Raw genomic sequence first — 57,539 nt, 5'->3', positions numbered from 1 at the left:
GCCGGGCGCGGGCCAGTCGGCCTCGTCGGTCCACGAGCCGTCCTCACGCTGGATGGTGGACTTCGGCTCCCGCTCGATGCCGTTGTCCAGTCCGTAGAGATAGTGCGAGAACCACTTGTTCAACGTCGACAACCAGGCCTCGCGGCGCAACGAGTACGGGTCGGCATGGCCGGACTGGTGCAGCCAGATCTTGTGCTCCACCCCGTGCGCGCGCAGCGCCTCGTACCACTGCGCCACCTGGCTCATGGTGACGTTCCAGTCGTTGAGTCCGTGCACCGCCAGCACCGAGGCACGGACGTTCTCGACGTCGTCGAGGTAGTTGCGCTCCGCCCAGAAGTCGCTGTAGTCGCCGGTCATCCGGTCCTGCTCGGCGGTCAGGTCGTCGATCACCGGGCGGCAGATCTCCCTGTCGTCCCTGGTGTAGACGTACTCGGCCAGCACGTCCGCGTCCTCGCCCTGGTACCCGCCGGGCGCCACCACCGCGCCGTCCTCACGGTAGTAGTCGTACCAGCTGGAGATCGCGGCGATGGGCACGATCGTCTCGAGGCCCTCGACACCGGTACTGGCCACCGCGTTGGGCAGCGTGCCGTTGTAGGAGACGCCCATCATCGCGGTCTTTCCCGTGGTCCAGTCCGCCGACACGGGTGCGCCCCCGGCGTCCCGTGCCGCCGCACGGCCGCCCAGCCAGTCCACAACGGACTTGGCGCCGATCGTCTCGTTCTCCCCACCGGTCGTCGGGCAACCGCTGGACTGCCCGCTGCCCAGTGATTCGCCGTAGACGACCGCGAAACCGCGCGAGGTGAAGTACTCCTCGTACCGCCAGGTGATCTGGGCCGCGCCGTTCGGGCCTGCGAGACCGACGCCGTCAGCGGCGCCGCGCGGGCCGCCCTTGCCGGATCCGGGACGGCCGGGAACGTGCAACTCCACGTCCACGTCGTGGTTGGTGATGTCGTTGCCACCGGCGTAGTACGGGCTCGCCTGGTACACCACGGGCACCGTCAGACCGTGCTCCGTCGCGCTGGGCCGGACGACTTCGACGTGCACCTCGTCGTCGGCGCCGTCGCCGTCACTGTCCACCGGGGCCGTGACCCACAAGCTCTCCCGGACGACATCGTCCGGATCGAACACCGGCTGGGCCTCACCGCCGGAGAACACCGGTCCCGGGGGCGGATCGGCGTGCGCCGAGATCGCGGTCAGCGGCAGGACGACTACAGCGGTCAGCAGGACTGCGGCACGTGCGGCTCTCACGGAACCCCCAGTGGGACGGCGCGACAAGGAAACCAGCCCGACCCTTCCGGGCGAACCGGTCAGTGTCAACGAGATTGCGCCACTTGCCCGACGAAAGGATCGCCCCGCCCCGGATCAGCCCTGGGCGATATAGGCCTCCAGTTGCTCCTGGCTCTGCTCCAGCTCGGTCATCCGCACCTTCACCACATCGCCGATGCTGACGATGCCGCTGAGCCTGCCGTCGGTGAGCACGGGAACGTGCCGGATCCGCCGTTCGGTCATGACGACGCTGAGCGAGTCCACCGCGTCCTCGGGAGTGCAGGTGGCCACCACGGTCGTCATGATGTCGGCGACCGGACGCTCCAGCAGGGCTGCGCCGTGCTCGTGCAGCTTCCGCACCACGTCGCGTTCGGAGACGATGCCGACAACCACCTGGTCCTGGTCGACGACCACCATCGCGCCGACGTTGTGTTCCGAGAGCCGAGCGAGCAGCTCGGCCACCGTGGCCAGCGGCTCGACCGTGGCTACCTCAGCGCCCTTGGTTCGCAACACATCGGCAATGCGCATCAGAATCCTCCCGACCTGGTGAGCTGGATCACGCCAGGCTACTGGCAGGTTCGGCAGCGGGAAAGCCGGAAGGAGGGTGGTCTGCGATAGGCGCCGGTCAGCGCACCGCGTGGGCGGGGACGTCGAACGTGTTGCAGTCCGCGGTTCCCTCAGCCGCGAAGCCCGCGCGCGCCCAGGCGATCTGGTTGGCCAGTGTGCCGTGGGTGTCGCTGTCGGCCGAGTTGGCGAAGTCCTCGACCGCCACCTGCGCCTGCCCCTCCGAGATCGAGCCCCGGCCCGCGGCGGCGGCGAGAAACAGCCCTGCGAAACAGTTCGCCTGCAGTTCCGTCCTGCGCGTCAGCTCCAACTCCGCGGGGGCGCCTTCCTCGACTCCGGTCAGCTCCTCACCCAGCGCGTACATGATTCCGCTAAGCAGTTGCACGTGGTGGCCGTACTCGTGTGCCAGCACCGCGAGATGCGCGGACCGGTTGAGACCGACTGTCGCGAGCAAGCGCTCCTGCGGCATGTAGATGACCTCGTCCCAGCCGCAGTAGAAAGCGGTCGCCTCCGCCTCGTCCGGCGGGTCGCCGCACTCGCTCGGCGCCTCCGCGGTGACCTCCAGCCCGGCCTCGGCGAACGGCTCCCCCGCAGCTGCCAGCACCGGCTCCCACGCGTCGTCGAGACAACGCAGGGCGGCCGCGTAGAACGACCTCAGCTCGGCATCACCCGAACCGATTCCGGGCAGGTCACAGGCGACCGCGGGCAGTGCCCTCCCCTCGGCCAGCAGCGGGTTCGTGCCGAGTTCGATGACCGGAACAGGCTCGGGGTCACCGGGCGGCAGACCGGGCACCGGATCCGCGGGGCCCGGGGAGGCGGGCACCGCCACGCCCACGACCGGGGACACACCACGGCCCACCATGGCCACCGCGAGTACCAGGCCCAGTACCAGTCCGAGCACTCCGACGACGGCGAACGGCGAGTTGCGCGGCGGGATCGGGGCCTGGGGCGCCGCGACGACGACGGGCGTGGTGTACACAGGGTGCGGCCCCGGCCGCCACTGGGAGACGGGCAGGTCCGCGACGCGGGCCGGGTCGTAGCTCGCAGCCGCGCGACGGCGTGCCTCATCGGCAGAGTCCACAGAGCACCTGGTGATCAGATCGTCCGACATCGGTGCGCGGCTGGTCACGGTCCCCGAGAACGTGAGAAGAGCAGTCCCCCAGATCCAACGCGGTGCCAGCATATCGGCACGAACCGAGCGGGGGATCACAGAACGGGAACGGTGTTCATCTGGCAACCGGGCGCCCCGCCCCGTCAGACTGGTCCGATGACCGACACGACAGCGGCGGACGAACCGCGGGACCCACATCTCTGGCTCGAAGATGTCACCGGTGAAGCTGCACTGAACTGGGTACGCGAGCAGAACGCGCTGACCGTCGAGGAGCTCACCGACGGCGCGCGGTTCGAGCAGCTGCGCGACGGCATCCGCGAGGTGCTCGACGCCGACGATCGGATCCCCTACGTGCGCAGGCGCGGGGAGTTCCTCTACAACTTCTGGCAGGACGCGGAGCACCCGCGCGGGCTCTGGCGGCGTACGACGCTGGCGGAGTACCGCCGCGCCCGGCCGGACTGGCAGGTTCTGCTCGACGTCGACGCGCTGGCCGAGGCAGAGGGCGAGAACTGGGTCTGGCAGGGGGCTTCCGTGCTGCGGCCCGGGTTCCACCGCGCGCTGGTAGAGCTGTCTCGGGGCGGTGCGGACGCCACGGAGGTGCGCGAGTTCGACCTGGAGAGCCGCGACTTCGTCCAGGACGGGTTCCGCCTCCCCGAGGCGAAGAGTTCGGTCGACTGGATCGACGAGGACCGGATCTACGTGGGCACCGACATCGGCGAGGGCTCCCTCACCACCTCCGGCTACCCACGACTGGTGCAGGAGTGGCGCAGGGGAACGCCACTGTCGGAGGCCACGACGGTGTTCGAGGGCAAGCCGGACGACGTCGCGGTACACGGGATGCACGACCCGACAGAGGGCCACGAACGGGACCTGATCGTCAGGGCGATCGACTTCTACCGTTCGGAAATCCAGCTGCGGACGCCGGACGGCCTGGTCCGGCTGGATCTGCCCGAGGACGCCCGGCCCTCGCTGCAACGTGAATGGCTACTGGTGCGCACCCGCTCCCCATGGAACACGGGTGTGGCGGAGCACCCGGCGGGAGCGTTGCTCGCGATCCGGCTGCAGGAGTTCCTCGACGGTTCCAGGGACCTCGACGTGCTGTTCGAGCCGGACGCCCGTACCTCGCTGGACTACTACGCCTGGACCCGGCACCACCTGATCCTGAACACCCTGTCCGACGTGAAGAACGAGCTGCGGATCCTCACTCCCGGCGAGCAGGGCTGGCGGTCCGAGCCGCTCGCCGGCGTGGGCCGCACCGACGCCGCGAGCATCGACATCACCGACACCGACCCGGACCACAGTGACGAGTTCCTGCTGAACGTCAGCGGGTTCACCGAACCGTCCACCTTGTTGTACGGCCATGTCGGGGAACCGGTCGAGACGCTCAAGCGGGCACCCGCGTTCTTCGACGGCGACGAACTCGCGGTGGAACAACATTTCGCGACCTCGAAGGACGGCACCCGGATCCCGTACTTCGTTGTCGGCGACCCGAGCAGGCGGCCGGGCCCGACGCTGCTGACCGGCTACGGCGGCTTCGAGGTGAGCCTGACCCCGTCGTACAGCGGGGTGATCGGGCGCGGCTGGCTGGCAGGCGGCGGCACGTACGTGGTCGCCAATCTGCGCGGTGGTGGCGAATACGGCCCCGAGTGGCACACCCAGGCCGTCAAGCACCACCGGCGCAGGGTGTACGAGGACTTCGCCGCCGTCGCGGCCGATCTCGTCGCTCGCGGAATCACCACGAAGGAACGATTGGGCATTCAGGGCGGCAGCAACGGCGGCCTGCTGATGGGCGTCATGCTCACCGGTTACCCGGAGCTGTTCGGGGCGATCGTCTGCCAGGTCCCGCTGCTGGACATGCGCCGCTACCACCAGCTGCTCGCGGGAGCGTCGTGGATGGCCGAGTACGGCGACCCGGACGAGCCCGCGGACTGGGAGTACCTCCGCACGTACTCGCCCTACCAGAACCTGCGGGCCGGTCAGGACTACCCGCCGGTGCTGTTCGTGACGTCGACCAGGGACGACCGGGTGCACCCGGCACACGCCCGGAAGATGGTCGCCGAGATGCGGGACCTGGGCTACGGTCCCGACCTCGTGCGCTACCACGAGAACATCGAGGGCGGACACGGCGCGGCGGCCGACAACGCCCAGCTGGCGTTCAAGTGGGCGCTGGTCTACGAGTTCCTTCTGCGGCAACTCATCTGAGGCTGGGCGGGGAGCCGGCGTGGCCGGCTCCCCGCCGCCTCCGTTGTCAGCTGCAGCCGGAGGTGGAGCCGCAACCCTCGCAGGCGTAGCACGATCCGGCAGGACGCATCTTGGTCCCGCAGGTCATGCACAGCGGCGCGTCGGCCGCCTTCCCGAGTTGCAGTTCCACCAGTTCGGCGGTGGTCTGCGCCTGCCTGCCGTGCTCGTACTCCCGGTCCTCCTCCTGTTCGAGGCCGCGCCGGGAACTGGAGTCCACGCTGCTGCGCAGTTCCTCCAGGTCCATGTTGTCCTGCCCGCTCGCCGGCGAGCCATAGTCGGCCTCGACCTGGGACGAGCGCTCGTCAGCGGTGAAGATCCCAAGCTGCGAACGCTTCTCGTACGGCAGGTAGTCCAGCGCCAGCCTGCGGAACAGGTAGTCGAGCACACTGGTCGCGATGCGCACGTCCGGGTCGTCGGTCATTCCCGCGGGCTCGAACCGCAGGTTCGAGAACTTGGAGACGTAGAACTCCAGCGGAATGCCGTACTGCAGGCCCACCGAGATCGACATGGAGAACGCGTCCATGACGCCGGCGAGCGTGGAGCCCTGCTTGCCAAGCTTGACGAAGATCTCGCCCAGCCCGTCGTCCGGGTAGGAACCGGCTGTCAGGTACCCCTCGGCCCCGCCGACGGTGAACGACACGGTCTGGCTCGGGCGCTTCTTCGGCAGGCGCTTGCGGACCGGCCGGTACTCGACCACAGTCTCCGGCTCGGCCGCCTGGGTGTCCTTCTTGCCAGTGGACAGCGGCTGGCCGACCTTGCAGTTGTCCCGGTAGATCGCCAGCGCCTTCAGGCCCATCTTCCAGCCCTGGAAGTAGATCTCCTCCACGTCGGAGACGGTGGCAGACTCGGGCATGTTGACGGTCTTGGAGATCGCGCCGGACAGGAACGGCTGCACGGCGGCCATCATCCGGACGTGCCCCATGGGGGCGATGGAGCGCTCGCCCACGGCGCAGTCGAACACCTCGTAGTGCTCGGGCCGCAGTCCGGGAGCGTCGACGACGTGGCCGTGCTGGGCGACGTACTCGACGATCGCCTCGACCTGCTCCTGCTGGTAGCCCAGCGAGTGCAGCGCTCCCGGCACGGTCTGGTTGACGATCTGCATCGAGCCGCCGCCGACCAGCTTCTTGAACTTGACCAGCGAGAAGTCCGGCTCGATCCCGGTGGTGTCGCAGTCCATCATGAAACCGATGGTCCCGGTCGGCGCGAGGACGCTGGCCTGCGCGTTGCGCCACCCCTGAGCGGTCCCGACCTCGATGCAGCGCTGCCACTCGGCCGTGGCCAGCTTGCGGACGTTGACGTCGTTGGTGTGCATCGTGCGGATCTGGTCGTTGGCCGCCGCGTGCTTGCGCATCACCCGCTGGTGGGCCTCGGCGTTGCGGGCGTACCCCTCGTACGGACCGACCACACCGGCCAGTTCGGCCGAACGCCGGTAGGACACACCGGTCATCAGCGAGGTGATACCCGCCGCGAGCGCCCGCCCTCCGTCGGAGTCGTAGGCGTGTCCGGTCGCCATCAGCAGCGCGCCGAGGTTGGCGTAGCCGATCCCGAGCTGCCGGAACTTGCGTGTGGTGTCCCCGATCGCCTCCGTGGGGAAGTCCGCGAAGGAGATGGAGATGTCCATCGCCGTGATGACCAGCTCGACGGTCCTGGCGAACAGCTCCGCGTTGAACGTGCCGTCGTCGGACAGGAACTTCATCAGGTTCAGCGAAGCGAGGTTGCAGCTGGAGTTGTCCAGGTGCATGTACTCCGAACACGGGTTGGACGCCGTGATCCGGCCGCTTTCCGGACACGTGTGCCAGTCGTTGATCGTGTCGTCGTACTGCATGCCGGGGTCGGCACACTCCCAGGCCGCGGTCGCCATCGAGCGGAACAGCGACGTGGCGTCGACCTCGTCGAGCACCTCTCCGGTCATCCTGCCGCGCAGGCCGAAGCTGCTCTTGGACTCGACGGCCCGCATGAACTCGTCGGAGACGCGCACCGAGTTGTTCGCGTTCTGGTACTGCACCGAGGAGATGTCGGCGCCGCTGAGATCCATGTCGAAGCCCGCGTCCCGCAGGACCCGGATCTTCTTTTCCTCACTGGCCTTGGTCTGGATGAACTCCTCGATGTCGGGGTGATCGACGTCGAGCACGACCATCTTCGCGGCCCGCCGGGTGGCACCCCCCGACTTGATGGTGCCCGCGGAGGCATCCGCCCCGCGCATGAACGACACCGGCCCGGACGCCGTGCCACCGGAGGACAGCAGTTCCTTCGACGAGCGGATCCTGGAGAGGTTCAGTCCCGCACCCGAACCGCCCTTGAAGATCAGGCCTTCCTCGCGGTACCAGTTGAGGATCGACTCCATGGTGTCGTCGACCGCGAGGATGAAGCAGGCCGACACCTGTTGCCGGGACGTGGTTCCCACGTTGAACCAGACCGGCGAGTTGAAGCTGAACACCTGGTGCAGCAGCATCCAGGTCAGCTCGTGCTCGAAGATCTCCGCATCGTCCGCGCCGGCGAAGTAGCCGTGCTCGATGCCCGCCTTCACGTACGTCTTGACGACCCGGTCGATGAGCTGCTTGAGGCTGCTCTCCCGCTGCGCGCTGCCGACAGCACCACGGAAGTACTTGCTGGTGACGATGTTGGTGGCGTTCACCGACCAGAACTCGGGAAACTCGACACCACGCTGCTCGAAGTTCACCGTCCCGTCGCGCCAGTTGGTCATCACGACGTCACGCTGCTCCCAGGTGACCTCGTCGTACGGATGAACTCCCTCGGTGGTGTACACCCGCTGCACGCTCAGCCCGCGCTGTGCGCGCGGCCCCTGCTTGCCTGCCTTGCCACCGGTTTTCGCTCCCATGGTCTCTGTCATGGGTCTCCCCTCACTCCTGCGCGGGGTGGCGGCGTTCGTCGCCGCCCGCGCTTCGTTCGCTCTCGTCCGAGTCGGCCGGACCAACCGTGCTCGCCATCGCTTCACGTAGGCCCGCGATCTCCTTTTCGAAGTCCTCGATCGAGGAGAAGGAGCGGTAGACGCTCGCGAAGCGCAGGTACGCGACCCCGTCGAGCTCGCGGAGCGGCCCGAGAATGGCCAGCCCCACTTCGTGGCTCGGAATTTCCGCGACCCCGGCGGACCGGATCGACTCCTCCACCCGCTGCGCGAGTTGCTGGAGGGCATCGTCGTCGACCGGCCGTCCCTGACAGGCGCGGCGCACTCCCCGAACCACTTTGTCCCTGCTGAACTGTTCGGTGACCCCGGACCGCTTCACCACGGCGAGCACCATCTGCTCCGATGTGGTGAACCGACGGCCGCACTCCGAGCACGAACGGCGCCGGCGAATCGCCTGGCCCTCGTCCACCTCTCGGGAGTCGACTACCCGGGAATCCACGTGACGACAGAACGGGCACCGCATCCGTCGCCTCACCTACCTCTCCAGCCGCCTCTGCCGACTCCCATGGCTACCCGCGGCGACCCGGCCGGCACGGAACCGGGCTGGTGATCGACATGTGGACAGCCGGTGGGCAAACCCGGCAAAGCTGTGGACAACTACTCCAGATTCTACCCCAACCTGTGGACCAACTACAGGCATGTAACTACTACATATAGGGGTTGACTGTAGATCGCGTCCCCTGGGCGCGCAAGCGCCTCAACTGGGTGAACACGAGCGTGTCCAGAGCGTGCGCATGGAGCGTGGATGGGTTATGGCGAGGCCGGAGCCAGGCCGGGCTGGTACGGCACAGCCAGCGGTAGTCCTGCCGGAACGGCGGAGCTCTCGAGGTCGTTGAGGCTGCGGATCCGGTCCACCACCGTCGCGGTGTCACTGGCGGGCGCGTACCGCGCAGCCAGGTCCGCCAGCGTCTCCCCCGCCCCGACGGATACCAGGGTGGTCTGCTCCGGCACGGGGGCGTCCGCCTGCGCCATTCGTCCGGCGAACAGACCAAGCACGACGACCAGCAGTGCCGAGCCGACCGCGAGCGCGACCAGCAACGGCCAGCGCACCGCGTCGCGTCGCCCCGGCGCGCAGGTGGCGGGCGCCGTACGGGCGTAACCGGCTACCACTCGCGCCCTGGTCGGCGGCCTGCGCACCTCGTCACGATGCCGGTGCGTGCTCCGCAGTCCGGAAGGTGACGGTTCGAAGACCGGGCGGCGCCCACGATCAGTTACGGGGACACGACTCTGACGACTCTGACGACTCGGGCGCGCACCGTGCACGAGAACCGACATGACGGAACCTCCTCCAGGTTCAACTCCGCGCTCGACATGACAGTGACCGTCCGGCTGTCGCTCGCCCGACCGCCCTCGGCGGACCGGACTCGAACATCCGTTCTATCGAACGCCCGTGCGAATGTGTACCACCCCGGTCCGACAAAATCGAGCACTCGCGGCGTGTCGTTCGAACAGATGTTTGAAAATCCCCTGGTGGAGGGCTAACGTCGATATCGACACAGATCAACAACGCACGAGTCGGCACACGACGGCGAGGGTTGTTCACAAGTCGGCAGACGGGGCCACCCAGAGGGTGGTCGTGGCTGCCGGCTGCTGGTGAGGTCCATGCAGGACCGCGCGTCAGCGGTGAACAACCCGAGTTTTGAATTAGACACCGCGGTGGCAACCGCGACAACGAACTTCGATGTCCTGGAGGAAGCACGGTGGCACGCGAGACGACACGGCAGACCAAGAAGGAGCCGGCCGGAAAGGCAGGCGGTGCCACGCGATCTCGCAAGGCCAAAGCCGACTCGGCCCGACTGGGCGGCTCGGGCATCCCCGACGCGCCGGACGGCCTGGACGCGGTAGCCGCCGTGCACGCCCTGCACGAGGGGGAGGATGCCGACGACCAGCTCACCCCCCGTCAGGAGCAGGTGCTTGAGGTCATCCGGGCTTGGGTGGAGCGGTTCGGCTACCCGCCCAGCGTCCGGGAGATCGGCGAGGCCGTCGGGCTGAACTCGACGTCATCGGTGTCGCATCAGCTGCGCGCTCTGCAGCGCAAGGGGTACCTGCGCCGGGACGCGAACCGTCCGCGAGCTGTCGGCGTGCTGACCGCGGCGGTGGATCCGGCGGCCGTCACAGCGGCCGCCGAGCAGCTCGATCAGTTACCCAAGCCGGCGTACGTGCCGCTGGTCGGCCGGATCGCCGCAGGTGGGCCGGTGCTGGCCGAGCAGGCGATCGAGGACGTCTTCCCCCTACCGAAGGACATCGTCGGCGAAGGCGACGTGTTCCTGCTGCGCGTCGCCGGTGACTCGATGGTCGATGCGGCCATCACCGACGGCGACTGGGTCGTGGTCCGGCAGCAGCCGACCGCGGACAACGGCGAGATCGTCGCCGCCATGATCGACGGCGAGGCGACAGTGAAGACGTTCAAACGCAAGGACGGGCACGTCTGGCTGATGCCGCAGAACGAGGCATACGAACCGATCGCGGGCGACGAGGCGAGCATCCTCGGCAAGGTGGTCGCAGTGCTGCGTAGACTCTGACCGGCTCTCGGCGGTCTACATCGCGGCGGTCCAGATCTCAGCGCCGCTTCCGGCGCCGGACGAGCTTGCCTGTGCCGAGTACCGTCACCGCGGCCACGACGACGGCGATGGCGATCCCGGGCAGTACCGGCAGTCCTGACGAGTCCGAAGAGGGCGCTGAGGGCGCGGTGGGCGCTGAGGGCGCGGCCTCGCCTGGTTCCGAACCGTCACCCGCGGCCGAGGCACCCTCCGGCGCCGATCCGTTGTCTCCCGCGGGTACGAGCCCGGTGGCACCAGGAACGGACCGCACGGGTTCTCCGGTGCCCTCGCTGGCGGAGAGCAGGGAGCCGTCGGGGGTGAAAGCGATGGCCTCACCCTGGTTCTCGTCCGCCAGCGGCACCCGGACCGGTGCGCTCCGCAGTGCGGCCGGGATGTCCCCGTCCGGCACCCGGTAGAGGTACGCATCGGTGTAGGTGCGCAGGGCGATCACCGTGCCGTCGGCGCTCACGGCGCCTCCCGTGACAAGCACCGAGCCAGTGGCTCCGACGGGCCCGCCCTGCGTGTCGGTCGATTCGAGGCGCAGCGAGCCGACGTTCTCCAGTGGGGTCGGGCCGGGACTACTCAAGGGCCCGGTAGGGCGGTAGACCTCGGAGATGCCGAGCACGTTCTTGGTGATCACGTACGGGACACCGGCGCGGTCCAGCAGCAGCGCCTCCGCGTCGTGCGGGCCATCCGGGTAGGTCAACCGGTAGAGGGTCGCCCCGCCGTCGGGGCGGACCTCGTGCAGCGCGACCGTGTCCCGCTGCTTGCGGTTGTCCCCGGTGTCGGCCAGCCAGAGAGTTCCGTCCTCGGCTCGGGCCATGTCCTCCACGTCGTAGGGATCGGTGGGATCGGAGATCGTCCGCTGGACCGAGCAGTCCCGGTTCAGCACGAAAATCTCGATCCGCGTGCCGCCGTCGTTCACCGCGTACCAGTGCTCGTCATCGGCGGCCAGGCCGGAAAGTTCACCGAGCCGCTCGTCCGAGATGGCACAGACCGGTTCCGGAGCGGGCACATCCGCCGCACTGGCGGCCGGGCACAGCAGCACGGAATGCAGTACCGCCAGCAGCGCGACCGTCACCGCGACGTTCCGGAAAACCCCTGCCCCGCTGAGCCTGATCACGGCTCCACGCTACTGAGCGCCGTCGCCATGGTGCGGCACCGACCCCCGCTCGGTCAGTGCGCGGGACCGTTGCTGAACGGAGGTACGCGGCCGTGCCCTGGAAAACGCGCACGGCGAAGCCCACGAGCGGCTAGGCGGGGCGCCTGACCCGTGGGGTGACTATCGCGGGTGAGTCCGAGCCCCGCCGAGTCGGTCGTGACGCGCGTTTACCTACAAGCTCAGTGCGCGGAACCGTTGGTCGCGTACTGCTCGAGCGCGGCGGCGAGGTCCGGGTGCACGCGAGCGCGCAGCCTGGTGCCCTCCGCCACGTGCTCCTCGGAGACCACCTCGCCGTCGGCGTGCGTTCGCGCCACGAGTTCGCCCCTGGTGTACGGCACCATCGCGTCGATCACGACCTGTGGCCGCGGCAGGCGTTCGGCGATCGCGGCGACCAGTTCCTCCACGCCCGCACCGGTACCCGCCGAGACCACCACGGCCCCTGGCAGCAGGTTACGAAGCCGGGCGAGTGAGAGCTCGTCGGCGATGTCCGCCTTGTTGATCACCAGGAGTTCCTGGGGCAACGGCTCGGACCGGCGCTGGGTGATCTCGGCGAGCACCTCGCGCACGGCGTTGACCTGCTCCTCGGGAGCCGGATCAGAGCCGTCCACCACGTGCACCAGCAGATCGGCGTCGGCCGCCTCGTCCAGCGTCGAGCGGAACGCGTCCACCAGCTGGTGCGGCAGGTGCCGGACGAACCCCACCGTGTCGGTGAGCGTGTACGTGTGGCCGTCCGGCGTCTCGGCCCGCCGAGTGGTCGGGTCCAGCGTCGCGAAGAGTGCGTCCTCCACGAGTACACCGGCGCCGGTGATGGCGTTCAGCAGGCTGGACTTGCCCGCGTTGGTGTAGCCCACGATCGCCACGCTCGGCACCTCGTTGGCCACCCTGCGCCCGCGCTTGGTTTCCCTGATCGTGTCCATGGACGCGATCTCTCTGCGCAGCTTGGACAGGCGCTTGCTGATGCGGCGCCGGTCGGTCTCCAGCTTCGTCTCACCGGGACCACGCAGACCCACACCACCGTTGCCGCCTCCGGCCCGGCCACCGGCCTGCCGGGACAGCGATTCACCCCAGCCCCGCAGGCGGGGAATGAGGTACTGCAGCTGGGCCAGCTCGACCTGCGCCTTGCCCTCCCGTGACCGGGCGTGCTGGGCGAAGATGTCCAGGATCAGGGCGGTGCGGTCGACCACCTTGACCTTGAGTTTCGCCTCCAGCTGGCGTAGCTGCCCAGGTGAGAGTTCACCATCGCAGATCACCGTGTCCGCCCCTGTGGCGCGCACGATGTCCGCCAGCTCCAGCACCTTGCCGGAGCCGATGTAAGTAGCCGGGTCCGGGCGCTGCCTGCGCTGGACCAGCCCTTCCAATACCTCGGACCCGGCGGTCTCGGCGAGCCGGGCCAGCTCGGCGAGCGAGGCCTCGGACTGGGCAGCGGTGCCCTCGGTCCACACCCCGACGAGCACAACGCGCTCCAGCCGGAGTTTTCGGTACTCGACCTCTGTGACGTCGTCCAGTTCGGTGGACAGCCCCGCGACCCTGCGAAGTGACGCGCGGTCCTCGAGCTCCAGCTCACCGGTCGACAGCTCTTCGTCGAGCAGATCATTGTGTGTCAGTTCTGTCATCGTCCTTCCATCGTCCCACGATTCGCCCGGAACACCGAACGAGTTATGCGGCCGTCACCGGCTGGGGTAGAGCACCGTGTACACGGCCACGCTCGGTTCGCCCGGCTGCGGCGAGCGGTTCTTGAACTCCTCGAGCAGGTCGTAGAGCCTGCGTTCGAACTCGGCGTGCTCCGCCGGGTGCAGTTGCAGCACGAGCCTGCTCTGCCGCAGTGCGTCGGGTCCGACCTCGGCGACCTCGGCGAGATAGGCCTCGAGAACCGCCTCGGAAACGCCCGGGGTCACCCCGGCGTCGTCGAGTTCCCAGGACAGGCCCGTGGACAGGTAGGGAATCTCCCTGGCGCCCCGCGTGCCCTTCCGTGCGGGTAGTGCCCTGAGGAATCCGGTATCCACCAGCTTGCGGACGTGGTGCAGGGTCGTCGCGGGATCACGACCCAGCCGCTGCGCCAGTTCCTTGTTCGTCAGCGCCTCCGTGAAGGTCAACCGGATGATGCGCAGACGTATTCCGGAGGCCAGCGCGTTCGCCTCGGCCTCGGTCGCCTTCCGTCGCTCTGCCGTCACCCGCCCAGCCTACGACGGTGAGTGATTGACACTTTCCAATCACTTACTCCATCATCTCCACTCATGGCCCGAGACTCCCTGTGGTTCCACCGCGATTTCCGCCGGTTGTGGGCCGGCGACACCGTCAGCCAGTTCAGCACCTTCGTCAGCATCACGGTCCTGCAACTGCTGGCCGTGACCGTGCTCGCGGCGAATCCGTTCGAGATGGGGCTGCTCACCGCCGCGGAGCACGCGGCCTTCCTGCTGATCGGCCTGCCAGCTGGTGTGTGGGTGGACCGGATGCGCCGCAAACCGCTCATGGTGGGCGCGGACCTCGCGCGCGGTCTGCTGTTGCTCAGTGTGCCGTTCGCCTGGTGGGCCGGTGTGCTGACCCTGACCCAGTTGCTGGTCGTGGCCCTGCTGGTCGGCGTGTGCACGCTGTTCTTCGACGTCGCCTACCAGTCCTATCTGCCGTTCCTGGTCGGCCGCGTCAATCTGGTGGAAGGCAACGCCAAGCTGCAGGCGAGCCAGTCGGTGGCGCACGTGACGGGGCCAGGGATCGGCGGCGCGCTCGCCCAGCTCGCCGGGGCGGCGAACGCCGTGCTCGCGGCAGGGATCGGCTATCTGGCATCGGCGGCGTTGCTGCTCCGCATCCGGGTGCAGGAACCCACGCCGGAGCGGGCCGCGCACAGGAACCTGCGGGCGGAGATCGCCGAGGGCCTGCGCTTCGTGTTCGGCAACACGACGCTGCGCGCGATCACCCTCTGCACCGCGACCGGGAACTTCGCGGGTGGCGCGTACGCCGCACTCCAGGTGTTGTTCCTGACCAGGGAACTGGGCCTGCCCGCGGCGGGTGTCGGCCTCGTACTGGCGATCAGTGGCGTCGGCGGCATCCTCGGGGCGTTCACCGCGTCCTGGTGGAGCCGCCGGATCGGTCAGGCCAGGGCGGTGTGGCTGGTGCCGTTGGTGACCTGGCCCGCTCAGCTGCTCGTGCCACTGGCCGTACCGGGCTGGCGGGTCGGGATCGCCGTGGCCGGTCTGGTGATCGTCAGTTACGGCATCATCGTCTACAACGTCGCGCAGGTGAGCTTCCGGCAGGCCATCTGTCCCGACCGGCTGCTCGGGCGGATGAACGCGAGCGTGCGCAGTGTCGTCTGGGGCGCGATGCCACTGGGCAGCCTGCTGGGCGGCGTGCTCGGCGAGTGGCTCGGTGTCCGGGGCGGGGTCTGGGTCGCGACCGCGGGAATGTCGCTCGCCGTGCTCTGGGTGCTCTTTTCACCCCTGCGATCGATGCGCGACCTGCCGAGCAGTGAGGAGGAACCGGTGACGGCACCGAACTGACCGCGGCGAATCAGGACCGGTCGGCCGCGGACCACCACGCCTCGTCGAGCTCCCCCCTTGCGACGATCTCCGCGGGCCCAGTCAGTGTCGACTCCCCAGGAGCGATCGTGACCCGCACCGTGCCGCCGGGGATGTCCACAGTGGATTCGCCGGTGTCCGTGCCGGTGAGATGCAGCGCGGCGGCCACGACGGCGACCGTCCCGGTCCCGCAGGCCCGGGTCTCCCCCACACCGCGTTCGTGCACCCGCATCCGCAGCCTGCCCGGCTCGAGCGTGTTGACGAACTCCAGGTTCACACCGGCCGGGAAGACGTCGGAGTCGAACGCGGGCTGGGTACGCAGGTCGAGATCGGCGACGTCGGAGTCGATGAAGGACACCAGGTGCGGGTTGCCCACGTCCACGGCCACGCCGGACAGCTCCCTGCCGGACACGGCGGTGACCGAACTGCCGATGATCCGGGCGGGCCCCATGTGCACGGTCACCGAACGGTCGGCATGCACCCGCACACCCCGGTCACCCGCGCGGCTGCCGACGACGAACTCCGTGCCGTCCACCAGCCCCGCGTCCACGAGGTAGCGTGCGAACACCCGTACTCCGTTGCCGCACATCTCGGCGATCGAGCCATCGGCGTTGCGGTAGTCCATGAACCACTCGCCCGCCGACTCCAGGCCGACGGCCGAGGGGCGCACCACCCGGAGCACGCCGTCGGCGCCGAGTCCACGCTGCCGATCGCACAGCGCCGCAACCCTGGCCCGGGTCAGGTCCAGCCTGCCATCGGGATCCGGCAGCAGCACGAAATCGTTCTGCGTGCCGTGCCCCTTGAGGAACTCGATGCCGCCCATCGGCCCAGATTACGTGGTGACCGTGGACAGCACGCGCTCGGTCAGTGCGGGGTCGGCACCGTCGAACCAGCGGATCCGCGCGTCCCGCCGGAACCAGGACCGCTGCCGCCGCACGAACCGCCGTGTCGCCTGTGCGGTGGCGGCCGCCGCGCCGTCCAGGTCGCCGTCGCCGTCGAACGCGGCCAGCACCTGTTGATACCCCAGCGCCCGCGATGCCGTCCTGCCCTCACGCAGTCCCCTGCGTTCCAGTTCCCGCACCTCATCGGCCAGTCCCGCGTCGAACATCCGCCGCACGCGCAGGTCCACCCGCTCGTCGAGGTCGGCGACCTCCCGATCGACACCGACGAGCACCGTGCCGTAACGCGGCTCGCCGGGGGTGGGCAGGTTCGCCGAGAAGGGCTGCCCGGTGATCTCGATGACCTCCAGCGCCCGCACGACCCGCCGCACGTTGGAGGGCAGGATGGAACCGGCCGCCACCGGGTCGCTCTCGGCGAGCCTGGCGTGCAGCACCGCGGGCCCCCGTTCGGCCGCCTCGGCCTCCAACTCCGCGCGCACCCGAGCGTCGGTCCCGGGGAATCTCAGGTCGTCCAGTACCGCCTGCACGTACAACCCGGAACCGCCGACCAGCACCGGCGTGCGCCGCCGGGCGAGCAGGGACTCGATTCGCGCCCGAGCGTCCCGCTGGTACGCGGCCACGGACGCGGTCTCGGTCACGTCGAGCACGTCGAGCAGGTGGTGCGGCACGCCGCGCCGCTCCTCGGCCGTCGCCTTCGCGGTGCCGATGTCCATGCCCCGGTACAACTGCATCGCGTCCGCGTTGACCACTTCTCCGTCGAGCGCCAGCGCGAGCTCCACCGCCAGCGCGGTCTTGCCGGTGGCGGTGGGACCGACCACGGCGACCGAAACTCCGATGTTCGTCATCCGCGCTCCCAGACGGCCACGTGGTAGCGCACCCCGAAGGGCGCACCGGAGTACAGCATCCGCGCGCTCCACCGCCCCGGTTCCGCGTAGCCGGCGAGGACCTGCCACGGCGCCCAGCCACCGGTGCCCAGTTCCGCGCTGAGGACGGGGTCGATGGCCCGCAGCGCCGCGGTGTCCGCCGTTCCCAGCGCGGCGGCGACGGCGTCGTCGAACGCGGGCGCGCGATCGTCCTGACTGCCGGGCGACCTGGCGCCGTGGCGGTTGGAGCCGTCGCCGAGCACGAGCAGCCCGAGCCGGTCGTCGGCACGGTCGAGCTCCGCCAGCTCGGCGGCGGCGTCCGCCAGCTCCCCGGCCTCCGGCGGTACCAGCCTGACGCGCACCGAGTTCGCTCCGGCACGCTCCCTGAGCCAGCCCGCGATCAGCGCCGGCAGGGGCAATTCCTCGGCGGCCCCCGCCGCGTCCCGCGATAGCGCCACCGGAACATCGACGCCGTAGCCCGCGAACGAGCCGCGAGCCCGCGCGCCGAGGGTCCGCGCGCCGGCTCCGGGGCCGACCGCGAACCACTGGTCCGCCGCCGCGGCGAGTTCGGCCGCGGCTGCAAGACACGCCGAGCGCACGGCCTCGGTCGATTCGACCGAACCGGGCACCAGCTCGGGCACGAGCAGGGGAGGATGGGGTAGCACGACGGCACGCGCGATCACACCGATCGACGTTACCGGGCGTACCGAAAGGGACCCCGAACGAGGCATGGAGTTCCACCTGGGGCGCTGACCTGTTTGAATGCCGCGAGGGACGGACACCGTTCCGGCGGTAGAAGTACCACCTGCGAGCATCCGCTAGACCCGGCCCCACCGTTGGTGGGGCGCCCGTCCGACGACACGTCCGACGGGCCGACAGGCGAGAAGGAGCCGGCCATGGCCGACCACAGCACATCCCACGGCGCGGACGTCCCGACGCCCACCGCGGTACCCCACGCCCACGCCCCAAGCAACGCGGCTCCCGCCGTGCCTCATGCCGAGTCCAACCCGAAGCGGTGGGGACGTGTCGACGAGGAGGGCAACGTCTACGTCCGCACCGCCGACGGCGAGCGGCTGATCGGCGTCTGGCAGGCGGGCACACCGGAGGAGGGACTGCTGCACTACGCGCGCCGGTTCGACGACCTGCGCACCGAGGTGGAGCTGCTGGAGACCCGGCTGCGCTCCGGTGCGGGCGACCCGAAGCAGGCGCTGGCGAGTGCGAGCCAGCTGCGCGACGGGCTCGCCGAGGCGGCCGCCGTGGGTGATCTCGACGCGCTCGGTTCCCGGATCAACGAGGTGATCGCCCACGCGGAGCGCGCGCTGGAAGCCGCTCGTGCGGAGCGGGACAAGGCACGCACGGCCGCGATCGCCAGGAAGCAGGCGCTGGCCGAGGAAGCCGAGACGATCGCGGCGGAGTCGACCCAGTGGAAGGCCGCGGGCGACCGGCTCAGGGCCATCCTCGACGAGTGGAAGACCGTCAAGGGCGTCGACCGCAAGACCGACGACGAGCTGTGGAAGCGGTTCTCCAAGGCCCGTGAGGGCTTCAACCGCCGCCGTGGTTCGCACTTCGCCGACCTGGACAAGCAGCGGGCCGCGGCCAAGGCGCGGAAGGAAGAGTTGATCGCGGAGGCCGAGGCCCTCAGCGATTCCGAGGACTGGGGACCTACCGCGGGCCGGTACAAGGACCTGATGGCGGAGTGGAAGGCCGCGGGGCGGGCCCCGAAGGACGCCGACGACGCTCTCTGGCAGCGCTTCCGCGCCGCGCAGGACGCGTTCTTCGCACGCAGGTCCGAGGTGTTCTCCGAGCGCGACGCCGAGTTCGCGAGCAACGCGGCGCGGAAGGAGGAACTGCTCGCCGAGGCGGACAAGATCGATCCCGCCGCGAATCTCGACGCGGCCAAGGCACAGCTGCGCAAGATCCAGGACGCCTGGGACGAGATCGGCAAGGTGCCGAGGGAACGAATCCGCGAGCTCGACGGCAGGCTGAAGGCGGTACAGGACCGGATCCGCTCCGCCGAGGACTCGAAGTGGCGCCGCAGCGACCCCGAGGCGCAGGCCAGGGCGGCGCAGTTCCGCGAGCGGGTGGAGCAGTTCGAGGCGCAGGCGGCCAAGGCACGCGCTGCGGGCGACGAGCGCAGGGCCAAGAAGGCCGACGAGCAGGCCGCCCAGTGGCGTGAGTGGATGCAGGCCGCCGAACAGGCCGTGGCGGAGCGCTAGCCGCCCCGGCTGTGATGTCCCCGATGTGGCATTGGGGACGCTCAAGTTCCCCAATGCCACATTGGGGAACTTGAGTGCTCGGTCAGGTTCGCGACCAGGCCGCGCTCATCCAGTTGCCTGCCAGGATCACGGTGGCCACGACCGCCAGGATCATGCCCGCTCCCGGTCCGTCGCCCGCCACGCCGGTGGCGGGCGTGGACTGCTGGGACCAGATGGCCAGCACGCCGTCGACACTGGCGAACCAGCCACCTACGGCGCACACCCAGGCCAGCCACCATCGCTGGGTCGCCAGGGTCAGCGCCGAGGCGACGATGCCGATCAGGGTGGACGTCACGGCGAACAGCCGCGGGATCGCACCGCCGTCGCCGGCCAGCACCTGCCAGCCCGCGTAGTCGCCCACCCACGGCAGGAGCAGGGCGACGATCAGGGCGAAGCTCGCCACGGCGATCACGAACCCGCGCCGGCCGAGGTCCACGGTCCGTGCCGCCCTGCTGACCACCGCGTCGACGTCGGCGGCCAGTTCGTCCACGTGCCTGCCGTCATCGGCGCTGTCGGCGTTCCCGTTCACAGGCCGCACCCGCCCGAGACGGCGGCCTGCTGCTGCGGGGGCGTGCCGAACGCGGGCAACCCGAGGGTCACGCCGTTGGTCTTCGGCCGCAGCCCTGCCTCGGCGTTGTCGCCGGCGCGGGTGCGCCGGTGCGAAAGCAGGTCGCCGTCGGCGACCAGATGGTGCGGGGCGCCGTAGGTGACGACCGCCGCCACGATGTCGCCCGGTCGCACGGACCGGTCCACCGCGGGGCCCGACGGCGTGAAGTGCACGAGCCTGCCGTCCCTCGCCCGCCCGCTCATCCGGTGGGTCTCCGCGTCCTTGCGGCCCTCTCCGCTGGCGACCAGCAGCTCCACCGTGCGCCCCACGAGCTTCTTGTTCTCCTGCCACGCGATGTCGTTCTGCAGCTCGACCAGACGGTCGTAGCGCTCCTGCACGACCTCCTTCGGCACCTGGCCGTCCATCTCGGCGGCGGGCGTGCCGGGACGCTTGGAGTACTGGAAGGTGAACGCGCTGGAGAAGCGGGCCTGCCGGACGACGTCGAGGGTCGCCTGGAAGTCCTCCTCCGTCTCGCCGGGGAAGCCGACGATGATGTCCGTCGTGATGGCCGCGTCCGGCATCACCGCCCGCACCTTGTCGAGGATGCCCAGGAAGCGGGTCGAGCGGTAGGAGCGCCGCATCTCCTTCAGGATCCGGTCGGATCCGGACTGCAGGGGCATGTGCAGCTGGTGGCACACGTTGGGGGTCTCGGCCATGGCGTCGATGACGTCGTCGGTGAACGCGGCGGGATGAGGCGAGGTGAACCGCACCCGCTCCAGCCCCTCGATCGAGCCACAGGAGCGCAGCAGCTGGGAGAAGGCGTCGCGCTCGCCGAACTCCACGCCGTAGGAGTTCACGTTCTGCCCGAGCAGGGTCACCTCCAGCACGCCCTCGTCGACCAGGGCCTGCACCTCGGCCAGGATCTCGCCGGGCCTGCGATCGCGCTCCTTGCCGCGCAGCGACGGCACGATGCAGAACGTGCAGGTGTTGTTGCAGCCGACCGAGATGGACACCCAGCCCGAGTACGCGGAGTCCCTGCGGGCGGGCAGCGTGGAGGGGAAGGTCTCCAGCGACTCGAGAATCTCGACCTCGGCCTCCGCGTTGTGCCTGGCGCGCTCGAGCAGGGTCGGCAGCGAGCCGATGTTGTGGGTGCCGAACACGACGTCCACCCAGGGCGCCCGGTTAACGATCTCGCCACGATCCTTCTGCGCGAGGCAGCCACCTACGGCAATCTGCATGCCGGGATTAGCCCGTTTGGTGGGTCGCAGTTGACCCAGATTGCCGTACAGCTTGTTGTCCGCGTTCTCTCGGACCGCGCAGGTGTTGAACACGACGACGTCCGGCGTGGCCTCCGGGGCCGCGGCGACGTATCCCGCGTCCTCCAGCTGCCCCGCGAGCCGCTCCGAATCGTGGACGTTCATCTGGCAGCCAAAGGTGCGGATCTGATAGCTCCGGGTCACCCAAACTCCTGGTCGCGTGCGGTTGCAGTGCTGAGACCACCAGGGTAGGCCGAGGGGCAGGGACCCCCGCGACGCGGGCTAGCGGCACCTACTCGGGCGGTATGCGCGGAGGGTCACTAGAGTCTCCGCCACGGTACGCGCGATCACCTGATTGGGGCTGGTCACGCGACCTACATTGCGTTTTGACCCAAACAGTGTCTCTGCCGGGCCGCTTCGGTGTTAGATCCCGTTGTTGCCCGTAGAGCCAGTACCGAGCAGACCGCCAGCGATGGAGGCCCGATGACCGCTGCGACGCCCTCGCCGCCGATGATCAAGGCGGAGGCCGTGAACAAGTACTTCGGCGATCTGCATGTGCTGAAGGACATCAACCTCGAAGTCCCTTCGGGACAGGTCGTCGTTGTCCTCGGACCTTCGGGGTCCGGGAAGTCGACGCTGTGCAGGGCGATCAACCGGCTGGAGCCGATCAACTCCGGCGCGATCGCCATCGACGGCACGCCCCTGCCCGCCGAGGGCAAGGCGCTCGCCGCGCTCCGCGCCGATGTCGGCATGGTGTTCCAGCAGTTCAACCTCTTCGCGCACAAGACGATCGTGGAGAACGTCACGCTGGCCCCGCAGAAGGTCCGCAAGGTTTCCTCCGCGGAAGCCCGCAAAACTGCCATGGAACTGCTCGACCGCGTCGGCATCACCGACCAGGCCGACAAGTACCCGGCCCAGCTGTCGGGTGGACAGCAGCAGCGCGTCGCCATCGCCCGTGCGCTGGCGATGCGGCCCAAGGTGATGCTGTTCGACGAGCCGACCTCCGCGCTGGACCCGGAAATGGTCCAGGAGGTCCTGGACACGATGACCGGGCTCGCCAAGGACGGTATGACCATGCTGGTGGTCACCCATGAGATGGGATTCGCCCGCAAGGCCGCGCACCGCGTGGTGTTCATGTCCGATGGTGAGATCGTCGAGGACTCCACTCCGAACGACTTCTTCACCAATCCGAGGTCGGACCGGGCGAAGGACTTCCTCGGCAAGATTCTGACGCACTGATTTCCACCCGGCGGATCATCGGGGCAACCCGAACCCCGGTGGTCGTCACAAATGGAAGGAACTGAAAGAGATGCGGTTGAGCCGAGTACTGCGCGTCGGCGCTGTCGTCGCGGCGGCAAGTCTCGCCCTCGCGGCCTGCGGTGGCGGCGAAGAGGGTGGCGACAAGACCGTCCTGCAGAAGGCCCAGGACGACAAGAAGCTGACGATCGGCATCAAGTACGACCAGCCCGGTCTCGGCCTGAAGACCCCGGACGGCCAGTTCGTCGGGTTCGACGTGGACGTCGCGAAGTACGTCGCCAAGGAGCTCGGCGTCGAGGAGAGCGGCATCGAGTGGAAGCAGGCTCCGTCCGCGCAGCGGGAGAACCTGATCGAAAAGGGTGAGGTGGACCTGATCTTCGCCACCTACTCGATCACCGACTCCCGCAAGGAGAAGGTCCTCTTCGCCGGCCCGTACTTCGTCGCGCACCAGGACCTGCTGGTCCGCGCCGACGAGGCGGACATCACCGGTCCGGAAACCTTGGAAGGCAAGAAGCTCTGCTCGGTGAAGGGCTCCACCTCCGCGCAGAACGTGGCGGACGAGTACCCCGGAGTGGCGCTGCAGAACTTCGGCGGCTACTCCGAGTGCCTGACCGGGCTGGAGAACGGCGCGGTCGACGCCGTCACCACCGATGACGTGATCCTCGCCGGTTACGCCGCGGGTGAGGCAGGCAAGTTCAAGCTCGTGGGCAACGGCTTCTCCGACGAGAACTACGGCGTCGGCCTGAAGAAGGGCGACACCGAGAGCCGGGACGCGATCAACGCGGCCATCCTGAAGATGCAGGAGGAGGGTGCCTGGAAGGCGGCCGCCGAGACGCACTTCGCCCCGGCGGGCTACGAGGTTCCGGAGCCCCCGGCCATCACCGAGAAGTGACCGACTGAGTTCTACCGAAGCGGGTCGGGCGTCACGCGAGTGCTCGCCCGGCCCGCTCGCGTAGCAAGCCGGTTTTAGACCTAGGAGCTCACAAGTGTTCGACCTCCTGAGCGAGTACGACGTGCTCGGCGCGTTCTGGGTGACCGTTCAGCTCACCGTGCTCTCCGCGATCGGTGCGCTGATATGGGGCACGATCCTCGCCGGTATGCGCGTCAGCCCGGTGCCGATGATGCGGGCGTTCGGGACCGCCTACGTCAACGTCGTGCGGAACACCCCGCTCACACTGATCATCCTGGCCGCGTCGCTCGGTCTCAACCAGACGCTCGGCGTGACCTTGGGAGCGGACGGGGACGGCTTCGAGCAACTGAACTTCCGGCTGGCCGTTCTCGGGTTCGTCGCGTACACCGCGACCTTCGTCTGCGAGTCGATCCGGTCCGGGATCAACACGGTGCCGGTCGGTCAGGCGGAGGCCGCGCGGGCACTCGGCCTCGGCTTCACCCAGGTACTGCGCATCATCGTGCTGCCGCAGTCCTTCCGCTCGGTGATCGCACCGCTGGCCAGTGTGCTGATCGCGCTGACGAAGAACACCACCGTCGCCAGTGCCATCGGTGTCGCCGAAGCCTCCTTCCTGATGAGCGAGATGATCGAGAACGAGAGTGACGCGATCTTCCTCGTCTTCGGGATGTTCGCCCTCGGCTTCGTGATCCTGACCTTGCCCACCGGCCTCATTCTCGGCTGGGTGTCCAACAAAATGGCGGTGAAGCGATGAGCGCGCCCTCGGTTCTCTACGACATCCCGGGCCCGAAGGCGAAGCGCCGGAATGTCGGCTACACCGTGCTCTTCGCCGTTGCCTTCGCCGGGGTCGCCTGGTGGGTCCTCGCCACCATGGCCGAGAAGGGCCAGCTCGACTGGGCGCGCTGGAAGCCGTTCTTCACCGACTCGCGGGTGTGGACCGAGTTCCTCCTCCCAGGGCTGCAGAACACGCTCACCGCCGCGGCGCTCGCGATCGTGATCGCGCTACCGCTCGGAGCCCTGTTCGGTATCGCGCGGCTGTCCGATCACAAATGGATCAGCGTCCCGGCAGGCGCGGTCGTGGAGTTCTTCCGCGCGATTCCGGTGCTGATCCTGATGATCTTCGCGAACGAGTTCTACTTCGCCTTCACCGATGTCCCTTCGGAACAACGCCCGTTGTACGCCGTGGTCACCGGACTCGTGCTCTACAACGGCTCGGTGCTCGCCGAGGTGGTCCGCGCGGGAATCCTCTCGCTGCCGAAGGGGCAGGCAGAGGCGGCGTCCGCACTCGGTATGCGCAAGACGCAGATCATGGTGTTCGTCCTGCTGCCGCAGGCGGTGACCGCGATGATGCCCGCCATCGTCAGTCAGCTCGTGGTGATCCTGAAGGACACCGCGCTGGGTGGTGCCCTGCTCGGCTTCTCCGATCTGCTCTACCAGCAGCGGCTGATCTCGGCGAACTTCCAGAACACGATCGCCACCTTCGTCGTCATCGGCCTGATCTACATCGGGGTGAACTTCCTGCTCACTTCACTGGCGGGCCGACTGGAAAGGCGGATGCGTCGGCGCAAGCGCGGCGGCGGCGCCGCGCTGACCGCCGAGATGGTCGAGGAGCAGGCCCCCGGCATCCACGCGGACCCACGGTCCGGCACGCAGGGTGGCGGCGTCTGACGACCACTGAGAGACCAATGCGGGCCCCGGCCGATTCGGCCGGGGCCCGCATTGCGTCGCTGCTTTCTCAGGCCAGCCCCGCTATCCCCGTTTGAACAGCTTGTTGCCCAGCCAGACGATCGGGTCGTAGCGCTTGTCCGCCACGCGCTCCTTCATCGGGATGAGGGCGTTGTCGGTGATGTGGATGTTCTCCGGGCACACGTCGGAGCAGCACTTGGTGATGTTGCAGTAGCCGAGCCCGTGCTCGGTCTGGGCCGCGTCGCGGCGGTCCGCGACGTCCAGCGGGTGCATCTCCAGCTCCGCGATCCGCATCAGGTACCTCGGCCCCGCGAAGGCCTCCTTGTTCTCCTCGTGGTCGCGGATCACGTGGCACGTGTCCTGACAGAGGAAGCACTCGATGCACTTGCGGAACTCCTGCGAGCGCTCGACGTCCACCTGCTTCATCCGGTACTCGCCGGGGGCGAGATCCTTCGGTGGCGTGAAGGACGGGATCTCGCGGGCCTTCTGGTAGTTGAACGACACGTCGCAGACCAGGTCGCGGATCACCGGGAACGTCCGCATGGGCGTCACCGTGATGACCTCGTCCTCGGTGAACGTGGACATCCTGGTCATGCACAGCAGTTTCGGCCTGCCGTTGACCTCCGCCGAGCAGGAACCGCACTTGCCCGCCTTGCAGTTCCAGCGCACCGCGAGGTCGGAACACTGGGTGGCCTGCAGGCGGTGGAGGATGTCCAGGACCACCTCCCCCTCGTTCACCTCGACCGTGTAGTCCTGTAGTTCACCGGACTCCGCGTCGCCGCGCCAGACGCGAAAGTTCGCCTTGTAGGTCATCTCAGGCCTCCTTCCGCGCGGGGTGCCCGCTGAGTTCGTCGCCGGTGTAGTACTTCTCCAGCTCCTCCAGTTCGAAGAGCTCGACCAGGTCCTGACGCATCGGCAACTGCTCCTGCACGGCGACCGTGATCGCCGGGACGGCGGCGTCACTGTCGGTGTCACTGACCGAACACACCAGCAGCTTGTTGCGCCACTCGGCGTCCAGCTGCGGGTAGTCGTCGCGGGTGTGCCCGCCGCGGCTCTCCGTTCGTTTCAACGCCGCCTTGGCCACGCACTCGCTGACCATCACCATGTTGCGCAGGTCCACCGCAAGGTGCCAGCCGGGGTTGAACTGCCGGTGCCCCTCGACGGTGACGTTGCGGATCCGCTTCTTGATCTCGCCGATCTTGCCGAGTGCCTGCTCGATCTCCTCGGCCTTGCGGATGATGCCGACCAGGTCGTTCATCGCCTGCTGCAGCTCAACCTGGAGGGTGTAGGGGTTCTCCTCAACCCCCTCCTCCGGCGGATCGAACGGGGAGAGTGCCAGCTTGGCGGCCGAGTCCACCGCGGCGTCCGCCACCGCGGGCCGTTCCACCAAAGACTCCACATAGGACGAAGCGCCGAGGCCTGCCCTGCGGCCGAAAACAAGCAGGTCGGACAAAGAGTTTCCGCCGAGCCGGTTGGAGCCGTGCATCCCGCCCGAGCACTCACCAGCGGCGAACAGACCTGGCACACTCGACGAAGCGGTGTCCGGGTCGACCTCGATACCGCCCATCACATAGTGGCAGGTGGGGCCGACCTCCATCGCCTCCTTGGTGATGTCCACATCGGCCAGTTCTTTGAACTGGTGATACATCGACGGCAGCTTGCGCTTGATCTCCTCGGCGGGCAGGCGGCTGGCGATGTCGAGGAACACGCCACCGTGAGGCGATCCCCTGCCCGCCTTGACCTCGGAGTTGATCGCCCTCGCCACCTCGTCACGTGGCAGCAGGTCCGGGGTGCGCCGGTTGTTGTCCGCGTCGGTGTACCAGCGGTCGGCCTCCTCCTCGCTGTCGGCGTACTGTCCTTTGAAGACATCCGGGACGTAGTCGAACATGAACCGGGATTCCTCGGAGTTCTTCAGCACTCCCCCGTCACCGCGCACGCCCTCGGTGACCAGGATTCCCTTGACACTCGGCGGCCACACCATGCCGGTGGGATGGAACTGGACGAACTCCATGTTGATCAGCTTCGCACCGGCCCGCAGCGCCAGCGCGTGTCCGTCCCCTGTGTACTCCCAGGAGTTCGAGGTCACCTTGAACGACTTGCCGATGCCGCCCGTGGCGAGCACGACGGCGGGCGCCTCGAAGAGGATGAACCTGCCCGTCTCCCGCCAGTACCCGAACGCACCGGCGATCCGGCCTTCCTCGGTGATCAGCTCGGTGATCGTGCACTCGGCGAAGACCTTGATCTTCGCCTCGTAGTCACCGTGCTCGGCGAAGTCCTCCTGCTGCAACGACACGATCTTCTGCTGCATCGTGCGGATCAGCTCGAGGCCCGTGCGGTCGCCGACGTGCGCGAGCCGGGGGTAGGTGTGCCCGCCGAAGTTGCGCTGGCTGATCCGGCCGTCCTCCGTGCGGTCGAACAGCGCGCCGTAGGTCTCCAGTTCCCAGACCCGGTCCGGCGCCTCCTTCGCGTGCAACTCGGCCATCCGCCAGTTGTTCAGGAACTTGCCACCGCGCATGGTGTCGCGGAAGTGCACCTGCCAGTTGTCGCCGGAGTTGACATTGCCCATCGAGGCGGCGCAACCGCCCTCGGCCATCACCGTATGGGCCTTGCCGAACAGGGATTTGCAGACGACGGCGACGCTGAGGCCACGCTGACGTGCCTCGATCACCGCTCGCAGGCCCGCGCCGCCGGCACCGATCACCACGACGTCGTAGCCGTGCCGTTCGACCTCGGTCATGTATTGCCACCTCGAAGACTTCGTTGATTGAGTTTGTCGAACACAGAGAGAATCACCGGATTCGCCGATCCGGGATCAGTTGATGAAGCGCAGGTCCGTGATCGTGCCGCTGGCCACGAGCCACACGTAGAGGTCCGTCAGCACCAGCGTGCCGAGCGTGATCCAGGCGAACATCATGTGCCGGTCGTTGATCTTCGTGATCTGCGTCCACATCCAGTACCGCACCGGATGTTTCGAGAAGTGCTTGAGCCTGCCGCCGACGGCGTGCCTGCACGAGTGGCAGGACAGGGTGTAGCACCAGAGCAGGACCACGTTGGCGAGCAGAACGAGGTTGCCGAGGCCGACACCGAACCCGGCCTCACCGCCGAAGGCCAGGATCGCGTCGTAGGTGTTGATCAGGGTGATCACCAGCGCCACGTAGAAGAAGTAGCGGTGCGCGTTCTGGATGATCAGCGGCAGCCTGGTCTCGCCGGTGTAGCGGGCATGCGGTTCCGCCACCGCGCAGGCGGGCGGGGACAGCCACACCGAGCGATAGTAGGCCTTCCGGTAGTAGTAGCAGGTCAGCCGGAAACCGAGCAGGAACGGCAAAACGAGGAAGCCGAGCGGGATGAACCCGGGCAGTTCCCCGAAGGGCGTCCCGAAGTGACTCGAGCCGGGAACACAGGAGTCGCTCAGGCAGGGTGAGTAGAAGGGCGTCAGATAGTGGTGCTCGGCGACCCAGTAGGACTCGCGCATGAACGATCGGATCGTGGCGTAGATGACGAAGGTCGCCAGCCCGAGCGTCGTGAGCAGCGGAGGCAGCCACCATCGGTCGGTGCGCAGGGTCCGAGCGCCGATGCGGGCCCTGTTCGGGCCGCCGACACCGGCCGCTGTCCGGCTGGCCACGCTGCTAGCCGGGCGGCTCACCGCTGGTGACGCTGGTAGCCGCCGACACCTTCGTCATCGGCGCCCTGCCAGAGCGCGGGGTCATAAGGGGTGTCCGGCACGACCACCACGTTCGCGCGGTCCTGTGGGGTGTGCTGCGCAGGCACCGGCGGGGTCTGGTCCAGTTCGCCCGCGTCGATGTCCAGGCGCTCCACGTCGTTGACGAGCCGCCGGACACCCGGCGCCTCCCCGTAACGCGCCCGCAGTGCGCCGACGCACTGCCGCAACTGGCCGATCGTGCGACGGAGTTCGGACATTTCACTGGTGGTCATCGGATACCTCCGAGTCAGTTCGTTCGGCTGTGCCGAGTCGGGCGGTGGCGGCCTCGGCACCGCGCTCACCGCCGACTCTGCCTTGCCGTGTGCAGTGTGACAAGTAGCACAGCGGCCGTTTCGGCCGTGATCGGGGTCACCTTAAACGATCTTCTGGATCGATTTTGATACGGCGCCGATCCCGAGGTACTGTGTCCGGAGTCACGACCGCGCGACGTCAGTGCCGCCGTACGCCGGGCCACCACCTCCTGACCCGACCCGGAGAGGCGAATGAGCGCTACCCGCACTGACCCCGAGATCCATCCCACCGTCGCCGAAGTGACCGCGCGGATCGTCGCCCGCAGCACGCACAGCCGCCGCGAGTACCTCGAGCGCGTCCGCTCCGCGGCCGCGGAAGGGCCCGCCCGCGCCGGAATGGCCTGCAGCAACCTGGCTCACGGGTTCGCGGCCTGTGAAGGCTCCGACCGTCTCGCCATCCGCGGGTTGCGCAAGCCGGGCGTCGCCATCGTCTCCGCCTACAACGATTTGCTCTCTGCGCACCAGCCGCTGAAGGAGTTCCCCGACTGGATCAAGGACGCCGCCCGCGAGGCCGGCGGGGTCGCACAGTTCGCCGGCGGCGTTCCGGCCATGTGCGACGGCATCACGCAGGGCAGGGCGGGCATGGAGCTGTCACTGTTCAGCCGCGAGGTGATCGCGATGGCGACCGGCGTGGCGCTCTCGCACGAGATGTTCGACGGGGCGCTGTTGCTGGGCGTGTGCGACAAGATCGTGCCCGGGTTGCTGATCGGCGCGTTGGCTTTCGGACACCTGCCCGCGATCCTTGTGCCTGCCGGGCCGATGAGCTCCGGGTTGCCGAACAAGGAGAAGGCACGGATCCGCCAGCTTTTCGCCGAGGGGAAAGCCACCCGCGAGGATCTGCTGGACGCGGAGTCCGCGTCGTACCACTCGGCGGGCACCTGCACCTTCTACGGGACCGCGAACTCCAATCAGCTCGTGGTCGAGGTGATGGGCCTGCACCTGCCGGGCGCCAGCTTCGTCCACCCTGGCACTCCCATGCGCAAGGCGCTCACCGAGGAGGCCGCGCGGCGCATCGTGGAGCTGTCGAGGGGTGAGCGGTACACCCCGATCGCCGACGTGATCGACGAGCGCGCCGTGGTCAACGGCCTCGTCGCGCTGCTCGCGACCGGTGGCTCCACAAACCACACCCTGCACCTCGTCGCGATCGCCGCGGCGGCCGGGATCCAGCTGACCTGGGACGACTTCTCCGACCTCTCGGCCGTGATCCCACTGCTCGCCAACGTGTACCCGAACGGCAGTGCGGACATCAACCACTTCCACGCCGCGGGCGGTGTCCAGTTCCTGGTCGGCACGCTGCTCGACGCCGGGATGCTGCACCCGGACGTGCGCACGGTCGCGGGAACGGGCCTGCACCACTACCGCACCGAGCCCGTGCTCGACGGCGACAAGCTCACCTGGCGTGAGGTCGAGACCCGCACCCTGGACGAGGACGTGCTGCGGCCCGTGGACAAGCCGTTCGCACAGGACGGGGGTCTGCGCGTGGTGTCCGGCAACCTGGGCAGGGCGGTGATCAAGATTTCCGCGGTGGCACCGGAGAACCGGGTGGTGCGCGCTCCCGCGCGGGTGTTCACCACGCAGCAGCAGTTCACCGACGCATTCCGGGCGGGCGAGCTGGACCGCGATGTGGTCGTGGTGATCCGCAACCAGGGTCCACAGGCCAACGGAATGCCGGAACTGCACGGGCTGACCCCGGCTCTCGGCGTGCTGATGGACCGTGGTCATCACGTCGCACTGCTCACCGACGGCCGCATGTCCGGTGCGTCCGGCAAGGTTCCCTCCGCGATTCAGGTCACCCCCGAAGCCGCGCTGGGCGGCCCGCTGGCCCGCGTCGCCGACGGCGACCTGATTACCCTCGACGCCGAGACCGGGCTGCTGGACATCGCCGTGGATGCCGCCGAACTGGCGGGAAGACCACTCGTCGACGGCCCACCTGATGAGGGTGAATGGACCGGGACGGGCAGGGAACTGTTCGGCGCGCTGCGCCGGGCGGTCGGTCCGGCCGACCAGGGAGCGAGTGTGTTCGGTGGGATGACGTCGGCGCACTTCGGTGCGCGGGCCGACCTGACGGAGGTGCGCGGATGACCACGAGTTCCCAGCTGCTCGAACTCTCGCCGGTGATGCCGGTGGTCGTCGTGGACGAGGTACGTCATGCGGTCCCGATCGCCGAGGCACTGCTCGCCGGTGGCATCGGGGTCATCGAACTGACCCTGCGTACCCCGGTCGCTCTCGAGGCGATCGCGGCGGTGGCCGCCGAGGTGCCCGGCATCGTGGTCGGGGCAGGCACGGTCACCACGCCGGAGCAGGCCGGTCAGGCGGCCGACGCCGGTGCCGGTTTCCTGGTCACCCCCGGCTGCACCGATGCCGTGCTGGACGCCGCCTTCGCCACCGGACTGCCGTTCCTGCCGGGCGCGGCCACCGTCTCCGAGGCGATGCGCCTCGCCGAGCGCGGGCTCGACACGCTGAAGTTCTTCCCGGCCGAGGCGGCAGGCGGCACCGCTTACCTGCGGTCCATCGCCGGGCCGTTGCCGGGACTACGCTTCTGCCCCACGGGCGGAATCACCGCGAGCAGCGCGGGGAACTACCTCGCACTGCCCAACGTGGGCTGCGTCGGCGGCTCCTGGCTCACGCCGAAGGACGCCGTGGCCGAGGGTGACTTCGTCCGGATCGAGGCGCTGGCGAAGGAGGCCGCCGCGCTGAGAGCCTGGTGAACTGGAGCTACGTGGCGATGGTGCGTCAGGGAACGCGCGCGGCGAAGCCCACGAGCGGCGAGGCGGGGCGCATGACTCGTGGTGGTGAGCGTCGTGCGTGAGTCCGAGCCCCGCCGAGTCGATCGTGCCGCGCGTTTGCCAAAAGACACAGCGCTGCCCCGGTGAGCACGAGGAGTACCTGCGGTGGGATGGGACTGGTTCGCCGACCCGGACTACTGGGCGTCCCGACTGGTCTTCCAGCGGCTGCTGGCGGCCATCTACCTCGTCGCGTTCCTGTGCGCGGCGAACCAGTTCCGTGCTCTGCTCGGCACGAACGGCATCACGCCCATCCCCCGTTTTCTCGAGAAGACGTCGTGGCGCCGGTCGCCGAGCATCTTCCACCTGCACTACTCCGACCGGTTCTTCGGCGCGGTGTCGTGGACCGGTGTGGCGATCTCCGCGGCTCTGTTGTTCGGTGCCGCCGACTCGGTGCCGGTGTGGGCCGCGCTGGTGATCTGGGCCGTGCCATGGGCCCTGTACCTGTCGATCCTCAACGTCGGCCAGGTCTGGTACGGCTTCGGCTGGGAATCGCTGCTGGTGGAAGCCGGCTTTCTGGCGATCTTCCTCGGCCCTGCCGATATGGCGCCGCCAGTGCTCGTGCTGTGGCTGTTGCGCTGGCTCCTGTTCCGCGTCGAGTTCGGCGCCGGGATGATCAAGATGCGCGGCGACCGATGCTGGCGGGACCTGACCTGCCTTAACTATCACCACGAGACCCAGCCGATGCCCGGCCCGCTGAGCTGGTACTTCCATTATCTTCCCCGGCCACTGCACAGGGTCGAGGTGCTTGCGAACCACGTCGCTCAGCTGGTGGTCCCGTTCGCGCTGTTCGCGCCGCAGCCGGTGGCGACCGTCGCGGCCGCCGTCGTGATCGTCACCCAGGGCTGGCTCATGCTGAGCGGCAACTTCTCCTGGCTCAACGCGCTCACCATCACCCTCGCCGTCTCCACGATCGACGGCAGGCTGCTGGACGCCGTGCTACCCGGTGAGCGACCGGCGCTCGCCGCGATTCCGTACTGGTACGGAGCTGTGCTGCTCACACTCACCGCCCTGGTCCTGGCGCTGAGCTACCAGCCGGTCCGGAATCTGCTCGGCAAACGGCAGCTGATGAACTACAGCTTCACGAGCCTGCGGCTGGTGAACACCTACGGCGCGTTCGGCACGGTCACCAGGACTCGGCACGAGGTCGTCCTGGAAGGCACCGACGCGACGGAACTCGGCCCGGACACGGTGTGGCAGGAGTACGAGTTCAAGGGCAAGCCCGGCGACCCGATGCGCCGCCCGCGCCAGTTCGCGCCGTATCACCTGCGGCTGGACTGGATGATGTGGTTCGCCGCCCTATCCTCGCGTTACGGGGCATCCTGGTTGCCCGGCCTGGCCGCGAAGCTGCTGGCCGGTGACCGCCGGACGACCCGTCTGTTGCGCGGGAACCCCTTCGCCGGGACCGCACCGACCTTCCTGCGGGCCCGCCTCTTCTCCTACCGGTTCACCACGCCGCGGGAACGGAATGAGACCGGGGCCTGGTGGGTCCGGGAACCGGAGCGGACGGTCATCCCCCCGTGCAGGCTCGGCGCGGACGGCTCCGCACAGCGCGTTTGAATGACAGCGCGCGTGAGTTGGTGCCTGGAAGCCAGAACCCTGGCGACTCGATCACGGACCCGAGTTCGCAGACAGACACTGGTCCGCTCAGTCGGCCTGCGCGTCGTCGAGCATCGTCGCCTCGGCGCCCGCGATGCGCAGCTCGTCCCGGATCACTGTGTAGGCAAGCCCCTGTGGGTAGCCCTTGCGGCCGAGCATGCCGAGGAGCCTGCGGATCGCGGTCTGCTCCTCGACGTTGCTCATACTCCGCAACCGCTTGCGGACCAGTTCCCGCGCTCGCTGTTCCTCGGAGTCCTGATCGACCTCCTCCGCCGCCTGTGCCGCCACCTCGCCGTCGACGCCCTTGCGCCGCAGTTCCGCGACAAGTGCGCGCCGCGCCAGGCCCTGATTGGCATGACGCGAGCGCACCCAGGTCTCGGCGAACGCGGCGTCGTCGACCAGCCCGGCGTGGTCCAGCTTGCCGAGCATGGTCTCCCGGGTCTCCTCGTCGAAACCCTTGCGGCGCAAGGCCTGGCGCAACTCGTCCTTGCTGCGCGGCCGGATCGCCAGCAGATCGAAGCAGACCTCCTTGGCCGCTTTCCTTGCCTCGTCGGGCGACAGCTCCTCCGGATTCAGCTTGGGCACGATTTCACCTCGGACACAGTCCTCTCCTCAGTGCCTGAGCCCGCACGCGCTTCCGGAACTGCCAAGTCGGGTTAGAACTCGACCGGGGCGGGGGCGACGGCTTCTGTCTCGTCGGCGTCGAGCTTCGCGCCGATCCCGAGCTTGTCCTTGATCCGCTTCTCGATCTCGTTGGCGATGTCCGGGTTGTCGCGCAGGAACTTCCGCGCGTTTTCCTTGCCCTGGCCGAGCTGGTCGCCCTCGTAGGTGTACCAGGCACCGGACTTGCGCACGATGCCCTGATCGACACCCATGTCGATCAGCGAACCCTCGCGGGAGATGCCGTGCCCGTAGAGGATGTCGAACTCGGCCTGCTTGAACGGCGGCGCGACCTTGTTCTTCACGACCTTGACACGGGTGCGGTTACCGACCGGCTCGCCACCGTCCTTGAGCGTCTCGATGCGGCGGACGTCCAGCCGGACCGAGGCGTAGAACTTCAGCGCCTTTCCACCGGTGGTGGTCTCCGGCGAGCCGAACATGACGCCGACCTTCTCGCGCAGCTGGTTGATGAAGACCGCGGTGGTACCGGAATTGTGCAATGCGCCGGTGAGCTTGCGCAGCGCCTGGCTCATCAGCCGCGCCTGCAGACCCACGTGCGAGTCCCCCATCTCGCCCTCGATCTCCGCGCGGGGCACCAGCGCCGCGACGGAGTCGATGACCAGGATGTCGAGCGCGCCGGAGCGGATCAGCATGTCCGCGATCTCCAGCGCCTGCTCACCGGTGTCCGGCTGGGAGACCAGCAGTGCGTCGGTGTCCACCCCGAGCGCCTTGGCGTACTCGGGGTCCAGTGCGTGCTCCGCGTCCACGAACGCGGCGATACCGCCCGCCCGCTGCGCGTTGGCGACCGCGTGCAGGGCGACGGTGGTCTTACCGGAGGACTCCGGACCGTAGATCTCCACCACCCGGCCGCGGGGCAGCCCGCCGATACCGAGCGCGACGTCGAGCGCGATGGCGCCGGTCGGGATCACCGCGATGGGGGCGCGCCCCTCGTCCCCGAGGCGCATCACCGACCCCTTGCCGTACTGCTTGTCGATCTGGGCAAGGGCCAGGTCGAGTGCCTTGTCCCTGTCCGGTGCTGCTGGAGCCATGAGAATCCACCTCGTTGGTCGGAAGCCTGTGGGGCTGCTGTGCTGTTTTCGAGCCGGGTCCGACGCTACGGGCGGGGACCGACAGTTCCAGGACTCGATGGCAATCTGTGGATCGCTCGCCCCGGCGCGAACAACACCATAGCCGAACACGTGTTCGAGGTCGCGAGCGACACGCCCGCCGCCGGAAAAGTTCAGCGTCGTTCAGCGTCATTCAGCGTCGTTCGGCGGGAATTCCGAAGTCCGCGCAGACCACCTGCCAGATCTGCTTCGCCGGGACACCCGCGTCGAGCGCCTGTTCGACGGTGCGCCCGTCGAGCCCGCTGAACACGTGGTCACGGACCAGCGTCTCGGCACGTACCGAGCCGAACTCCTCCGCCATCATTCGCCGGAACACCGTGGTACGCATCGCAGTCAGCGTAGCCGGGGCTCCCGGCCGTATCGTGAAGGGATGTTGCTCACGCAGATGGAGATGCCCTCGTGGGGCCCGACCGCGCTGACCCTCGCCTCGATCGCGGTCGTGACCTCGGCGCTCGTGGTCCTGCTCCGGTTCTACCGGAACAACAACCGGCGCTGATTTGCTGGTGAACCGCATCCGCGATCGCGTCGCCAGGGCGCTCTTGTGTTGTTCGTCGACGTTCGGGCGATCTGGCGCCCTGCCGCCGAGATAGCGGGCCTTCGGCTGGGCGGTCCGCCAGTGAGACTTCCCCAGTGCGGCACCGTTTCGGCAACCCGCTGAATTTGCTGGTGAACCGCGTCCCCACTCACTCGCCGGGCTGGATGTGCTGCTCGAAGTAGTCGGCCAGCGCCGCGGGCGCGGTCGCCGACTCCTGGCCCGTGCTGTTGACCTGGTAGATGAAACCGGCCAGAGGGCGGTCCTGCACCCGGAAGACCAGGACAGAAGAGTCCCGGCCGCCCGCAGCGGAATAGGAGCCGTCCAGCGCGTTGCCGCGCCAGTCGGCCCGCACGACGTCCGCCCCGCCGGTGCGGTTGAGCAGACCGTTCGTGTATCGCTCCAGGTCCTCGGCCGAACCGCCGTGCAAATAGGTCACCTGGGCGCCGGCCAGACCCGGTGTCGAGCAGGTGACCGAGACACCGAGGCTCTCCTGGTCCGCCGCGGCGGCGGGGCCGGTACCCATGCCCGGTGTGCAGCCGTTGTCGTCGGCGACCGAGCCCGCCAGCTGCCGCAGGCACCCGGTGAAGCCGGACTCGTCCACCTCGCCCGGCTGCTGGCACTCCTGGGCGGTATGGGTCTGCACCGAGGGCGACCGGGTGAGCAGGTAGGTCGCACCGGCCGCGACCAGCACCACCAGCACCGCGGCGACGCCGATGAGCGTCTTTCCCTTCGAGCGGCCGGATCCGGACTGCTGCGCGGCGGGATACGTGGGGAAGGCCGCGCCCTGGGCCTGCTGCTGGGTCGGCGCCGGTTGCGGGCCGCTGTGCGGGAACGCCTGGCCCGCTCCCTGCGACCCTTGCGACCCTTGCGACCCATAGTGGCCCTGTGCGCCGTAAGGGCCCTGCGGCTGTGCCGGAGGGGTGACCTGCGGGCCGGGCGGGCCCTGCTGGTACCGGGCGGGGGCGCCGGAGGCCGCCACCTGGCCCTCCACGTTCTGCGTTCGCATGCTCAGACCGTCCGCGGAGACGTGGTGTGCGCCGAACGCCACCGCGGTCTCCGGCTGGTCGAGGCTCGTCGGCACCACGCCCAGCTTCTCGGCGATCATCGTGGCCACCAGCGGGAGCCTGCTCGATCCACCGACGAGGTAGATGCCACCGAGGTTGCCGGGCGACACCCCTGCGGAGCGCAGTGTCCTGGACACCAGCTCGACACTGCGCAGCATCGCCGGGCGCACCAGGGCCTCCAACTCGCCCCTGGTGACCAGGACGTCGGCGAACGGCTCCGGCATCGGCACCTCGGTCTGCGGATGCCGGGACAACGCCTCCTTCGCGGCCCTGACGTCCTCCTGCAACGCACGCCGGGTACGGCGGTCCGCCGTGGACTCCGGCCGGAGCAGGCGCTGCCAGCGCTGTGGGTCGCGGTGCGAGACCTCCCTGCCGACGTGCACCAGCAGCGCCTGGTCGACGTCGAGCCCGCCGAGGTCGGGCAGCCCGTCCTCGGCCAGCACCGCGAACCCCGACCGCTCCGGGCCGAGAGCGCCGACGACAGCGACGTCGAACGTGCCCGCCCCGAGGTCGTAGACCGCGAGCGCCTGGCCCTGCGCGAGGCCCTTGCCGGGGAAGGACGCGAAATGCGCTGCCGCGGCCACCGGTTCGGGGACCAGTGAAAGACCGCCGTTCGCGCCGGCGAGCCGCGCCGCGGACAGCAGCACGTTGCGCCGCACCGGCCCCCACTGGGCGGGATGAGTCAGGCGCACCTCGTCGGGATGATCGCCGCCGAGCTGGCGGGAGGTCTCCTCGAAGACCCTGCGCAGCACCGCGGCCAGCGCCTCGGTGACGGGGACGACGTCGTCGCCGAGCAGCAGGGTCTGCTCGTCGACCCTGCGCTTGGGATTGGGCTCGAACCTGGTCGGGTCCAGCCGCGCCCTGCGCTCGGCGTCCCTGCCGACCATCAGCGTGCCGTCCTCCTCCGCGAACACCGCGGAGGGCATGGTCGCCGAGCCGTCCACCTCGACCACCCTGGATGGACGGCCGTGCGCGGACAGCACGGCGACGGTGTTGGACGTCCCGAGATCCACCGAAAGGATCCGCACAGCTCTCCCCTGTCACCTGGCTGGTAGTCGCCGGTGATGCTGCCATGCCCGGTAACGCCGTGCGGACGGACCACACAGATCGGGTCCCCCGAGCTGAGAATGTCGGACCCCGGGCCGATGATGGACGACGTGGGCGACGTACTGGACCTCTTCTCCCCCGCGACCAGGGACTGGTTCGCCGGGGCCTTCGCCGCGCCCACCACCGCCCAGGACGGCGCGTGGCGCGCGGCGCACGCCGGGCAGCACGCGCTCGTGGTCGCCCCCACCGGGTCGGGCAAGACCCTCGCCGCGTTCCTGTGGGCACTGGACCGGCTCGCCGTGGAAGGCCCGCCCGAACAGGCGGCACACCGCTGCCGGGTGCTCTACGTCTCCCCGCTCAAGGCGCTCGCGGTGGACGTCCAGCGCAACCTGCGCGCTCCCCTCACCGGCATCTCGCAGGCGTCCCGGCGGCTCGGCCTCGACCCGCCGGACATCACCGTCGGGATGCGCACCGGGGACACACCCGCAACGGAGCGGCGATCTTTCGCCCGCACCCCGCCCGACGTGCTGGTGACCACACCGGAGTCGCTGTTCCTGCTGCTCACCTCCGCCGCGCGGGAGTCGCTGCGCGGCGTCGAGACGGTGATCGTCGACGAGGTGCACGCCGTCGCGGGCACCAAGCGCGGCGCGCACCTCGCCCTGTCCCTGGAGCGGCTGGACGAGCTGCTGGCGAAGCCCGCGCAGCGCGTCGGGCTCTCGGCGACGGTACGGCCGGTGGACGAGGTCAGCTCGTTCCTCGCGGGCGGCAGGCCGGTGACGGTGGTGCAGCCCGAGATCGCGAAAACCATCGAGGTCCGGGTCGAGGTGCCGGTCGAGGACATGTCCGCACTCGACGCGCCGTCGAGCGAGGGCGACCAGGAGCTGGCGGAGATCGCGGGAGCCGAGGTGCGGCGGCCCTCCATCTGGCCAGCCGTGGAGCAACGGGTGCTCGACCTCGTTCTCGACCACCGCTCCACCATCGTTTTCGCCAACTCACGCAGACTCACCGAGCGGCTCACCGCCCGGTTGAACGAACTCGCCGCCGAGGCGGCCGAGACGGCAGCCCCGGCCGATGCGGCGGACCGGCGGTTCCCCGCCGAAGCGGTCGGCCAGTCGGGGGTCACCACGGGAGCCGAGGCCACCGTCGCCAAGGCGCACCACGGATCCATGTCCCGCGAGCAGCGCACACTCGTCGAGGAGGAGTTGAAGTCCGGCAGGCTGGCGTGTGTCGTCGCCACGTCGTCCCTGGAGCTCGGCATCGACATGGGCGCGGTCGACCTCGTGGTGCAGATCGAGGCGCCCCCCACCGTCGCCTCCGGCCTGCAGCGCGTCGGCAGGGCGGGCCACCAGGTCGGCGCCGTGTCCTCAGGGGTGATGTTCCCCAAGTTCCGCGGTGACCTGGTCTCCTGCGCGGTGGTGGCGGAGCGGATGGCCGCGGGGCGGATCGAGGCGCTGCGCTACCCTCGCAACCCGCTCGACGTGCTGGCCCAGCAGGTGGTGGCGATGGTCGCGCTGGAGCCGAGAACGGTGCCGGAACTCGCGGCCGTGATCCGCAGGGCGGCACCGTTCGCGGCCCTGCCGGACGACGCGTTGCACGCCGTGCTCGACATGCTGGCCGGGCGATACCCCAGCGAGGAGTTCGGGGAACTGCGCCCACGGATCACCTGGGACCGGATCACCGGAGAGCTGAACGGGCGCCCCGGCTCGCAGCGCCTCGCGGTCACCTCCGGCGGCACCATCCCGGACCGGGGGCTGTTCACCGTGATGACCCCGGGCAGCGAGGGCAGGCCGGGGAGCCGGGTCGGTGAGCTCGACGAGGAGATGGTGTACGAGTCCCGGGTCGGGGACACGGTGCTGCTGGGAACCTCGTCCTGGCGGGTCACCGACATCACCCACGACCGCGTGATCGTCGTCCCCGCGCCGGGCGAGCCCGCCCGGATGCCGTTCTGGAAGGGCGACACCATCGGGCGCCCACTCGAACTGGGGCGCGCGCTCGGCGCCTTCGTCCGCGAGGTGTCCGATTCGGACACCGAGACCGCGATGCGCAGAGCCGCGGCGGCGGGCCTCGACGAACGCGCGCAGCGCAACCTCGTCGGCTACCTGGACGAGCAGCGCGCCGCGACGCGGCATGTGCCGCACGACCGCACGATGCTGCTGGAGCGGTTCCGCGACGAGCTGGGCGACTGGCGGGTCGTGCTGCACTCGCCGTTCGGCGCACAGGTCAACGCCCCCTGGGCGCTGGCGATCGCCGCGCGACTGCGGGAGAACCGGGGCGTCGACGCCCAGGTGGCGCACTCCGACGACGGGATCGTCCTGCGCGTGCCGGAGGCACTGGACTCCGACGGCGTCGAGGTGACGATAAGGGCGGACGACGTGCTGCTCGACCCGGATGAGGTCGAACAGATCATCGTCGACGAGGTGGGCGGGTCGGCCCTGTTCGCGGCGCGCTTCCGCGAATGCGCCGCGCGGTCGCTGCTGCTGCCCCGCAGGAACCCGGGCAAACGGAGCCCGTTGTGGCAGCAGCGCCAGCGCTCCGCCCAGTTGCTCGGTGTCGCGTCGAAGTACGAGCGGTTCCCGGTCGTGCTGGAGGCGATGCGGGAGTGCCTGCAGGACGTGTACGACGTCGGCGGGCTGCGCGAGCTGATGTCCGATGTCCGGGCTCGGCGGATCAGGGTGGTGGAGGTGGAGACCCCCGCGGCCTCGCCCTTCGCGCGCAGCCTGCTGTTCGGCTACGTCGGCATGTTCCTGTACGAGACGGACGCGCCGCTCGCGGAGCGCAGGGCCGCGGCCCTGGCGCTGGACTCCACACTGCTGGCCGAGCTGCTCGGCACGGAGGCGATCCGGGAACTGCTGGACGCCGATGTCGTCGCCTCGGTGGAACGCGCGCTGCAGCGGCTGGAACCCGACCGCCACGCGCGCGACGCCGAGGACACCGCCGATTTGCTGCGGTTCCTCGGGGATCTGACCGTGGCGGAAGCCGCGGAGCGTGGGGTGGCCGAGGAATGGCTGCTGGAGCTGGAGGCGACGCGGGCGATCCGGGTGCGGATCGGGGGCGAGGAACGCTTTCTCGCGATCGAGGACGCGGGCCGGGTGCGCGACGCCCTCGGCACCGCACTGCCGGTCGGCGTGCCGGAGGCGTTCACCGAGCCCGTGGACGACCCACTCGGTGACCTGCTGTCCCGCTACGCGAGGACCAGGGCGCCGTTCCCCGCCGCGCAGGCCGCACGGCGGTTCGGTCTCGGCACCGCTGTCGTGACCGGTGTGCTGGACCGGCTGACGTCGGAGGGCAGGCTGGTCCGGGGCGAACTCAGCCCGGTGAGCCACGAGCACATGCCGGAGTCCGGGACCGAGTACTGCGACGCCGGGGTGCTCCGGCGGCTGCGGCGAGCGTCGCTCGCGCAGCTGCGCGCCGAGGTGGAACCGGTGGAGCCCGCGGCGCTGGGCCGGTTCCTCCCCGCCTGGCACGGTATCGGTGCGCGCGTCCGCTCGGCCCCGACCGCCGACGACGTGCTGTCCGTCGTGGACCAGCTGGCCGGCGCCCCGCTGCCGGCGAGCGCGCTGGAATCACTCATCCTGCCCAGCAGGCTGCCGGGATACTCCCCGGCGCTGCTGGACGAGCTGACGACCGCGGGAGAGGTCACGTGGTGCGGCTGTGGCGCGTTGCCGGGTGGCGACGGCTGGGTGGCACTGGCCGGCAGCGACATCGCCGACCTGCTCCTGCCGGAGTTGGAGGAGCAGGCACCCGCCAGTCCGCTGCACGACGCCATCCGGTCCGCGCTGGAGGGCGGTGCACTGTTCTTCCGGCAACTGGCCGACCGCGTGGCACCGCTGCTGGAGTCCACACCGGACGACGGGGACGTGGTCTCCGCGCTGTGGGACCTCGTGTGGGCAGGTGAGGTCAGTGGCGACACACTGGCGCCGTTGCGCACGCTGGTCTCCGGACGCGGCGCCGCGCACAAGCCACGGCGGTCGGCACCGCGGGGGCGCTACGCCCGGATGCGGGCGGGCAGACCCGCGATGCCCTCGCGCACCGGGCCGCCGACCGTCGCGGGACGCTGGGCACTGACGCCGCCGAGGGAGAACGATCCGACCCGGCGCACGCACGCCAGGACGGAGGCCTTCCTCGAACGCCACGGCGTGCTGACCAGGGGCGCACTGGAGACGGAGCGGGTCACCGGCGGCTTCTCCGGCATCTACAAGGTGCTGCGTGGCATGGAGGACTCCGGACAGGTGATCCGCGGGTACGTGATCGAAGGGCTCGGCGCCGCACAGTTCGCGGCGCGGGGCGCGGTGGACCGGCTGCGCGCCGTATCCGACATCGGCAGTGGCAGGCGCACGAGCACCCCGGCCGTGGTGCTGGCGGCGACCGATCCGGCGCAGCCCTACGGTGCCGCGCTCGCCTGGCCCGCGGCGGTCGGCGACACCAAACACCGCCCCGCGCGCAAGGCGGGTGCGCTCGCCGTGCTGGTCGACGGCTCCCCCGTGCTGTACGTGGAACGCGGCGGGCGCTCGCTGCTGTCGTTCACCGAGGACGAGACCGCCCTCAAGGAAGCCGCGCACGCCCTGTCCACGGCCGTACGCGAAGGCTGGCTGGGTCAGCTGTCGGTCCAGCGAGCCGACGGCGAGCAGGCACTGACCTCCGCGCTGGCCGAGGTCCTGCGCGACGCCGGCTTCCGCGCCACCCCCAAAGGCCTCCGCCTCCGCGCCTGATCGCCATCCACGTACACGAGTTGGCTGTCCATGCACACGTGTTCGCCGTTCATGCACGCCTGAAGCCGCCGGGAGCCGGATCACTAAGCTGCCCACAACCCGCGGAAAGGATCTTGACCATGGCCCTGCGCGAACTGCGCTACTTCGGCGACCCGGTGCTGAAAACAGTCGCCGACCCGGTGACCCGGTTCGACAAGTCACTGGAGACGCTGGTCCAGGATCTGCTCGACACGGTCGAGCCACAGGGCAGGGCAGGTCTTGCCGCCCCGCAGATCGGTGTGAGCCTGCGCGCGTTCAGCTACGACGTGCACGGCGAGCACGGCTACGTGCTGAACCCGGAGATCGTGGAACTCTCCGAGGAGACCCACGACATCGATGAGGGCTGCCTTTCCGTCCCGGAGTTGTGGTTCCCGACCCGCCGCGCCACCTACGCCGTCGTGCGCGGCGTCGATCTGCGCAACGAGCCGGTCACGGTCGAAGGCGGCGGGGTCATGGCGCAGTGCCTGCAGCACGAGACCGACCACCTCGACGGCATCCTCTACCTCGACCGGCTCGCCGCCGACAGCAAGCGGCAGGCGATGCGTCAGGCACGGCAGAAAGACTGGTTCTGGAACCGCTGACGAGACGTGCCAATAGCACCTCCTCCGGCTTCTGGCAACGGGCAGAAAGTCTGGTCTCGATGTCGAAACAGAACCGGCTATAGCTCGGTTGGACGCTAGCCAATATCCACATCGTCGATAACACTCCGTAACAGTCTGCCGCACGTTCACCTGAACGGGGACGTGCGGCTGGCCGTTGCCTTCGGTGAGCCCTGTCGGGGCGAAGCGGGTTCGCCGAAGTCGCTCACCAACCCGTCGAGGAAGGACGTGGTATGACCCCACGTGGATGGCACCGGCGCGGCCGGGCCGCCTTAGGGATAGCACTCAGCGCGGCGGTAGCCGGCGCAGTGCTCACCAGCCTGCCGGTCACGGCAGCCGCCGACCCGGCCCCGGCTGACGAACCCGGCATCAGCAAGAAGGACGAGGAGCTCATCGCCAAGGCGAAGCAGGGCGGCAAGCGCACCGTCAGCGTCCTGGTGGCGACCGAACCGGGCCAGGCCGCCCGCGGCGCCGACGAGCTCACCCGTGCGGGCGCCAAGGTGGAGTACCGGGCCGATGAGCTCGGTTACGTCCGCGCCGAGGTGCCGGTCGACGACGTCAAGCGGATGGCCGCACTGTCCAGTGTCGACGCGCTCGACGTGGACGACGAAGTGCCGCTGCCCAACCCGCGCCCCGAGGGCCAGGTCGACCCCACCCCGCAGCCGCAACCCGGCGCGGACACCCCGAAGAACAACGCCTACATGCCGACCGGCGAGATCGGCGCGGCGCAGTTCACCGACAAGCACCCGAAGTGGGACGGCCGCGGCACGACCGTCGGCATCATCGACACCGGTGTCGACCTCGGTCACCCTTCGCTGCACACCACGAGCACCGGTGAGCGCAAGATCACCGACTGGGTGACCTACACCGACGGCCGGTTCACGAACGGCGTCAACAACGACGACGACCCGACGTGGGTCAACATGGCCACCGAGGTCGCCGGTGGCGCCTTCAGCGCGGCCGGGCAGGAGTACAACGCCCCCGCGGGTGACTACCGCTTCGGCATCTTCGACGAGCGCGACCCCCGCCTCGGCGGCGAGGTCGGCAGCGATGTCAACCGGGACGGCAACCCGGCGGGCAGCTCCGGCACGTTCGGCGTGCTCTGGGACCCGGCCACCGGCACGGTATGGGTCGACGCGAACCAGAACCAGGACTTCACCGACGACATGGCGATGACCGACTACAAGGTCAAGCACGACGTCGGCACCTTCGGCACGGACGACGAGTCCACGCCGGTGCGCGAGTCCATGCCGTTCGTGGTGCAGACCGACCCGGCGAACAACGTCGTCAACATCGGCATCGTCTCCGGGGCGCACGGTTCGCACGTCGGCGGCATCGTCGCGGGCAACAGCATGTTCGGCGGCGAGATGAGCGGCGCCGCACCCGGCGCGAAGCTGGTGTCGGTGCGGGTCTGCCTTTTCGTCGCGGGCTGCACGAGCCACGCGCTGCTGGAAGGCATGATCTACGCCGCCCGGGACGCGGGCGTCGATGTGATCAACATGTCGATCGGCGGCCTGCCCGCGCTCAACGACGGCAACAACGCCCGCGCGGAGCTCTACGACCGGCTGATCGACACGTACGACGTCCAGATGTTCATCTCGGCGGGCAACTCCGGTTCCGGGGCGAACACGGTCGGCGACCCCTCGGTGGCCGGCAAGGTGCTGAGCGTCGGGTCCTACGTCAGCAAGGCCAGCTGGCAGCGCAACTACGGCTCCGACGCCGCCGCGCGGGACAACATGCACGGCTTCTCCTCGCGCGGGCCGCGTGAGGACGGCGGCTTCAAGCCGAACATCATCGCGCCGGGATCCGCGGTCTCGACGGTGCCGACCTGGCAGGAAGGCGGACCGGTGCCGGGCACCTATGCCCTGCCGCCGGGTTACGCCATGTTCAACGGCACCTCGATGGCCTCCCCGCAGGCCGCCGGTGCGGCGGCACTGCTCGTGAGCGCGGCCAAGGCGCGTGGCGTCGACCACAAGCCGGTGCAGCTGCGCTCGGCGATGAGCAGCACGGCGCGGTTCATTGACGGCTACCAGGCCTACGAGCAGGGCAACGGCCTGATTGACGTCAACAAGGCCTGGAACCTGCTCAAGTCGGGTGTCGACACGGTCGACATCAGCTCGTCGGTGCCGGTGAACACGGCACTGTCCGGTTTCCTCGCCACGCCGGGCGTCGGTGTCGGGATCCACGACCGGGAGGGCGTCAAGGCGGGCGACAGCTTTGTCCGCGAGTACACCTTCACCCGTAACTCCGGTCCGGAGCACCCGGTCACCTACCGGGCCCGCTGGGTGGGCAACGACGGCACGTTCAGCGCGCCGAAGACCATCCAGCTGCGCAAGGGGTACGCCACCAAGTTCCGGGTCACGGTGAACCCGCGCACCAAGGGAGCGCACTCCGCGATCCTGAACCTGGACAGCCCCACGACGAACGGGCTGGACTACCAGACGCTGAACACCGTGATCGCGGCGGAGGACTTCACCGCGGCCAACGGGTACTCACTGCGGCACGGCGGCAAGATCGGTCGCAACGAGACCACGAGCGTCTTCGTCAGGGTCGGGCCGAACACGCCGGCACTGAAGGTGGACATGACCGCCGGCGGCAACACTCCCGGCGCGGGCCAGGTCCGGTTCCTGCGGTTCCACCCCTACGGCGTCGGCGTGGACAGCAACTCCTCGCTGAGCTGCTACAACCCGGTGGTCGTTCCCAACGGGAGCTGTGTGGGCAATCCGACCACCCGCACCGTCAGCAACCCGACCCCAGGTGTGTGGGAGATCGTGGTGGAGGCCCGCAGGACCTCCGACACCGCGTTCGCCCCGTACACGCTGACCACCTCGGTGCTCGGCGCCTCGGTGTCGCCGAACCCGGACACCATCGAGTCGGCGGCGTTGAACTCGCCCGTGGCACGGGAGTACACGCTGAAGAACCAGTTCGGCCCGATCACCGGCCGAGCGACCGGTACGACTCTGGGCAGCGCCAAGGTCGCCACGCCGAGCATCGCTGACGGCGAGCAGCAGCAGTACCAGGTGGACGTGAAGGCCGGTGCGAGCCAGCTGAAGGCGCGAATCGGCAGCACCTCCGACGTCGGCGCGGACCTCGACCTGGCCGTGTTCAACTGCACCAGCGGCAGTTGCAGTCAGGCCGGGCAGAGCGCCGACGGCGACTCCGAGGAGCAGGTCGTCATCAACAACCCGGCGGCGGGCACCTGGATCGTCCTGGTGCAGGGCTACGCGGTTCCCGCGGGCACCACCACGTTCTCCTACCTCGACGTGTTCAGCGGCGAGGCGTTCGGGACGGTCGCGGTGGACGACGCCGACGCGGTGCGCGCCGGTGGTTCCGAGTGGACGGTGAACGGCACCGTGACGGCGAAGACGACGCCGACAGCGGGACGTGTCCTGCTCGGCAACGTCGAGGTGCGGACCGACGAGAACGTGCTCGTCGGTTCCGGTGACGTGATCGTGGAGAACGTCACCGAGTAACGAGGACGCGCCCGGTATCGAATACGGATACGAGCGAACGGGGCTCCGCCGACACGGCGGGGCCCCGTTCGTCGTCCATCGCACTTTCCCGGGAAAGTGCGGGTTGGCGGGCGGCGCGACCTGGGAACGCCTCGCACTTTCCCGGGAAAGTGCGATACCCCGCGCGCACACCTACCGCTTTTTCGCGGGAAAGTGCGAGTCCGGGTCGTCTCCGGAGTGGAGCAGGACGATCTCGTTGCCCTCCGGATCCGCCGAAGCATGCTCGCCATCGCCGGGAAGCAGGACCGGACGCACACGGTTGCGCCCCTGTCGTGCGTCGGCGGTGTCCCGGACGAACTCCAGCCACGGCCCGCGTCCGCCCGGCGCGCGGAGTCCGGCGTAGTCCGATGCCGTGTGCCCGACGGTCCATCCGGTTGCGGTGGCCCAGTAACGCGCGAGCGCGGGGGGATCCCGACTGTCGATCACGAGCGCGGCGAGCGCGCCGCTGCCGTGGTAGTCCGCACGCGGCTCCAGCACACAGAACTCGGTACCCCACGGATCCGCCAGCACGACCCAGGGCAGTTCCGCGTCCCCCTGACCGATGTCGGCGGACCGGGCCCCCAGCTTGCGCGCCCATGCCACGAGGGCGGTCTGGTGCTCCGGTGACCCACTCGCGAGATCCAGGTGCAGCCGGTTCTTTCGACGCTTCGCCGCGTTCTCCTTCAGGAACACCAGATCCCAGGGGCAGCCGTCCGACACCGGCGGCCGGACCACCCCCATGCCGCTGTCGGCGCCCACCGTGGTCCAGTCGAGCAGTGAGGCCCAGAACGCAGCCGCGTCTGGCGGGTCGGGAACGTCGATCTCCAACTGGGCGAACCGGCCAGGCATGGGCAGACCCTACTGTTCGTTGATGCGGGCCCTAGGCATAGGTGTAGTCCTCGAGCGGGAAGCGGGCCGCCTCGCGGTGCGCGTTGATCGTCGAGGTCGGGCGAAGCAGCGTGGCCTCGCCGTGCTGGTTGAAGTAGTAGCTGTTCGCGGTGGCGCACTGGCCGAGCGAGAAGACCGAGTTGCCCACCTTCTCCGTCATCCGGTCGAGGAACTGGTCGTTCGCTTCCTGGGTGACCTCGAAAACGTGCGCGCCGCGCCTGCGCATCGCGGTGAACAGCCGGTCCATGTGCTTCATCTGGCACTCGATCGTGGTGAAGTACGACAAACCGCTGTAGGAGTAGGGGCTGTTCAGCGACAACAGGTTCGGGAAACCGGGAACGGTCACCCCCTCGTAGGCCTGGAAGCGGTTGTCCCGCCACCACTTTCCGAGGTCCTTCCCGTCCCGGCCGATGATCTCGATGGCCGGGAAGTTGACGTCCCACAGATTGAAGCCGGTGGCCAGCAGTAGCACATCGATCTCGGTGCGGTTGCCGTCGACGGTGACGACACCGTGCTCGTCGATGCGCTCAATGCTCGACGTCTCGAGGTGGACGTGCGGCTGGATGAACGTCGGAAAGTAGTCGTTGGAGAACGTGGGCCGCTTACAGCCGAACGAGTAGTCGGGCGTGAGTTCGCGGCGCAGTTCGGGGTCGCGCACCTGGCGGAACAGGTGTGCCCGGCACCATCGCTCGGCGATACGGTTCGCGATCCTGAGTTCCTTGTAGTGCACCACCCCGGAGATCATCATCAGCTCGAGGATGGAGTTGCCGATCTGGCGCACGGCCTGCTGGACCGGCGGCAGCGTCGCGAACAGTCGCTGCAACGCCTTCGGGATGCGGTAGTCGGGCTTGGGACTGACCCAGATCGGAGTCCGCTGGTAGACCGTCAGCTCCGAGACGACCTTGGCCACCTCCGGAATCAACTGCACGGCGGTGGCGCCGGTGCCGATGATCGCCGCGCGCTGACCTGTCAGGTCGTAGTCGTCGTCCCAGGCGGTGGTGTGGATGATCTTGCCGCGGAAGCTGTCGATGCCGTCGATGTCGGGCGTCTTCGGCTGCGACAGGAAGCCGGTCGCGGTGAGCAGGTACGTCGCCGTGACGCGGTTCCCACCCTGGATGGCGACCTGCCAGTGCGATTCGTTCTCGTTCCAGGTCGCACCGGTGACCACCGTCCCGAAGCGGATCGAACCGCGCAGGCCGTACTTCTCGGCCACGTGCTCCGCGTAGCGCTTCAGCTCCGCACCTGGCGCGAACAGCCGCGACCAGTACGGGTTCGGCTCGAAGGAATAGGAGTACGTCGACGACGGGATGTCCACGGCCAGACCCGGGTACCGGTTCACGTGCCAGGTGCCGCCGAGGTCGTCCTCGCGTTCGAGGATGAGCAGGTTGTCGTAGCCGAGCCGGTTGAGCTGGATCGCCGCACCCAGACCGCCGAACCCGGCGCCGACGATCACCGCGTCGTACTGCGTGGCCATGCGCACCCTCTCCTGCGGAATTGTATATCAGTATCGGAACGGTATGTCAGGTATCGGCCCTTGGCAATAAACTGCGGTCCATGACCTCCAGTGCCCGACCACTCAGCCGCGCCGAACGGAAGAAGCAGGAGCTGCGCCGCGAAATCATCGACGCGGCATTCGAGTGCTTCGCCGAACGCGGTTATCACGCCACCGGCATCGCCGACATCGCCGCGCGCCTGGGCATCGGACACGGCACCTTCTACCGCTACTTCGAGAACAAGCGGGACATCGTCGACCACGTCATCGACGACCTGGTCGCGCGGATCAGCACCGCGCTCACCGCAGAGAACGCCCCCGATGCCGTGTCGACCCTCGAGGACTACCGTGAACAGACCGCGCGGATCGGCGAATCACTCGCCCGTATCTTCGGCGAAGATCCCCGTGTCCCCCGGCTGCTGCTGGTCGAAGCCGCCGGGATCGACAAGGCCATGGCCGAACGCGTCCTCGACTTCTTCGATCTGGCCGGGACACTCACCGCCGCCTACCTGGCGCACGGCGTCGAACTCGGCTACCTACGCGCCGACCTCGATGTCCACAACACTGCCCGCGCCATCACCGGAATGATCATGGCTGCGGCGCTCTCCTCGCTCCGGCGGCCCGAGCCCGCGCACCAACGCCAACTCAGCGAAGCGATACGCCGCGTGATGTACGACGGAATCGCGGCACACGACACCCCCGGGTAGGTTTTTCCCGTGCTCATCGAACTGGCCGTCGGCGATGCCCACGGCGCGGGATTCGAATACACGGCGGCTCGAGAGGCTGGATGAGCGTCCGCGCGGCGCTCTCCGTGCTGGCGAACGGTTCCGGTCTCCGGGAAATGCTGCGGGCCAGCATCGCCTACACCGGCGACGTCGACACGGTCGCCACGATCGCCCTCGGTGCGGCCTCGCGGTCGACCCAGCTGACCGCCGATCTGCCCGCGGTCCTGGTGGACGAACTGGAGCAGGGGCCGTACGGGCGTGACTACCTGAACAACCTGGACAACCGCCTGCTCGCCTGGGCAGGCGCCCGCGCAACCCGGTCGTGACGGGTCACCGGGTGGCCAGCCGCAGCAGCGCCCACAGCTGCCCCGCCGCGTCATAGTCACCGTCCACACTGTCCAGCGACCACGGACCCGCTCGGCCCCACAACCACAGATAGACCTGTCCGGGCCTGCCGCTGACAACGACGTCCGCGTTCTCCGTCTCCCCTTCCGCGCAGCGCCAGGCGACGGTCTCGGTGGGACCGGCACGCGCGATCCAGCTGTGCCCGCCGGTGCGCACAGCCACCGACCCGACGCGGGTACCGGTCATCCCGAGCATCGGTAGCCGCTGCCCGAACCACAGGGAGAGCGCCTCGTCCACCCCGTCGATCGCGACGTCCTCCGGAATGTCGTCCGAGGTCTCCGCGAAGGGGGTCGCCGCGGCCCACTGCAGATCGATCCGGTGCACGGTGGTCTCGTGTGCCATCCGCCTGCGCCAGAAACCGTAGGTGGGATCGGCGGGCCACCAGGTCGCGGCCCGCTCGGCGGGATCGTGCCGCTCCAACTCGGCTCGCAGCGCCGCCAACCCCTCCCGCAGGTACTCCTCCACCGACTGGCCCCGCCCCGGCTCCCGCTGCCATCGCCGGGGCCGCGCTCCCTGCGCCAGCCAGGCGAGCGTGGCCCGGTAGACGCTGCCGACGTGCCGGGTGAGTTCCCGTGCCGTCCAGCCGGGGCAGGTGGGCACGGGCGTGCTCTCGGGAGTCCGGTGGGCGAGATCGGCAAGCCGCTCGCCCTCGGTGCCGAGCACCTCGAGCAGCCTCCCGTGCTCGATCACTGACTGACCTGACATGGCTAGCCCCGCGTTCGCCTTCGGGCGGGCGCCGCGCAGGGGTCGGCCCTGACCTGCTCGGCGGCCCCCTCCTCCGGCATGGGGTGGACCGCGCGCCGCGCCAGTTCGAGGAACTGCCTGCTGCGCTGCACCAGTTCGTCGGCCAGGTCTTCGGTGACCCTGCGGGTGATTCCCGCCTGCGCGGCCGCCTGCGTGGCGGAGTTGGCGGCGAAGTAGGTGGCCCACTCGCCGAGTTCGGGCGCCTCGGTCTCCAGCAGCACCCAGACACTGGCCGGCCTGGCCCTGCCGCGGTGCGGGCGCCCCCTGGCCGCGAGCACCGCGGCAGCTGCGCGCAGGGCGGACAGGTACGAGGAGATGAACCGGTGGACCGGATCGGTCTCGCCGACGGCCTCGGCAAGACCACGCTGCGCCTGGGTCAGCAGGGACACCGCCGCGGGCGAGGCAGGCGGCTGCCATGTCATCGGCAGCGCCGGTTGCACCGCACGCGCGGAGCGCCCGGCGCGGCTGGAGCGCCCGGAATGACTGAACTGCCCACGGGCCGCTATCCCGACGGACATGGCGACCACCTCCTGTTCGGCCTGCGCACCCTCGGCGGGATGCGCGGCGAACACCCGGCCGGTGAAGGCGCCCGGGGCAGAGGCGCTTCCCCCGCCCCTGCTCCGGGCGCCCGACCAGCGAGCGCTCACCGGACGTCGAACGTATGTTCGAACATGGCCAGACTAACCCGGGACCGCCCAGGACTCAACCCCGCGTCCGTGCGACGCACGTCGCACCCCTACCGGGGTCCGTGGTCTCATAAACGACATGAGCACGCTCGACCATCCCGCCGTCGCGAAGGTCTCCGCCGCCCTGGCCGAGGCGGGTCAGCACGCGGCGGCAGAGGGAATCCGGATCCTCCCTGCCGAGGTCCGCACCGCGGCACAGGCCGCGGCGGCACTGGGCGTCGAACCCGGTGCCATCGCCAACAGCCTGGTGTTCCGGGCCGACGGTCCGGGAGGCGAGTTCCCGCTGCTCGCGCTGACCTCCGGCGCCCACCGTGCCGACACCGGCATACTCGCCCAGCTGACCGGGGCCGAGACGGTCGGCAAGGCCGACCCCGCGTTCGTGAAGCTCCACACGGGTCAGGTGATCGGCGGTGTCGCCCCTGTCGGACACCCGCACCCGCTCAGGACCCTCGTCGACACCGCGCTCGAGCAGTACGACGTCGTATGGGCCGCCGCCGGGCACGCCAAGTCGGTCTTCCCGACCACCTACCGGGCGCTGCTGGACCTCACCGGTGGCACCGCCGCCGACGTCGCGCACACCCCGGTTCCCGACACGGACACGGACGGTGTGCCACGGTGACCGCGATGCCGTCCGAACGCACCCGGCTTGTCGAACTCTCGTCCGAGGACTTCCGGGCACGGCTGCGTGAGGCGCTGGGCCTCTACGTCGCCGCGATGAACTACCCCCCTGGCACCGCCGAGCAGCGGGCGCCGATGTGGCTGACGCACGCGCTGCGCGAGGGCTGGCGCTGCGTCGCCGCCCTGGACGGTACGGGCAGGATGACCGGTATCGCCTACGGCTACCGGGGCAGTCCCGGCCAGTGGTGGCACGAACAGGTGCGACGTGGCCTCGCGGAGGCGGGCGACGTCGACGCCAGCCGCTGGCTGGAGGACTACTACGAGCTCACCGAGATCCACGTGCATCCGGAGAACCAGGCGCGGGGTATCGGCGAGGACCTGCTGCGCATGCTGATGGACGGCGTGCCGCACCGGCACGTCCTGTTGTCCACCCCGGAGGGCCCGACCAGGGCCTGGAAGCTGTATCGCAGGCTCGGTTTCACCGACGTCCTGCGGAACTACCACTTCGTCGGGGACCCGCGCCCGTTCGCGATTCTCGGCCGCACACTGCCGCTCGACTGACCGGTCGGCGCGCAGTGGAGTGATCCGCGCCGGATGCGGAACGTTGACGGTGCTGTCCTTCGTTGGTCGCTGCATGACTGGCACAGAGACCACCCCGTTCGATCCGATGTTCACCGGCAGGCTGGCGCTGCGGATCGAGCCCCGCTCACTGCTGGTGGTCGGTGGCCTCCCCGGGGCAGGCAAGAGCACGTTGTTGCGGGGTATGGAGGCCGGTGTGCCCGTCACCGTCCTCGATGCCGACCAGGTCCGGGCCTGGCTGCGGAACCTGCTGCCCGCCGCGACGCCGTACTCCTGGTACCGCCCGCTCGTGCACCTGCTGCAACTGGCCCGGCTGGTGACCATGGCGGCCGGCGCCTCACGGCCACTCGTCGTCCACGACCCGATCACCGGGCAGGTGTCCAGGGCAGCCTTCGTCGTGCTCGGTGTACTCACCCGTCGCACCCGCCATCTGCTCTGGCTCGACTGCAGCGTGGACGCCGCACTGGCCGGTCAGCGCGCCAGGGGCAGGGTTTTGCTGGGCTGGTCCTTCACCCGCCACGCCCGCAACGCGCCCCGGCTTCGCGGGCAACTGGCAAGCGGCACACCGCACGGCTGGCACAGCGGCACCGTCATCGACAGGGTGGCTGCCCGCCGTGGTCTCCGGCTCGAGGTCGGCGAAGGCGTACCGGGAACCGGAGACCACGAGGTGCCTATGACGAACACGCTGTCAGTGCTGCGGCCGCCAGTAGCTCACCGCGAGGGCGAGCACCAGTAGCGCCGCGCCGCACCAGCCGGTCGCGCCGAGCCGCTCGTCGAGCAGCACCGCGGCCAGCAGGGCGGCGGTCAGCGGCTCCAGCAGGGCGGCCAGCGCGGCGAGCACCGGGTGGGCGCCGCGCAGCCCCCGGAAGTACGCCGCGTAGGCCAGGGCCGTCGGAACCGCACCGAGGTAGAGCGCCAGCGTCACCACTTCGAGGTCGACCGGCAGCCGCATACCGAGCCACAGCGCGAAGGGCAGCAACAGCAGCCCGCCGGTAAGACAGCCGAAGGCCGTCGTGCGCAGCGGGTCCAGCCCGGCCACCGCATGCCGGGTGAGCAGTGTCAGTGCGGCGAACCCGCCGCCTGCCAGCAGTGCGAACACCAGCCCGGCAAGCAGTTGCGCACGATCACCGGCGCCACCGGGTGACCAGGTGAGCAACACCAGGCCGAGCAGCGCGGCGAGCAGGGACACGATGGCCGAGTTCGCCGGCCTGCGCCGCTCGGTCAGCGCCGTCGCGACGGCGACGAACACCGGCACGCTGCCGATGGTGACCATGGTCGCGACACTCACGGAGGTCAGGATCACGCCGATGAAGTAGCTGGCCTGGAAGACGGCGAGCAGTGCACCGGCGAGGAGGATCCGGCGCACGGCCTCCGAAGTGCGGACCAGCCCGCGCAGCCCGCCGGTCGCGGCCAGCAGCAGCACGGTCAGGGCACCGCCGAGCAGGAGGCGATAGGTGGCGATCGACAACGGATGCAGGCCGCCACGGGCGGCGAGCAGGGACCCGGCGAGACCACCGGTGCCCCACAGCACCCCGGCGGCCAGCAGCATTCCCGCGGACCTGGCCTCGGGGCGTGCGGATACAACGACAGCAGACATGAATGAACGCTCCAGCGTCGAAGGAGGAAAGGGGGACGACGACGCGGGGCGTCCGCGCTGAAGGATCACCGAGAAACCGTGCGGCACAGATGCCGCACGGCAGACTCACACAGCTACGCCCCGCTCAGGAGCGTGGCGGTGGTGTGGAACGAAAAACTCGGTGCATAGTCCTGCACTCTACCTACGATCACGCACGCGGAACGTGAGGGCGATCAGTAGAGCTCGGCGAGTTGCTCCCGCAACGTGTCCAGGCCCATCCCACCCAGCCGCAGTGCCCTGGTGTGGAAGTCCTTGAGATCAAAGGCAGCTCCGGCCCTGCTCCTGACCTCGTCACGGGCCGCCAGCCACATCCGCTCGCCGAGCTTGTAGGCCGGGGCCTGCCCCGGCCAGCCGAGGTAACGGTCGATCTCGTCGCGCACGTGGTCGGCGTCGGTGATGGTCCTGGTCAGCATGAACTCCAGACCGAGTTCCGGTGTCCACCGCTCACCCTCGTGGAACCCGGTTCCCTCCGGGATCTCCAGCTCCAGATGCATACCGATGTCCACGACCACCCGCGCCGCACGGAAGAGATGCGCGTCCAGCATGCCGAGGAGATTGCCGTCGTCGCCGAGGTAGCCGAGGTCCTGCATGAGCCGCTCGGCGTAGAGGGCCCAGCCCTCAGCATGCCCCGAGGTGAAGGCCATCAGGCGCTGGAACTTGTTCAACGTGTCCGCCTGGTGCACCGCCGTCGCGATCTGCAGGTGATGACCGGGAACACCCTCGTGGTAGACGGTGCTGACCTCCCGCCAGGTGGAGAACTCCTCCTTGTCGGCGGGGACGGACCACCACATCCGGCCGGGCCGGGAGAAGTCCTCGTTCGGCCCGGTGTAGTAGGCGCCGACGCCACCGCCGGGCGGGGCTACCTTGCATTCCAGTGCCATCAGGTCGTCGGGAATGTCGAAATGCGTCCCCCGCAGCGACTTCAACGCGTCGTCGGAGAGATTTTGCATCCACTGCTCGAGACCTTGCTTGCCATGGACGCTGTAGCGGTCGTCGGCGTCCAGCGCCGCGGCGGCCTCGGCGAGGGTCGCCCCCGGCTTGATCCGCTCGGCGACCTCCTGTGCCTCACGCTCCACCCTGGCGAACTCGGCCCAGCCCCACTCGTACGCCTCCCGCAGGTCGAAGGCCGCGCCGGTGAAATAGCGGGACCACAGCCGGTAGACGTCCTCGCCGACGGCGTCCTTCGTCGGTGCGAGCGGCGCGAGTTCGGCCCGGAGGAACCCGGCGAGTTCGGCGTAGGCCTCCTGCGCGGCGCGTGCGCCCTCACGCAGTTCGGCGCGCAGCGATTCCGGCACGTTCGCGTCCGCGCCGGAGACGAGAGTGTCGAAGTAGCCGGTCATTCCGTGCAGACCCGCCCAGGTCTCTGCCTGTTCGGCGACCTTGCTGACCTGCCGCAGCGCGGGGGCGGTACCGGCCCTTGTCGCGGCGAGCAGGGAGGCGCGCACCCCGTCCAGCGCGTCGGGCACCTTGGCCAGCCGAGCGGCGAGGGTGCCCCACTGCTCGGTGGTGTCCAGCGGCATCAGGTCGAACACCATGCGGATGTCCTGCACGGGACCGGAGGTCACGTTGAGCGAACCGATGTCCAGTCCGGCCTCGTGGATCTCGACATCGAGCCCGACACGCTCGGCGAACACCGCCTTCGCCGCGCGCTCCCCCGCATCGCGCGGTTCGACCGCCTCGATCGCACCGAGGGCGCGCTTGGCCAGCGCTGCCCGTGCGGCGTATCCCTCCGGCGAGTAGTCGGTGAGCTGATCGTCATAGCCCGCGACACCCATCACCGTCGCCGAGACGGGATCTGCCGCCGCGAAGTCGTCGACGAACTGGTCGCAAATGTTGTGTACGCCCTCGGTAGAAGCCATATCGGCACGCTACCGCCCACGGTGACCGGGCGCCTCCGTCTTCGTGTCTGTCGGCAAACGCGCGTCACGATCGACTCGGCGCCCGCTCAGGCACGTGCGGGCACGAGCCCCAGCCTGCTCACCAGTTCCCTGGTCGCCTTCGATCGGTTGAACGTGTAGAAGTGCAGATCCGGGACGCCCTCGGCGATCAGTCGCTCGCACAGTTCCGTCACCGCGTCGAGCCCCTCGGCGCGGAACGCCTTCGGGTCGTCGGAGAGCGGCTCCAGCCGGTTCAGCAGCGAGGAGGGGGCGCTGGCCCCGGACAGCTCGATCGTCTTGCGCAGCGTGCGCGGAGTCGTCAGCGGCATGATCCCGGGGATCAGCAGCGCCTCGCATCCGGCTGCGGCGACCCGGTCACGCAGGCGCAGGAAGTCCTCCGGCTGGAAGAAGAGCTGCGCGATCGCGAAGTCCGCACCCGCACGGAACTTGCGGACCAGGTGCAGCGTGTCGGTGTCCAGGTCGGCCGATCGCGGGTGCCCATAGGGAAAGGCCGACACACCAACGCAGAAGTCGCCGAGCGAGCGCACCAGCGTGACCAGTTCCTCGGCATAGTTCAGGCCGTTCGGATGCGGCACCCACTCCCCGTAGGGATCTCCCGGCGGATCGCCGCGCAGCGCGAGGATGTTGCGCACTCCGACAGCGGCGTACGAGCCGATGACGTGGCGCAACTCGGCCACGGAATGGCCGACCGCGGTGAGGTGGGCCATGGGCACCAGCGTCGTCTCCGTCGCGACCCTGGCGATGCTGCGGATGGTGCCGTCCCTGCTGGACCCGCCCGCGCCGTAGGTGATCGACATGTACGCCGGGTCGAACGATTCCAGCTCGCGGATCGACCGCCACAGGATCGCTTCGTCGGCGGCGTCCCGGGGCGGGAAGAACTCGACCGAGAACACGGTCGCGTCTCCCCGCAACCGTTCCACCACCGTTGTCATGTCGCTCATCGTAGTCGGCGGTCCGCGGGCTGGGACACCTCTCTCAGCACGTGAGAGGTGAGCTCGCGATCACAGTGGCCTATGCAGATGAGCCCCGTCGACCGAGTTGTGCACAACCCTCACAGACCGGCCAGCAGATCGGTCTCGGTGATCCCAGGGCCCTGCCCCGCCCTGATGAACCACTCCGTACCGAAAGCCTCGACGAACGCGTCGTCGGGCATCGCGAGGAAGAACGACTGCTCGCTGATCTGACTTGCGTGAGCGCGCATGGCCGCGCGCTTGT

Annotated in this window: 49 protein-coding genes and 1 pseudogene (2 of these 50 only partly in view); 20 read left to right on the top strand and 30 right to left on the bottom strand. The window is 69.2% G+C overall.

Features of this window, described 5'->3' with window-relative positions; all coding sequences use genetic code 11:
* The 3 genes from BM199_RS16970 to BM199_RS16960 form a co-directional block, all read right to left on the bottom strand.
* Positions 1–1,248, bottom strand: the 5' portion of a protein-coding gene (locus BM199_RS16970) for a Xaa-Pro dipeptidyl-peptidase (RefSeq protein WP_091674190.1). The gene continues 576 nt to the left of window position 1, outside the view; the window shows 1,248 of its 1,824 coding nt (coding positions 1–1,248); it begins with the start codon at positions 1,246–1,248; its stop codon lies beyond the left edge, outside the window.
* A 114-nt stretch (positions 1,249–1,362) separates the two neighbouring features.
* Positions 1,363–1,794, bottom strand: coding sequence for a CBS domain-containing protein (locus BM199_RS16965; RefSeq protein WP_091674189.1), 432 nt, complete (start codon positions 1,792–1,794; stop codon positions 1,363–1,365).
* A 97-nt stretch (positions 1,795–1,891) separates the two neighbouring features.
* On the bottom strand, positions 1,892–2,911 hold the full coding sequence (locus tag BM199_RS16960) for a neutral zinc metallopeptidase (RefSeq protein WP_245788408.1): 1,020 nt from the start codon (positions 2,909–2,911) through the stop codon (positions 1,892–1,894).
* A gap of 186 nt (positions 2,912–3,097) precedes the next feature.
* Between BM199_RS16960 and BM199_RS16955 the strand changes: the two genes are divergently transcribed.
* Positions 3,098–5,143, top strand: a complete 2,046-nt coding sequence (locus BM199_RS16955) for a prolyl oligopeptidase family serine peptidase (protein ID WP_091674188.1) — start codon at positions 3,098–3,100, stop codon at positions 5,141–5,143.
* Positions 5,144–5,189: 46 nt separating this feature from the next.
* On the opposite strand, the gene BM199_RS16950 is transcribed toward BM199_RS16955, so the two are convergent.
* From BM199_RS16950 to BM199_RS34570, 3 genes are all read right to left on the bottom strand, one after another.
* On the bottom strand, positions 5,190–8,033 hold the full coding sequence (locus BM199_RS16950) for a vitamin B12-dependent ribonucleotide reductase (RefSeq protein ID WP_091674187.1): 2,844 nt from the start codon (positions 8,031–8,033) through the stop codon (positions 5,190–5,192).
* Positions 8,034–8,043: 10 nt separating this feature from the next.
* Positions 8,044–8,571 (bottom strand): transcriptional regulator NrdR, encoded by a 528-nt coding sequence (nrdR, locus tag BM199_RS16945; RefSeq protein WP_091674186.1) that lies wholly within the window; start codon positions 8,569–8,571, stop codon positions 8,044–8,046.
* A gap of 287 nt (positions 8,572–8,858) precedes the next feature.
* Positions 8,859–9,245: a LysM peptidoglycan-binding domain-containing protein gene (locus BM199_RS34570; protein WP_245788407.1), complete on the bottom strand. Its 387-nt coding sequence runs from the start codon at positions 9,243–9,245 to the stop codon at positions 8,859–8,861.
* Positions 9,246–9,940: 695 nt separating this feature from the next.
* Here BM199_RS34570 and lexA point away from each other — a divergent pair.
* Positions 9,941–10,630 carry a transcriptional repressor LexA gene (gene lexA, locus BM199_RS16935; protein WP_425425542.1) on the top strand — a complete coding sequence of 230 codons (690 nt, stop codon included), beginning with the start codon at positions 9,941–9,943 and terminating at the stop codon, positions 10,628–10,630.
* Between the two features lie 37 nt (positions 10,631–10,667).
* Here the strand turns inward: lexA and BM199_RS16930 are convergent, their stop codons facing one another.
* From BM199_RS16930 to BM199_RS16920, 3 genes are all read right to left on the bottom strand, one after another.
* A complete protein-coding gene (locus BM199_RS16930) occupies positions 10,668–11,771 on the bottom strand; it encodes an SdiA-regulated/phytase-like domain-containing protein (RefSeq protein ID WP_425425536.1) in 1,104 nt (367 codons plus the stop codon).
* 218 nt (positions 11,772–11,989) lie between these two features.
* Entirely contained in the window at positions 11,990–13,423 is a 1,434-nt protein-coding gene (gene hflX / locus BM199_RS16925; RefSeq protein ID WP_091674185.1) for a GTPase HflX, read from the bottom strand.
* A 54-nt stretch (positions 13,424–13,477) separates the two neighbouring features.
* A complete protein-coding gene (locus tag BM199_RS16920; RefSeq protein WP_091674184.1) occupies positions 13,478–13,981 on the bottom strand; it encodes an ArsR/SmtB family transcription factor in 504 nt (167 codons plus the stop codon).
* Positions 13,982–14,044: 63 nt separating this feature from the next.
* Here BM199_RS16920 and BM199_RS16915 point away from each other — a divergent pair, with 63 nt between their 5' ends.
* Positions 14,045–15,301 carry an MFS transporter gene (locus BM199_RS16915; protein ID WP_091674183.1) on the top strand — a complete coding sequence of 419 codons (1,257 nt, stop codon included), beginning with the start codon at positions 14,045–14,047 and terminating at the stop codon, positions 15,299–15,301.
* 10 nt (positions 15,302–15,311) lie between these two features.
* On the opposite strand, the gene dapF is transcribed toward BM199_RS16915, so the two are convergent.
* Genes dapF through BM199_RS16900 form a run of 3 tightly spaced genes read right to left on the bottom strand, consistent with a single transcriptional unit; the run spans position 15,312 to position 17,764 of the window.
* Positions 15,312–16,142 carry a diaminopimelate epimerase gene (gene dapF, locus BM199_RS16910; protein ID WP_091674182.1) on the bottom strand — a complete coding sequence of 277 codons (831 nt, stop codon included), beginning with the start codon at positions 16,140–16,142 and terminating at the stop codon, positions 15,312–15,314.
* A 9-nt stretch (positions 16,143–16,151) separates the two neighbouring features.
* The gene (gene miaA / locus BM199_RS16905) at positions 16,152–17,063 is read right to left on the bottom strand and encodes a tRNA (adenosine(37)-N6)-dimethylallyltransferase MiaA (RefSeq protein WP_091674181.1); all 912 of its coding nucleotides are present in this window, start codon (positions 17,061–17,063) and stop codon (positions 16,152–16,154) included.
* Positions 17,060–17,764: a class III extradiol ring-cleavage dioxygenase family protein gene (locus BM199_RS16900; RefSeq protein WP_091674180.1), complete on the bottom strand. Its 705-nt coding sequence runs from the start codon at positions 17,762–17,764 to the stop codon at positions 17,060–17,062. Before BM199_RS16900 ends, miaA begins: the two co-directional genes overlap by 4 nt.
* Positions 17,765–17,977: 213 nt before the next feature.
* Here BM199_RS16900 and BM199_RS16895 point away from each other — a divergent pair, with 213 nt between their 5' ends.
* Positions 17,978–19,297, top strand: a complete 1,320-nt coding sequence (locus BM199_RS16895; protein WP_091674179.1) for a DUF349 domain-containing protein — start codon at positions 17,978–17,980, stop codon at positions 19,295–19,297.
* A gap of 82 nt (positions 19,298–19,379) precedes the next feature.
* On the opposite strand, the gene BM199_RS16890 is transcribed toward BM199_RS16895, so the two are convergent.
* Entirely contained in the window at positions 19,380–19,865 is a 486-nt protein-coding gene (locus tag BM199_RS16890; RefSeq protein WP_091674178.1) for an Rv2732c family membrane protein, read from the bottom strand.
* Entirely contained in the window at positions 19,862–21,343 is a 1,482-nt protein-coding gene (gene miaB / locus BM199_RS16885) for a tRNA (N6-isopentenyl adenosine(37)-C2)-methylthiotransferase MiaB (RefSeq protein ID WP_091674177.1), read from the bottom strand. Before miaB ends, BM199_RS16890 begins: the two co-directional genes overlap by 4 nt.
* Before the next feature lie 306 nt (positions 21,344–21,649).
* On the opposite strand from miaB, the gene BM199_RS16880 reads away from it, so the two are divergent.
* The 4 genes from BM199_RS16880 (at position 21,650) to BM199_RS16865 (ending at position 24,971) form a co-directional block, all read left to right on the top strand.
* Positions 21,650–22,378, top strand: a complete 729-nt coding sequence (locus tag BM199_RS16880; protein WP_177242655.1) for an amino acid ABC transporter ATP-binding protein — start codon at positions 21,650–21,652, stop codon at positions 22,376–22,378.
* A gap of 70 nt (positions 22,379–22,448) precedes the next feature.
* On the top strand, positions 22,449–23,288 hold the full coding sequence (locus BM199_RS16875) for a glutamate ABC transporter substrate-binding protein (RefSeq protein WP_091674175.1): 840 nt from the start codon (positions 22,449–22,451) through the stop codon (positions 23,286–23,288).
* Between the two features lie 94 nt (positions 23,289–23,382).
* Complete coding sequence (locus tag BM199_RS16870; protein ID WP_091674174.1) at positions 23,383–24,057, top strand: amino acid ABC transporter permease; 675 nt, start codon at positions 23,383–23,385, stop codon at positions 24,055–24,057.
* Positions 24,054–24,971: an amino acid ABC transporter permease gene (locus BM199_RS16865; protein WP_091674173.1), complete on the top strand. Its 918-nt coding sequence runs from the start codon at positions 24,054–24,056 to the stop codon at positions 24,969–24,971. The genes BM199_RS16870 and BM199_RS16865 overlap by 4 nt, the downstream gene beginning before the upstream one ends.
* A gap of 81 nt (positions 24,972–25,052) precedes the next feature.
* Here BM199_RS16865 and BM199_RS16860 read toward each other — a convergent pair whose 3' ends face one another.
* From BM199_RS16860 to BM199_RS16845, 4 genes are all read right to left on the bottom strand, one after another.
* Complete coding sequence (locus BM199_RS16860) at positions 25,053–25,802, bottom strand: succinate dehydrogenase/fumarate reductase iron-sulfur subunit (protein ID WP_091674172.1); 750 nt, start codon at positions 25,800–25,802, stop codon at positions 25,053–25,055.
* A 1-nt stretch (position 25,803) separates the two neighbouring features.
* Entirely contained in the window at positions 25,804–27,726 is a 1,923-nt protein-coding gene (locus tag BM199_RS16855) for a fumarate reductase/succinate dehydrogenase flavoprotein subunit (protein ID WP_091674171.1), read from the bottom strand.
* Positions 27,727–27,801: 75 nt separating this feature from the next.
* The gene (locus tag BM199_RS16850; RefSeq protein ID WP_091674170.1) at positions 27,802–28,632 is read right to left on the bottom strand and encodes a hypothetical protein; all 831 of its coding nucleotides are present in this window, start codon (positions 28,630–28,632) and stop codon (positions 27,802–27,804) included.
* Complete coding sequence (locus tag BM199_RS16845; RefSeq protein WP_091674169.1) at positions 28,629–28,922, bottom strand: hypothetical protein; 294 nt, start codon at positions 28,920–28,922, stop codon at positions 28,629–28,631. The genes BM199_RS16850 and BM199_RS16845 overlap by 4 nt, the downstream gene beginning before the upstream one ends.
* Before the next feature lie 270 nt (positions 28,923–29,192).
* Here BM199_RS16845 and edd point away from each other — a divergent pair, with 270 nt between their 5' ends.
* From edd to BM199_RS16830, 3 genes are all read left to right on the top strand, one after another.
* Positions 29,193–31,082 (top strand): phosphogluconate dehydratase, encoded by a 1,890-nt coding sequence (gene edd, locus BM199_RS16840; protein WP_177242648.1) that lies wholly within the window; start codon positions 29,193–29,195, stop codon positions 31,080–31,082.
* Entirely contained in the window at positions 31,079–31,708 is a 630-nt protein-coding gene (gene eda, locus BM199_RS16835; RefSeq protein WP_091674168.1) for a bifunctional 4-hydroxy-2-oxoglutarate aldolase/2-dehydro-3-deoxy-phosphogluconate aldolase, read from the top strand. The genes edd and eda overlap by 4 nt, the downstream gene beginning before the upstream one ends.
* 183 nt (positions 31,709–31,891) lie before the next feature.
* Positions 31,892–33,343, top strand: a complete 1,452-nt coding sequence (locus BM199_RS16830; RefSeq protein WP_091674167.1) for a lipase maturation factor family protein — start codon at positions 31,892–31,894, stop codon at positions 33,341–33,343.
* A gap of 87 nt (positions 33,344–33,430) precedes the next feature.
* Here the strand turns inward: BM199_RS16830 and BM199_RS16825 are convergent, their stop codons facing one another.
* The 3 genes from BM199_RS16825 to BM199_RS16815 all read right to left on the bottom strand — a co-directional run bounded on the left by BM199_RS16825 (position 33,431) and on the right by BM199_RS16815 (position 35,497).
* Entirely contained in the window at positions 33,431–33,958 is a 528-nt protein-coding gene (locus BM199_RS16825; RefSeq protein ID WP_177242654.1) for a regulatory protein RecX, read from the bottom strand.
* A gap of 80 nt (positions 33,959–34,038) precedes the next feature.
* On the bottom strand, positions 34,039–35,091 hold the full coding sequence (recA, locus tag BM199_RS16820) for a recombinase RecA (RefSeq protein WP_091674165.1): 1,053 nt from the start codon (positions 35,089–35,091) through the stop codon (positions 34,039–34,041).
* Positions 35,092–35,302: 211 nt separating this feature from the next.
* Positions 35,303–35,497 carry a DUF3046 domain-containing protein gene (locus tag BM199_RS16815; RefSeq protein WP_091674164.1) on the bottom strand — a complete coding sequence of 65 codons (195 nt, stop codon included), beginning with the start codon at positions 35,495–35,497 and terminating at the stop codon, positions 35,303–35,305.
* A gap of 42 nt (positions 35,498–35,539) precedes the next feature.
* Here BM199_RS16815 and BM199_RS34935 point away from each other — a divergent pair, with 42 nt between their 5' ends.
* Positions 35,540–35,665, top strand: coding sequence for a hypothetical protein (locus BM199_RS34935; RefSeq protein WP_281245708.1), 126 nt, complete (start codon positions 35,540–35,542; stop codon positions 35,663–35,665).
* Between the two features lie 187 nt (positions 35,666–35,852).
* On the opposite strand, the gene BM199_RS16810 is transcribed toward BM199_RS34935, so the two are convergent.
* On the bottom strand, positions 35,853–37,796 hold the full coding sequence (locus tag BM199_RS16810; RefSeq protein ID WP_091674163.1) for an Hsp70 family protein: 1,944 nt from the start codon (positions 37,794–37,796) through the stop codon (positions 35,853–35,855).
* Between the two features lie 117 nt (positions 37,797–37,913).
* On the opposite strand from BM199_RS16810, the gene BM199_RS16805 reads away from it, so the two are divergent.
* From BM199_RS16805 to BM199_RS16795, 3 genes are all read left to right on the top strand, one after another.
* The gene (locus tag BM199_RS16805; RefSeq protein ID WP_091674276.1) at positions 37,914–42,524 is read left to right on the top strand and encodes an ATP-dependent helicase; all 4,611 of its coding nucleotides are present in this window, start codon (positions 37,914–37,916) and stop codon (positions 42,522–42,524) included.
* Positions 42,525–42,643: 119 nt separating this feature from the next.
* Positions 42,644–43,144 (top strand): peptide deformylase, encoded by a 501-nt coding sequence (gene def / locus BM199_RS16800; protein ID WP_091674162.1) that lies wholly within the window; start codon positions 42,644–42,646, stop codon positions 43,142–43,144.
* A 251-nt stretch (positions 43,145–43,395) separates the two neighbouring features.
* Positions 43,396–46,635, top strand: coding sequence for a S8 family serine peptidase (locus tag BM199_RS16795; RefSeq protein WP_091674161.1), 3,240 nt, complete (start codon positions 43,396–43,398; stop codon positions 46,633–46,635).
* A gap of 171 nt (positions 46,636–46,806) precedes the next feature.
* Here BM199_RS16795 and BM199_RS16790 read toward each other — a convergent pair whose 3' ends face one another.
* Both BM199_RS16790 and BM199_RS16785 read right to left on the bottom strand, forming a co-directional pair.
* Positions 46,807–47,502 carry a VOC family protein gene (locus BM199_RS16790; RefSeq protein ID WP_091674160.1) on the bottom strand — a complete coding sequence of 232 codons (696 nt, stop codon included), beginning with the start codon at positions 47,500–47,502 and terminating at the stop codon, positions 46,807–46,809.
* Positions 47,503–47,533: 31 nt separating this feature from the next.
* Positions 47,534–49,015 (bottom strand): flavin-containing monooxygenase, encoded by a 1,482-nt coding sequence (locus tag BM199_RS16785; RefSeq protein WP_091674159.1) that lies wholly within the window; start codon positions 49,013–49,015, stop codon positions 47,534–47,536.
* Positions 49,016–49,095: 80 nt separating this feature from the next.
* Here BM199_RS16785 and BM199_RS16780 point away from each other — a divergent pair, with 80 nt between their 5' ends.
* Positions 49,096–49,740 carry a TetR/AcrR family transcriptional regulator gene (locus BM199_RS16780; protein WP_091674158.1) on the top strand — a complete coding sequence of 215 codons (645 nt, stop codon included), beginning with the start codon at positions 49,096–49,098 and terminating at the stop codon, positions 49,738–49,740.
* 80 nt (positions 49,741–49,820) lie between these two features.
* Positions 49,821–50,084 (top strand): hypothetical protein, encoded by a 264-nt coding sequence (locus BM199_RS16775; protein ID WP_091674157.1) that lies wholly within the window; start codon positions 49,821–49,823, stop codon positions 50,082–50,084.
* A gap of 4 nt (positions 50,085–50,088) precedes the next feature.
* Here the strand turns inward: BM199_RS16775 and BM199_RS16770 are convergent, their stop codons facing one another.
* The gene (locus BM199_RS16770) at positions 50,089–50,868 is read right to left on the bottom strand and encodes a maleylpyruvate isomerase family mycothiol-dependent enzyme (RefSeq protein WP_091674156.1); all 780 of its coding nucleotides are present in this window, start codon (positions 50,866–50,868) and stop codon (positions 50,089–50,091) included.
* Between the two features lie 2 nt (positions 50,869–50,870).
* The gene (locus BM199_RS16765) at positions 50,871–51,554 is read right to left on the bottom strand and encodes an SAV_6107 family HEPN domain-containing protein (protein WP_245788406.1); all 684 of its coding nucleotides are present in this window, start codon (positions 51,552–51,554) and stop codon (positions 50,871–50,873) included.
* A 118-nt stretch (positions 51,555–51,672) separates the two neighbouring features.
* Here BM199_RS16765 and BM199_RS16760 point away from each other — a divergent pair, with 118 nt between their 5' ends.
* The 3 genes and pseudogenes from BM199_RS16760 to BM199_RS16750 form a co-directional block, all read left to right on the top strand.
* Positions 51,673–52,212, top strand: coding sequence for a YbaK/EbsC family protein (locus BM199_RS16760; protein WP_091674155.1), 540 nt, complete (start codon positions 51,673–51,675; stop codon positions 52,210–52,212).
* Positions 52,209–52,772 carry a GNAT family N-acetyltransferase gene (locus BM199_RS16755; RefSeq protein WP_177242647.1) on the top strand — a complete coding sequence of 188 codons (564 nt, stop codon included), beginning with the start codon at positions 52,209–52,211 and terminating at the stop codon, positions 52,770–52,772. The genes BM199_RS16760 and BM199_RS16755 overlap by 4 nt, the downstream gene beginning before the upstream one ends.
* A 100-nt stretch (positions 52,773–52,872) precedes the next feature.
* Positions 52,873–53,526 (top strand): annotated as a pseudogene (locus BM199_RS16750) (AAA family ATPase); the annotation flags it as partial.
* Here BM199_RS16750 and BM199_RS16745 read toward each other — a convergent pair.
* The 4 genes from BM199_RS16745 to BM199_RS16730 form a co-directional block, all read right to left on the bottom strand.
* Entirely contained in the window at positions 53,479–54,387 is a 909-nt protein-coding gene (locus BM199_RS16745) for a DMT family transporter (RefSeq protein WP_091674154.1), read from the bottom strand. The pseudogene BM199_RS16750 and the gene BM199_RS16745 sit on opposite strands and share 48 nt — an antisense overlap.
* Before the next feature lie 212 nt (positions 54,388–54,599).
* Complete coding sequence (locus BM199_RS16740) at positions 54,600–56,285, bottom strand: DUF885 domain-containing protein (protein WP_091674153.1); 1,686 nt, start codon at positions 56,283–56,285, stop codon at positions 54,600–54,602.
* Positions 56,286–56,371: 86 nt separating this feature from the next.
* Positions 56,372–57,256, bottom strand: coding sequence for a methylenetetrahydrofolate reductase (locus BM199_RS16735; protein WP_091674152.1), 885 nt, complete (start codon positions 57,254–57,256; stop codon positions 56,372–56,374).
* 119 nt (positions 57,257–57,375) lie between these two features.
* Positions 57,376–57,539: the final stretch of a PIG-L family deacetylase gene (locus BM199_RS16730; RefSeq protein ID WP_091674151.1), read on the bottom strand. It continues 637 nt past the right edge of the window; the window shows 164 of its 801 coding nt (coding positions 638–801); the start codon falls outside the window, past its right edge; its stop codon occupies positions 57,376–57,378.

Source organism: Amycolatopsis marina, from assembly GCF_900111885.1.
GTDB lineage: Bacteria > Actinomycetota > Actinomycetes > Mycobacteriales > Pseudonocardiaceae > Amycolatopsis > Amycolatopsis marina.
This window is presented reverse-complemented; position numbering and strand designations above follow the sequence as displayed.

Coding starts and splice junctions, on each gene's coding strand:
- BM199_RS16950 (WP_091674187.1), bottom strand. CDS start 8,033: ATGACAGAGACCATGGGAGCGAAAACCGGTGGCAAGGCAGGCAAGCAG.
- miaA (WP_091674181.1), bottom strand. CDS start 17,063: ATGACGAACATCGGAGTTTCGGTCGCCGTGGTCGGTCCCACCGCCACC.
- BM199_RS16855 (WP_091674171.1), bottom strand. CDS start 27,726: ATGACCGAGGTCGAACGGCACGGCTACGACGTCGTGGTGATCGGTGCC.
- dapF (WP_091674182.1), bottom strand. CDS start 16,142: ATGGGCGGCATCGAGTTCCTCAAGGGGCACGGCACGCAGAACGATTTC.
- recA (WP_091674165.1), bottom strand. CDS start 35,091: ATGGCTCCAGCAGCACCGGACAGGGACAAGGCACTCGACCTGGCCCTT.
- nrdR (WP_091674186.1), bottom strand. CDS start 8,571: ATGCGGTGCCCGTTCTGTCGTCACGTGGATTCCCGGGTAGTCGACTCC.
- BM199_RS16895 (WP_091674179.1), top strand. CDS start 17,978: ATGGCCGACCACAGCACATCCCACGGCGCGGACGTCCCGACGCCCACC.
- BM199_RS16805 (WP_091674276.1), top strand. CDS start 37,914: ATGATGGACGACGTGGGCGACGTACTGGACCTCTTCTCCCCCGCGACC.
- BM199_RS16955 (WP_091674188.1), top strand. CDS start 3,098: ATGACCGACACGACAGCGGCGGACGAACCGCGGGACCCACATCTCTGG.
- BM199_RS34935 (WP_281245708.1), top strand. CDS start 35,540: ATGTTGCTCACGCAGATGGAGATGCCCTCGTGGGGCCCGACCGCGCTG.
- BM199_RS16735 (WP_091674152.1), bottom strand. CDS start 57,256: ATGACAACGGTGGTGGAACGGTTGCGGGGAGACGCGACCGTGTTCTCG.
- BM199_RS16785 (WP_091674159.1), bottom strand. CDS start 49,015: ATGGCCACGCAGTACGACGCGGTGATCGTCGGCGCCGGGTTCGGCGGT.
- BM199_RS16780 (WP_091674158.1), top strand. CDS start 49,096: ATGACCTCCAGTGCCCGACCACTCAGCCGCGCCGAACGGAAGAAGCAG.
- BM199_RS16845 (WP_091674169.1), bottom strand. CDS start 28,922: ATGACCACCAGTGAAATGTCCGAACTCCGTCGCACGATCGGCCAGTTG.
- eda (WP_091674168.1), top strand. CDS start 31,079: ATGACCACGAGTTCCCAGCTGCTCGAACTCTCGCCGGTGATGCCGGTG.
- BM199_RS16815 (WP_091674164.1), bottom strand. CDS start 35,497: ATGCGTACCACGGTGTTCCGGCGAATGATGGCGGAGGAGTTCGGCTCG.
- BM199_RS16760 (WP_091674155.1), top strand. CDS start 51,673: ATGAGCACGCTCGACCATCCCGCCGTCGCGAAGGTCTCCGCCGCCCTG.
- BM199_RS16915 (WP_091674183.1), top strand. CDS start 14,045: ATGGCCCGAGACTCCCTGTGGTTCCACCGCGATTTCCGCCGGTTGTGG.
- BM199_RS16740 (WP_091674153.1), bottom strand. CDS start 56,285: ATGGCTTCTACCGAGGGCGTACACAACATTTGCGACCAGTTCGTCGAC.
- BM199_RS16790 (WP_091674160.1), bottom strand. CDS start 47,502: ATGCCTGGCCGGTTCGCCCAGTTGGAGATCGACGTTCCCGACCCGCCA.
- BM199_RS16880 (WP_177242655.1), top strand. CDS start 21,650: ATGATCAAGGCGGAGGCCGTGAACAAGTACTTCGGCGATCTGCATGTG.
- BM199_RS16775 (WP_091674157.1), top strand. CDS start 49,821: ATGAGCGTCCGCGCGGCGCTCTCCGTGCTGGCGAACGGTTCCGGTCTC.
- BM199_RS16770 (WP_091674156.1), bottom strand. CDS start 50,868: ATGTCAGGTCAGTCAGTGATCGAGCACGGGAGGCTGCTCGAGGTGCTC.
- edd (WP_177242648.1), top strand. CDS start 29,193: ATGAGCGCTACCCGCACTGACCCCGAGATCCATCCCACCGTCGCCGAA.
- BM199_RS16965 (WP_091674189.1), bottom strand. CDS start 1,794: ATGCGCATTGCCGATGTGTTGCGAACCAAGGGCGCTGAGGTAGCCACG.
- BM199_RS16865 (WP_091674173.1), top strand. CDS start 24,054: ATGAGCGCGCCCTCGGTTCTCTACGACATCCCGGGCCCGAAGGCGAAG.
- BM199_RS16860 (WP_091674172.1), bottom strand. CDS start 25,802: ATGACCTACAAGGCGAACTTTCGCGTCTGGCGCGGCGACGCGGAGTCC.
- def (WP_091674162.1), top strand. CDS start 42,644: ATGGCCCTGCGCGAACTGCGCTACTTCGGCGACCCGGTGCTGAAAACA.
- BM199_RS16875 (WP_091674175.1), top strand. CDS start 22,449: ATGCGGTTGAGCCGAGTACTGCGCGTCGGCGCTGTCGTCGCGGCGGCA.
- hflX (WP_091674185.1), bottom strand. CDS start 13,423: ATGACAGAACTGACACACAATGATCTGCTCGACGAAGAGCTGTCGACC.
- BM199_RS16745 (WP_091674154.1), bottom strand. CDS start 54,387: ATGTCTGCTGTCGTTGTATCCGCACGCCCCGAGGCCAGGTCCGCGGGA.
- BM199_RS16795 (WP_091674161.1), top strand. CDS start 43,396: ATGACCCCACGTGGATGGCACCGGCGCGGCCGGGCCGCCTTAGGGATA.